49 protein-coding genes (2 of these 49 running past the window's edge) are annotated in these 57,671 nt (G+C 48.5%); 14 read left to right on the plus strand and 35 right to left on the minus strand.

Features of this window, described 5'->3' with window-relative positions:
• The 9 genes from FHW36_RS24460 to FHW36_RS24500 all read right to left on the minus strand — a co-directional run.
• On the minus strand, positions 1–226 hold the 5' portion of the coding sequence (locus FHW36_RS24460; RefSeq protein ID WP_145673054.1) for a DsrE family protein. 182 nt of this gene lie to the left of the window's left edge; only the first 226 of its 408 coding nucleotides appear in the window; its start codon is at positions 224–226; its stop codon lies off the left edge, out of view.
• Positions 227–261: 35 nt separating this feature from the next.
• A complete protein-coding gene (locus FHW36_RS24465; RefSeq protein ID WP_246121223.1) occupies positions 262–1,263 on the minus strand; it encodes a c-type cytochrome in 1,002 nt (333 codons plus the stop codon).
• Positions 1,260–1,961 carry a hypothetical protein gene (locus FHW36_RS24470; protein ID WP_145673056.1) on the minus strand — a complete coding sequence of 234 codons (702 nt, stop codon included), beginning with the start codon at positions 1,959–1,961 and terminating at the stop codon, positions 1,260–1,262. The genes FHW36_RS24465 and FHW36_RS24470 overlap by 4 nt, the downstream gene beginning before the upstream one ends.
• A gap of 266 nt (positions 1,962–2,227) precedes the next feature.
• Positions 2,228–3,040 (minus strand): helix-turn-helix domain-containing protein, encoded by an 813-nt coding sequence (locus FHW36_RS24475; RefSeq protein WP_145673057.1) that lies wholly within the window; start codon positions 3,038–3,040, stop codon positions 2,228–2,230.
• A 94-nt stretch (positions 3,041–3,134) separates the two neighbouring features.
• Positions 3,135–4,118, minus strand: coding sequence for a hypothetical protein (locus tag FHW36_RS24480; RefSeq protein WP_145673058.1), 984 nt, complete (start codon positions 4,116–4,118; stop codon positions 3,135–3,137).
• 66 nt (positions 4,119–4,184) lie between these two features.
• The gene (locus tag FHW36_RS24485) at positions 4,185–5,720 is read right to left on the minus strand and encodes a hypothetical protein (protein WP_145673059.1); all 1,536 of its coding nucleotides are present in this window, start codon (positions 5,718–5,720) and stop codon (positions 4,185–4,187) included.
• Between the two features lie 40 nt (positions 5,721–5,760).
• The gene (locus tag FHW36_RS24490; RefSeq protein ID WP_145673060.1) at positions 5,761–8,529 is read right to left on the minus strand and encodes a TonB-dependent receptor; all 2,769 of its coding nucleotides are present in this window, start codon (positions 8,527–8,529) and stop codon (positions 5,761–5,763) included.
• Between the two features lie 435 nt (positions 8,530–8,964).
• Complete coding sequence (locus FHW36_RS24495; protein WP_145673061.1) at positions 8,965–9,192, minus strand: DUF6922 domain-containing protein; 228 nt, start codon at positions 9,190–9,192, stop codon at positions 8,965–8,967.
• Positions 9,193–9,563: 371 nt separating this feature from the next.
• Entirely contained in the window at positions 9,564–10,145 is a 582-nt protein-coding gene (locus tag FHW36_RS24500) for an RNA polymerase sigma factor (RefSeq protein ID WP_186452583.1), read from the minus strand.
• Between the two features lie 268 nt (positions 10,146–10,413).
• Between FHW36_RS24500 and FHW36_RS24505 the strand changes: the two genes are divergently transcribed.
• On the plus strand, positions 10,414–13,029 hold the full coding sequence (locus tag FHW36_RS24505) for a putative LPS assembly protein LptD (protein ID WP_145673064.1): 2,616 nt from the start codon (positions 10,414–10,416) through the stop codon (positions 13,027–13,029).
• 6 nt (positions 13,030–13,035) lie between these two features.
• Here the strand turns inward: FHW36_RS24505 and pdxR are convergent, their stop codons facing one another.
• The gene (gene pdxR / locus FHW36_RS24510; RefSeq protein WP_145673065.1) at positions 13,036–14,511 is read right to left on the minus strand and encodes a MocR-like pyridoxine biosynthesis transcription factor PdxR; all 1,476 of its coding nucleotides are present in this window, start codon (positions 14,509–14,511) and stop codon (positions 13,036–13,038) included.
• A 79-nt stretch (positions 14,512–14,590) separates the two neighbouring features.
• Between pdxR and FHW36_RS24515 the strand changes: the two genes are divergently transcribed.
• Together FHW36_RS24515 and FHW36_RS24520 are read left to right on the plus strand one after the other, a co-directional pair.
• A complete protein-coding gene (locus tag FHW36_RS24515) occupies positions 14,591–15,031 on the plus strand; it encodes a carboxymuconolactone decarboxylase family protein (RefSeq protein WP_145673066.1) in 441 nt (146 codons plus the stop codon).
• 12 nt (positions 15,032–15,043) lie between these two features.
• The gene (locus FHW36_RS24520) at positions 15,044–15,478 is read left to right on the plus strand and encodes a GNAT family N-acetyltransferase (RefSeq protein WP_145673067.1); all 435 of its coding nucleotides are present in this window, start codon (positions 15,044–15,046) and stop codon (positions 15,476–15,478) included.
• A 49-nt stretch (positions 15,479–15,527) separates the two neighbouring features.
• Here the strand turns inward: FHW36_RS24520 and FHW36_RS24525 are convergent, their stop codons facing one another.
• The 3 genes from FHW36_RS24525 to FHW36_RS24535 all read right to left on the minus strand — a co-directional run bounded on the left by FHW36_RS24525 (position 15,528) and on the right by FHW36_RS24535 (position 17,592).
• Positions 15,528–16,094, minus strand: coding sequence for a YceI family protein (locus FHW36_RS24525; protein ID WP_145673069.1), 567 nt, complete (start codon positions 16,092–16,094; stop codon positions 15,528–15,530).
• Positions 16,095–16,194: 100 nt separating this feature from the next.
• Positions 16,195–16,623: an SRPBCC domain-containing protein gene (locus FHW36_RS24530; protein WP_145673071.1), complete on the minus strand. Its 429-nt coding sequence runs from the start codon at positions 16,621–16,623 to the stop codon at positions 16,195–16,197.
• Positions 16,624–16,680: 57 nt separating this feature from the next.
• Entirely contained in the window at positions 16,681–17,592 is a 912-nt protein-coding gene (locus tag FHW36_RS24535) for a helix-turn-helix domain-containing protein (protein WP_145673073.1), read from the minus strand.
• 161 nt (positions 17,593–17,753) lie between these two features.
• Between FHW36_RS24535 and FHW36_RS24540 the strand changes: the two genes are divergently transcribed.
• Positions 17,754–18,740, plus strand: coding sequence for an aldo/keto reductase (locus FHW36_RS24540; RefSeq protein WP_145673075.1), 987 nt, complete (start codon positions 17,754–17,756; stop codon positions 18,738–18,740).
• Here FHW36_RS24540 and FHW36_RS24545 read toward each other — a convergent pair.
• The 4 genes from FHW36_RS24545 to FHW36_RS24555 form a co-directional block, all read right to left on the minus strand.
• Positions 18,737–20,179 (minus strand): arylsulfatase, encoded by a 1,443-nt coding sequence (locus FHW36_RS24545; protein ID WP_222429166.1) that lies wholly within the window; start codon positions 20,177–20,179, stop codon positions 18,737–18,739. The genes FHW36_RS24540 and FHW36_RS24545 overlap by 4 nt on opposite strands.
• Before the next feature lie 65 nt (positions 20,180–20,244).
• Positions 20,245–20,376, minus strand: coding sequence for a hypothetical protein (locus tag FHW36_RS30980; RefSeq protein WP_262713402.1), 132 nt, complete (start codon positions 20,374–20,376; stop codon positions 20,245–20,247).
• Between the two features lie 33 nt (positions 20,377–20,409).
• Positions 20,410–21,774 carry a Gfo/Idh/MocA family protein gene (locus tag FHW36_RS24550; RefSeq protein ID WP_145673076.1) on the minus strand — a complete coding sequence of 455 codons (1,365 nt, stop codon included), beginning with the start codon at positions 21,772–21,774 and terminating at the stop codon, positions 20,410–20,412.
• 19 nt (positions 21,775–21,793) lie between these two features.
• Positions 21,794–22,654, minus strand: a complete 861-nt coding sequence (locus tag FHW36_RS24555; RefSeq protein WP_145673078.1) for a sugar phosphate isomerase/epimerase family protein — start codon at positions 22,652–22,654, stop codon at positions 21,794–21,796.
• Between the two features lie 280 nt (positions 22,655–22,934).
• Between FHW36_RS24555 and FHW36_RS24560 the strand changes: the two genes are divergently transcribed.
• Complete coding sequence (locus tag FHW36_RS24560) at positions 22,935–23,264, plus strand: hypothetical protein (protein WP_186452584.1); 330 nt, start codon at positions 22,935–22,937, stop codon at positions 23,262–23,264.
• Entirely contained in the window at positions 23,261–25,756 is a 2,496-nt protein-coding gene (locus FHW36_RS24565) for an Hsp70 family protein (protein ID WP_145673080.1), read from the plus strand. Before FHW36_RS24560 ends, FHW36_RS24565 begins: the two co-directional genes overlap by 4 nt.
• A gap of 1 nt (position 25,757) precedes the next feature.
• Here FHW36_RS24565 and FHW36_RS30605 read toward each other — a convergent pair whose 3' ends face one another.
• The 4 genes from FHW36_RS30605 to FHW36_RS24585 all read right to left on the minus strand — a co-directional run bounded on the left by FHW36_RS30605 (position 25,758) and on the right by FHW36_RS24585 (position 32,918).
• Positions 25,758–27,377, minus strand: a complete 1,620-nt coding sequence (locus FHW36_RS30605; RefSeq protein WP_186452585.1) for a hypothetical protein — start codon at positions 27,375–27,377, stop codon at positions 25,758–25,760.
• 29 nt (positions 27,378–27,406) lie between these two features.
• Positions 27,407–29,065, minus strand: a complete 1,659-nt coding sequence (locus FHW36_RS24575) for a hypothetical protein (RefSeq protein WP_145673081.1) — start codon at positions 29,063–29,065, stop codon at positions 27,407–27,409.
• An 83-nt stretch (positions 29,066–29,148) separates the two neighbouring features.
• A complete protein-coding gene (locus tag FHW36_RS24580) occupies positions 29,149–30,567 on the minus strand; it encodes a phytoene desaturase family protein (protein WP_145673082.1) in 1,419 nt (472 codons plus the stop codon).
• A gap of 5 nt (positions 30,568–30,572) precedes the next feature.
• Positions 30,573–32,918 carry a GAF domain-containing protein gene (locus FHW36_RS24585; RefSeq protein WP_145673083.1) on the minus strand — a complete coding sequence of 782 codons (2,346 nt, stop codon included), beginning with the start codon at positions 32,916–32,918 and terminating at the stop codon, positions 30,573–30,575.
• A 151-nt stretch (positions 32,919–33,069) separates the two neighbouring features.
• Between FHW36_RS24585 and FHW36_RS24590 the strand changes: the two genes are divergently transcribed.
• Positions 33,070–33,639 carry a DUF1579 domain-containing protein gene (locus FHW36_RS24590; protein WP_145673084.1) on the plus strand — a complete coding sequence of 190 codons (570 nt, stop codon included), beginning with the start codon at positions 33,070–33,072 and terminating at the stop codon, positions 33,637–33,639.
• Positions 33,640–33,684: 45 nt separating this feature from the next.
• Here FHW36_RS24590 and FHW36_RS24595 read toward each other — a convergent pair whose 3' ends face one another.
• Positions 33,685–34,560, minus strand: coding sequence for a carbohydrate kinase family protein (locus FHW36_RS24595; protein ID WP_145673086.1), 876 nt, complete (start codon positions 34,558–34,560; stop codon positions 33,685–33,687).
• 94 nt (positions 34,561–34,654) lie between these two features.
• On the opposite strand from FHW36_RS24595, the gene FHW36_RS24600 reads away from it, so the two are divergent.
• Together FHW36_RS24600 and FHW36_RS24605 are read left to right on the plus strand one after the other, a co-directional pair.
• A complete protein-coding gene (locus tag FHW36_RS24600; protein WP_145673087.1) occupies positions 34,655–35,338 on the plus strand; it encodes a VIT1/CCC1 transporter family protein in 684 nt (227 codons plus the stop codon).
• 58 nt (positions 35,339–35,396) lie between these two features.
• The gene (locus tag FHW36_RS24605; RefSeq protein WP_145673088.1) at positions 35,397–39,188 is read left to right on the plus strand and encodes a hypothetical protein; all 3,792 of its coding nucleotides are present in this window, start codon (positions 35,397–35,399) and stop codon (positions 39,186–39,188) included.
• Here FHW36_RS24605 and FHW36_RS24610 read toward each other — a convergent pair.
• Positions 39,165–39,470, minus strand: a complete 306-nt coding sequence (locus FHW36_RS24610) for a S41 family peptidase (protein ID WP_145673089.1) — start codon at positions 39,468–39,470, stop codon at positions 39,165–39,167. The two genes, FHW36_RS24605 and FHW36_RS24610, sit on opposite strands and share 24 nt — an antisense overlap.
• A gap of 207 nt (positions 39,471–39,677) precedes the next feature.
• Here FHW36_RS24610 and FHW36_RS24615 point away from each other — a divergent pair, with 207 nt between their 5' ends.
• Entirely contained in the window at positions 39,678–41,750 is a 2,073-nt protein-coding gene (locus tag FHW36_RS24615) for a DNA topoisomerase 3 (protein WP_145673090.1), read from the plus strand.
• Positions 41,751–41,857: 107 nt separating this feature from the next.
• Here FHW36_RS24615 and FHW36_RS24620 read toward each other — a convergent pair whose 3' ends face one another.
• From FHW36_RS24620 to FHW36_RS24630, 3 genes are all read right to left on the minus strand, one after another.
• Entirely contained in the window at positions 41,858–42,697 is an 840-nt protein-coding gene (locus FHW36_RS24620; protein WP_145673093.1) for an oxidoreductase, read from the minus strand.
• An 84-nt stretch (positions 42,698–42,781) separates the two neighbouring features.
• Complete coding sequence (locus FHW36_RS24625; RefSeq protein WP_145673095.1) at positions 42,782–43,684, minus strand: helix-turn-helix domain-containing protein; 903 nt, start codon at positions 43,682–43,684, stop codon at positions 42,782–42,784.
• Between the two features lie 43 nt (positions 43,685–43,727).
• Positions 43,728–43,895 (minus strand): DUF1348 family protein, encoded by a 168-nt coding sequence (locus FHW36_RS24630; protein ID WP_222429167.1) that lies wholly within the window; start codon positions 43,893–43,895, stop codon positions 43,728–43,730.
• A 115-nt stretch (positions 43,896–44,010) separates the two neighbouring features.
• Between FHW36_RS24630 and FHW36_RS24635 the strand changes: the two genes are divergently transcribed.
• Positions 44,011–46,701, plus strand: coding sequence for an alpha-L-rhamnosidase (locus FHW36_RS24635; protein WP_145673096.1), 2,691 nt, complete (start codon positions 44,011–44,013; stop codon positions 46,699–46,701).
• On the opposite strand, the gene rpiA is transcribed toward FHW36_RS24635, so the two are convergent.
• The 3 genes from rpiA to FHW36_RS24650 form a co-directional block, all read right to left on the minus strand.
• On the minus strand, positions 46,689–47,390 hold the full coding sequence (gene rpiA, locus FHW36_RS24640) for a ribose 5-phosphate isomerase A (RefSeq protein ID WP_145673098.1): 702 nt from the start codon (positions 47,388–47,390) through the stop codon (positions 46,689–46,691). The genes FHW36_RS24635 and rpiA overlap by 13 nt on opposite strands.
• 103 nt (positions 47,391–47,493) lie before the next feature.
• Entirely contained in the window at positions 47,494–49,956 is a 2,463-nt protein-coding gene (locus FHW36_RS24645; RefSeq protein ID WP_145673099.1) for a glycosyl hydrolase family 95 catalytic domain-containing protein, read from the minus strand.
• Between the two features lie 99 nt (positions 49,957–50,055).
• Positions 50,056–50,982: a YihY/virulence factor BrkB family protein gene (locus FHW36_RS24650; protein WP_145673101.1), complete on the minus strand. Its 927-nt coding sequence runs from the start codon at positions 50,980–50,982 to the stop codon at positions 50,056–50,058.
• A 47-nt stretch (positions 50,983–51,029) separates the two neighbouring features.
• On the opposite strand from FHW36_RS24650, the gene FHW36_RS24655 reads away from it, so the two are divergent.
• On the plus strand, positions 51,030–51,875 hold the full coding sequence (locus FHW36_RS24655; protein ID WP_145673103.1) for a helix-turn-helix domain-containing protein: 846 nt from the start codon (positions 51,030–51,032) through the stop codon (positions 51,873–51,875).
• 63 nt (positions 51,876–51,938) lie between these two features.
• On the opposite strand, the gene FHW36_RS24660 is transcribed toward FHW36_RS24655, so the two are convergent.
• Complete coding sequence (locus FHW36_RS24660; RefSeq protein WP_145673105.1) at positions 51,939–52,367, minus strand: hypothetical protein; 429 nt, start codon at positions 52,365–52,367, stop codon at positions 51,939–51,941.
• Positions 52,368–52,554: 187 nt separating this feature from the next.
• Between FHW36_RS24660 and FHW36_RS24665 the strand changes: the two genes are divergently transcribed.
• Positions 52,555–53,079: a dihydrofolate reductase family protein gene (locus FHW36_RS24665; protein WP_145673107.1), complete on the plus strand. Its 525-nt coding sequence runs from the start codon at positions 52,555–52,557 to the stop codon at positions 53,077–53,079.
• A 44-nt stretch (positions 53,080–53,123) separates the two neighbouring features.
• Here the strand turns inward: FHW36_RS24665 and FHW36_RS24670 are convergent, their stop codons facing one another.
• Complete coding sequence (locus FHW36_RS24670) at positions 53,124–53,510, minus strand: tautomerase family protein (protein ID WP_145673108.1); 387 nt, start codon at positions 53,508–53,510, stop codon at positions 53,124–53,126.
• 3 nt (positions 53,511–53,513) lie between these two features.
• Positions 53,514–53,900 (minus strand): cupin domain-containing protein, encoded by a 387-nt coding sequence (locus tag FHW36_RS24675; RefSeq protein ID WP_186452587.1) that lies wholly within the window; start codon positions 53,898–53,900, stop codon positions 53,514–53,516.
• Between the two features lie 87 nt (positions 53,901–53,987).
• Here FHW36_RS24675 and FHW36_RS24680 point away from each other — a divergent pair, with 87 nt between their 5' ends.
• Complete coding sequence (locus FHW36_RS24680; RefSeq protein ID WP_145673112.1) at positions 53,988–54,866, plus strand: LysR substrate-binding domain-containing protein; 879 nt, start codon at positions 53,988–53,990, stop codon at positions 54,864–54,866.
• Positions 54,867–54,964: 98 nt separating this feature from the next.
• On the opposite strand, the gene FHW36_RS24685 is transcribed toward FHW36_RS24680, so the two are convergent.
• The 3 genes in view from FHW36_RS24685 to FHW36_RS24695 are tightly spaced (at most 19 nt apart) and all read right to left on the minus strand, a layout consistent with a single transcriptional unit that may run on beyond the window.
• Positions 54,965–55,666, minus strand: coding sequence for a DUF3823 domain-containing protein (locus FHW36_RS24685; RefSeq protein ID WP_145673113.1), 702 nt, complete (start codon positions 55,664–55,666; stop codon positions 54,965–54,967).
• A gap of 11 nt (positions 55,667–55,677) precedes the next feature.
• Positions 55,678–57,630 carry a RagB/SusD family nutrient uptake outer membrane protein gene (locus tag FHW36_RS24690; protein ID WP_145673115.1) on the minus strand — a complete coding sequence of 651 codons (1,953 nt, stop codon included), beginning with the start codon at positions 57,628–57,630 and terminating at the stop codon, positions 55,678–55,680.
• A 19-nt stretch (positions 57,631–57,649) separates the two neighbouring features.
• A protein-coding gene (locus FHW36_RS24695; protein WP_145673117.1) for a SusC/RagA family TonB-linked outer membrane protein crosses the window boundary here: on the minus strand, positions 57,650–57,671 show its 3' portion. It continues 3,137 nt past the right edge of the window; only the last 22 of its 3,159 coding nucleotides appear in the window; the start codon falls outside the window, past its right edge — the gene reads right to left on this strand; the stop codon is at positions 57,650–57,652.

Raw genomic sequence — 57,671 nt, forward strand, 5'->3', positions numbered from 1 at the left:
CTATTTTAGATTTATCTTTCAGCACCATATCCAATGCTTCACCATATACTGCCACTTCCAGTTGTGCATCTGGATTGGCTTTCAGGATACTGCTCGCCTGGCGCACTACGGCATTTTGATCGTCCATATTCTTACTGGTAATATCAAATACTATTTTGTAGTCGCTTTGTGCATATAACAACCTGCCTCCCAACGAAAGTGCCAATATTAACAACAGTTTTTTCATGATCATATTTTTTCGGTGAAAAATAAACCAGGATATTACTTAAAGCGTGATCGGCCCTGGTGCGCCAATACAATAGGATTAAAGGGACCATATTTATGTTGTGATACCGGGAAAGTATCTGTGAAGGGGCCAAAGGGATGATCGGGCGGCTTGGAGCCTATATCCGGCCAGTCCGCGGGAAATGCTTTCACGGGGCGTGGCTGCGAATTCACAAATGCCGCTACATCCCAGGCCTCTTCATCGCTGAGCTGTATGTTGCTATAATTTGTCCCGAAAGGCATATTATATTTTACATACCCGGCAAACCTCGACAGGCGGTAAATTCCTGCTCCGGTATTATAGCTCTTTGCTCCCCACAACGGGGGATACAGGAATTCAGCGTCGTCGGGCCTCATCATGCCACCGCCATTAGTACCATGACAACGCTGGCATTTCTGTTGAAACACCTTTCGGCCGGCGGCGGTGTCAGCACCTCTTGCCAGGTACGGCAAGTCTCTTATACCACTTCCCGGCGGCCGGTGTCCTTTAGGGATATCCTTTCCCAGCCAGTGTATATAAGCAACAATTGCTTTTAACTCCCGGCTGTCGGGATCCAGGGCCTGGCCATTCAGGCTCCGGATAAAGCAGTCGTTCACTCTTTTTTCAACAGATTCCATGCCGCCACTCCTGGCTCTGTATTTAGGGTAGGTGCTGGCAGTGCTGCCGTAGTTATTTCCAAAGGGCTGGGTACCCGCGCGCAGGTGGCAGTTCTGGCAATTCATGCCATTGCTGATACTGGCCACGGAACCATGAGGCCCCAGGTAAACAGCCGTATGTACAATAAGTTCCCGCCCATACCGGATCAGATCACCGTCTGCTGTAGGAGGAATGGTAGCAGTATCCGGGGCTATCCACACTAATGTGGCCGCCCGTTGTTTTTCGCGTGGCCCGTTGCTTCCGTAAAAAAAGTGGTAGATCACCATAAACAGCAGTCCGGCAAACAACACTATTTCCAGGACATGAAGCATCGGCCTGGTTTGCAATGGTATACGTTTCATCCTGCATAGCAATAAGCACATTTCTTTTCCTGGGCCCGGCCTACCGCCCAAACGCCGGAAGGCACTACCTGGATACCTGGCAAAATACCATCCATCCATTCTTTTTTCACTACGGCAGGATCGAGGGACATTTGTTGCGCAGCTACTGCACTATATACCGTTATGGCCATATTGCATACGCAGAACATCACCCCACTGGCCTGTAATTCATTAATGCCAATGGCTACGTTGCCTATACCCGGTACGCTAAAGTCGCCCGCCTTAGGTTCCCAAAACGGGTTCCTGGTGGAAGCTGCCTTAGTAAGCGGGTCATCCGCTTTGAACATCTCACCAAAATGGTATTTTTCCCATAGCTCACTTTTCATGGCATAAGGAATACCGGCGTGCCGCAATACCACCACTACCCCACAGTCTTTTTCCGGCGTACCGGTGGCGCTATTGGTTAATAAAAATACCCGGGACCAGGCAAAAGGAAATATTTCGTTGGGGCGTACTACATCCAGCACCATCCGGTGTTTGCCCGTGATTTTATTCATCCAGGCATCGGCAGTGTTAGTAGTCATCTTCATATGCTCCTGGGGCATGGCCGCGTGCAGGTCAAAAGGAACCATAGCTGGCATACCCAGGATAGTGGCGCCCGCAATGATTTTGCCGAGAAAATCCCGACGGTTGGTGGCTCCATTTTCATTGTCGTTCATACGATGGAAGTTTAGATGAACAGAATAGAACAGATTTGCTCATGGCACAAGCAGCTACCGCTGTGCCCAGTGTGATCAGGCCAGTACATTTAATTAGAAACCGGTAGCTTTCCAGGGATTGGTCAAAAATATCAGCGATGTGTTTTCGACCTCGTTAATGTGGAAACAGGTTGATATACATCGATTCACCACGTTAACATGTGAAGTATAAGTGGCATAAAAGTACCAAAATTAGCAAGGGGGTAATCGGAAAAAAGTGACAATTTTTATAACCCCATTGCCTGCTCCAGGTCACTACGGAAACCGGGGTATTCGTGAGGTAAACAATGAGTAAAGTACCTGAACTCGTTGATGAAATGTGTTTGATCGCTGTAGCCAAATTTCTGCGCCAGCAGGCTCCACTGGGGAAACCGCTCCCGCTCAATGTACTCAATGGTTTTACGGAAACGCACCACCCGGCAAAACATTTTAAGATGAAGCCCGGTTTGTTCCAGGAAATTTCTTTCCAATGTGCGCTTCGTCATAAACACGCCGGCCTCCAACTGCCGGATGGAAATATTGCCATCTGCCGCAAAGATCAGCCGGATGGCCTCATCTATATTCCTGGCATACTTTTTCTCCCGCCACAGCTGTTGGAGTAAAAAAGCTTCCAGTATATGCACCTGCTGTTCTTCATTTGCACCTGCTTTAAGCCGGGTGCTCATCTCTGCTACCTGTGGCCCGAGTATTACCGATAAATCGCCGCTTTTATTACAGAATGGCAGGGAAGATATCCTGAACAGTTTATACCAGGCGCCGGGCTTCAGGTTGGTCACCAACTGCTTAAAACCAGACATAATGCGTAGTTCACACACATCATAGTTAGGGCCTGTAATACTGCAGGCAGCAGGATATTCCTGGTGAGTGATGTCATACACCGCCTGGGCCGTGCCGATGTTGAATGTGAGACTTTGCATCACATGGGGCAGCACGATCATTTCCCGAAAACCTGTTTCCTGGAAATCGCTCTCCAGAACCAGGTAAGAAACGATGTAGTCCTGTAGCAACCTATGGGGTTGAAAAGATTGCACCTTGAACATACACTGGCTTTTTGAAGTACGCCCCAAAGGTCCTGAAATTTCTCCAGCTTTACTCGTTTTTCAGGCAAATAAGCTACCCGGCGCTTCCGTACATTTATTTTCTTTTATAAAACGACAAGGCCACCTTTTCGCCCGGGTACTTCTTAATTTCTGAATCGGTGATATAACCGCTGCCATCAGCGGCAAAGCCAATACCTTCTCCCTGTCTTTCGTTGCGGGCGTAGGGCGCATCCTGGGGTTTGCGCAACAACGCCGCCCAGATAGTTTCACCAGGTTGCCGCTTCCAATACCAGATCTGCCCGGTATTGCGCAGGAGGATTTCTGTACCATCTGCAGAGATATCACCGGCCGTAAGATGATCAAAAGGTAGCTTATCCAGCGCCACCAGCGTGGTTTTGGCAGTGGTAGATTGTGGATAACGGGCCACATACAACATACTGGTACCCACTTCTTTGGTAGCAATATATAAGTCGTTGTTCAGCGGGTCCAGTAACAAGGTTTCAGCATTCACGGCGCCTTGTGGGTATACCAGCTCTATTTTATCCATGGCGGTAATGTGGATAACGGTATTGGCATTGGCGGTTGCTAAATCCGGCTCGGGGAAACGGTATACATACACGCTGCGGTAAGCAGCATCATTATCGCCGATTTCTGCCACATAGATATACTGCTTCCCTTTTTCCGGCCCCGGTCCGGCTGCAATATCTTCCCAGTCGCGGTTAACGATGCCATCCAGTACCAGCGTGCCCTTATTAGCGCCTTTGCTGTCGGTTACATATACTTCATTGGAATTACCACTGTCTTCATGTACATACAACAATCCCGGGTACACATGACTGGCTGCTACGCCTGACAATTCCTCGTAGTCCTGGCGCTCCGTTGCCACCACTTGCGGCGTGGCAATAAACAGGGTGCAGGGACTGAGGAATGCCAAATCATAATTGGCGGTTTTCACAGTATCCACAACTACCGCAGTGGTATCTTTGGGTGGGTTGGTTACCTTGTTGCTATCCTTACCACAGGCGGCCGTTAAGGCTGCCATTCCGGATAGTAACAGGCAGGAATAAACGCAATTCATTTTTTAAGAAATTAAAATGAAAAAGGACGTGCAAAGACGTCCTTTTTCTTGTGTCAGGTATAGAAATTAATAGGTATGTTGATTACCGGTGTTATCTGTCGGAAATGCGCCCAGGTCTTTATTGGGACCAGTAGTGTTAGCACCGAAAGTGCTGCCGGCTTTTACTACTTTCATCGGAATACCGTATTGGGTCAGCAACGGAGCGCCTGGCTTCACCGGGATAGCATTCTTACCGGTACCACCAGCGTATACGCCGGCGCCAATGGCAGGAGAGCCGGATTTCAGGTGAAAGTCGGCGCCTGCAGGGATCTGGTAGATACGGTAATTGGTACCTAAGCTCATAGCCGCCATATCATAGTTAATAAACTGGGGATCGTACTTCAACGAATCGTTAGGGTTGTTGGTACCTGCGTTAGTTCCGTCGGCAGCGATAGGGCCGTTGGTGTAACCATTCAGGTCGTTGCTCTGCTTCAGGGTAAACTGGTTAGCTTCGATAAACACCATGTATTGTTCTGCACCACCCATGGGATAACCTCTGCCAATGGCGGTCAGGTTATTGTTGTACAGGGTATTCAGCGTATCGCTGGGCTTACCTTTCTCAGAGTGGAAAGAAATCCTTAAACCGGCTTTACAGTTAACGATAATGTTGTTGAAGATGTAACCACCTGCGTTGGTTTCGGTATTGATAGAACCATTGCGGGTAGCTTTGGTTTGTCTGAAACCGCAGTTTACTACGGTATTGTTGTAGATGTTTACCATACAGCTTTTACCGGTAGATCCTGAAGTTTTCAGACCGTTGGTAGCAATACCATAAGTGAAGTTATATGCCATATCGCCGATTACACCATCTTTGATGTTAACAGCTTCACCACCGGTGGCACCTATTTTGGTGAAGGTGTTACGCATCAGGCTCATGTATACGTTATTCGGACGGATACCATCATCTTTAGCGCCATAGAACCAGGAATCTTCTACGATCAGGCTGCCGAGGGTACCGCCTTTGCTGTTCATGAAAATAGTGTAGCGTGCATCGCCGGGAGTAGCGCCATAATCTGCTGCGTTAGCGCCCCAGGCGCCGCCAGTGTATTCCACATGTGTCCAGCGGAGCAGCAACAATTTAGCATTGGCGCCACACTGGAAACCACCCCAATAGCCTTTGAAAGCAGGGTCGTTGCCAGCATCATCTTTATAGGTAGCATCTGATTTTTTCACAGTGCTGGTTTCATATACGGTAAACCAGTTTTGCGCATCCTTGGTACCATCGCTCACCAGTGTTCCATTTACCAAAAACGCGGGACTGGTTTGCGGGCTTTTACCATCACCATGAACCAATACCTTTACACCTGGCTGCAGGTAAAGGGTATCACCTTCATTAATGGTTACATCAGACATGATATGATAGGTTTTACCAGCCAGCATAGTACCTTTCAGGGGAATAGCATTACCGTTGGCATCCAGCTTTGGCAAGGTGGTATCACTGATGGTTTGTCCAACGATCACCAGTGGTTTGGAAATTTCCACATGCTCGCTACTCTTTTTACAAGAGATGACGGAGAGCGCTGTCAGGGCAATCAGACCACTTTTAAAGAAGATCTTTTTCATAGTTTTCGCTTGAAAATTTAAAAGATGTTATTGAATTATATTAAAGGACAAATCGTACTCCGAGTTGATAGTTCTGGCCATATACGTCCTTCTGGGAGAGGGTTTCATTGCCTTTTTGCGCAGAGGGGATCAATGCCTGGTTATCCGCCACAGCCTTGATATACACCTGGTAAGGTGTATTCAACAGGTTCTGTATTTTGGCAAATACGACAAAGTGCTTATTCAGTTTCTTCTCTGCAGAGATATCAAACAGGTTCATATCTTTCTGCCAGTAATCCATACCATAATAAGGCGATACCAATACAATACGTTTACCCGTGAACTGCCAGGCCAGCTGCATATCGAGTCCCAGCACAGGATTCTTGTACAGCAGGGATACGTTGGCAATATGTGCAGACTGCCCCTGTAATGGACGTTTTTCCAGTGGCGCCGGATCAATGTAAGTACGGTTAAACGTTTTCAGCTTAGATGTTTCGATAGACGAGTTGGTATATGTATAATTCCCCCGGATACCGAAGTTGCGGATATATTTTTCGTACACCAGCTCAAAACCAAAATTGGTGGCATCGCCGAAGTTACCAGGCTGATATACCAATTGACTTTGTACACCGGTTTGTGAAAACCCATATTCAATCGGGTTTTGAATATTCTTGTAAAAGGCACCTATCAACAGCTGCTCATCTGGCTTAGGGAAGAATTCGTAACGAAAATCGAAGTTATTGGCGGTAGTATGTTTCAACATGGGATTACCTCTTTCATCCCATTCGTCGCCGGTAAAGTTGTAAGGCACAATCTCAAAATAGCCCGGGCGGCTAATGGAACTGAAATAAGACAAACGCAGGTTGGTACGGCTGTTGAGCAGGTATTTCAAATGCACGCTGGGCAGCACATCAGTATAATTAATAGATCCTGTTTTCCCGGCCTGGGTGGGAGGCACATCGGTATCAAACTGCTGGTCCGTATTCTCTACGCGCACCCCTACAATCGCTTCCAGTTTCCGGATGGTAAATTTAACCATGCCATACCCGGCCGCTACATTTTCATCAGCGCGATAGTTATTCGCCTCTGCCGGGGAACCGGCAGGATTAATCACACCCCACTTGAAATGATAAATATCCACCCATTGCTGTAACCCGGAACCATCGGCCACATTGTCCATGTTATAGTTCTGGTAGAAGTTATCCCGGTGCTTGGCCCGGTACATGCCGCCCAATGAAAATTTGAATGGCAGCTCAGCAATAGTAGCATAGTAAGCAGCATTAGCATAACCGGCATAATCACGGTCGTTATTTTTCCACCAGGTACGGTTATAGCGCTGTACAATATTGGGATGCAGGTAGGGATCTTTTTGGGTACCATCAGCGTAAAATCCGCCATCATAGCCATATTCAGTCAGGTCAGGTATGCGATTGGTTGCCTTGGCATATACACCGGACCAGTTTAACTGCAAATGCTGTGATAATAACCAATGCTCCCCTTGCAGGGTAGTGCTGTTGATTGATTGACGCTGGTATTTGGAACGGAACTTATACCACACCTGCCCGGTGCCAGCGCCGGTACGAGGGGTGTATGGTAAGGTATCCCGGCCAATTCGTGCCTGTGCTTCTTCGAGTATGGCCGTGAAAGAATATAAGCTGATTTTATTGTTTTCATTAAAGCGGTAATCCACTTTAGCGTTCAATCCTGTTCGTGTAATAGCCGTAGAGTAATCACGCTGGTAAGCATGCTTGATAAACAGGTAGCCATCAGCATTATCCTTGTCGGTATACTCACCCGGGTTAAAAATGCTGTGATAACCTTTATACGTATGCTGATAAGACGCGCCCAGCATAATACCCAGCTTATTGTTAAAAAACCGGTTACCCACCGACAAGCTACCAATGGCGTTGGGAGTGAAATATTTCTTCGTATAATTCAGGTTATCGCGTGTAAAATCATCTGGCTGCGCCTGGTAATTGGGGCCATGTATTTCATAGGGCGACTGCTTATTGATAGCGCCGGTAGGAAAATAATCGAAAGGGCGTTCCAGCAGTGTTTGGCTGTAGCCAGTAGACAGGCTACCATTCAGGTACAGGTGATCAGGCGCATTCTTCATCACCATATTCACAGTTCCACCAATGGCGTCGCCTTCCATGTCGGGCGTGAGTGTTTTATTTACTTCTACCCTTTCCACCAGATCGGCCGGGAAAATATCCAGCGGCACATACCTGTTCTTGTTATCAGGGCTGGGTATCTTTACGCCATTGATCAAGGTGTAGTTATAGCGCTGGTCCATCCCGCGGATAATGGCGTAGCGGCCATCTCCACTGCTGCTTCTCTCTAATGACACACCAGATACACGCTGCAATACGTTGGCAATAGTAATATCAGGCGATAGTTGTATAGCCTTGGCAGAAACAATGTTCATCACATTACCCGCCAGCATTTCTGCTTTCTTCGCCGCCTGCGATGATTCTGCATTACGTTTGGTATTGATATTGACCGTTTTCAGATCTCTTGCATTGCTGTTTAATACCAGTCCGATAAAGCTATTAGCAATAAGATGTATGGTCGTATCCAGCGTCTGGTATCCCACGTAAGACACCTGCAAATGATAAGTACCCGCAGGTAGTTTATCTATGCTGAATGTACCATCCAGCCTGGCGCCACCGGCACGTTTCAACTCCGCAATACGAATAGTGGCCCCGGGTAATTGTTCTTTGGTTTGTGCATCCAGGATGCTTCCCTTCAGGGTAATGTCAGCCTGTTGGCTGAAGACGGTTGATATACTACAAAAAAGTAAAATGGAGATGAGTATCGTTCTTATCATCCGGTAGAATTTCTGCAAAGGAAATTTGATTTCTTTTCAGATGACAGGGGCTATAATGATATTAATGGAATGGTAATTATAAGGTAATAATTAGTTAATAACCGGCACTCTGAAACCTCATGTAAAACAGGATGGTAAAAGGGCAAGATAACCGTATTAGCAGATAATCTGTAATCATTCTGGAGAGATTCTGTACTGGAAATTCATCAAGTGTTGGGAATATTTTGTTGTAGGCGGTATTTATCAGTAACTATTGATAGGGCGCAACCATTTCCGCAATCTCATACCTGATAAACTCCCAATGCTTTCCTTGTAAACATATTGGGTCAGGCTCATCGTCTGCAAAAGAAAAATCTGTAAAGTTCCGCAGTATAAGAGCAGAGTCATGAGTATGGGGATAACGTTGACGATGAAGATCGAGCATTTACATAGATATCATTTACGATAATGTTCTACTTCTTCCTTTCCATAAAAGCGAGTCAATTCTTTTATTTCTTCCACTGTGCCCCGTTCCAGTACTCGTTGAATGACCCAACGCTTCATTTGAACCCAATCAATTCTATCTACTGTTGTGTCCCAAAATAATACCGGACGGAATTTCGCAAGATCGGGTTTCATCGCTGCATGTTGCCTCGCTTTTTCCTCTTTAATATCATAGTACACTTGTAGGAGGTATTCATTCTCCTTTTTCCCTTTGTGATGGCCCCTAATATTTGCGGATATTCCTGTATAGAAAGCGCAAGGTGAATATGATATCTCTTACAGCACAGGTATTTCAATAACCGTATACTCGTTGTTGCTAAAATGTATGAACAATGGGCTAAGTAGCCGACATAAAAAAAAGTATAAATACGTATTTAAAAACTCACGCACTTATCCCCTTGATAACGAATAATATTAGATAGACATTTGTACCCGGAAGCAAGCGCCGTTATATTCCGGTACGTTCCCCAAAAGAAGACCACCAATACACTCCCCATTGCCCGTTCCCCAAAAGCGCTTGCTTCCTTTTACGGCTCAACAGGCCACACCGTTCAGACTTTTCTCTTCAGGATATATAGTAACACCAACAGGGTAAAATCGCCTACTTTTTCCCTTAAACGCTCCAGGGCGTGATAAATCAGCTTACAGGTACCGGTGATGTTCATGTGCATGATCTCCGCAATCTGCTCGTACGACAGGCCCTCATAGTATTTCAGGAAGGCCGCTTCCCGCTGCCGGTTACTCAGGATACCCATTAAAGTACTGATCTTACTCCGTAAGACGGCCATGCGCTCCTGCCCTACCATAGGGTGTTCCCCGGCTACTTCTACATTAAAGGGAATATGCTCTCCGGCAAACTCTTCTTCATGCCGGCAAGGCACTTCCAGGCGGCGCAACAGGATACGGCGGTAGGAACGGTACAGGTACTGCTTTACCACCAGGGGACTGGTAATTCCTTCCCGGTTCTGCCAAAGCTTGCGGAAAAGGTCTTGCAGGCTCTCTTCTACACAAACATTGTCGGGAGTAAATCTGAATCCATAATTGGAGAGCGGGGTATAATATTGTTCATATAATCCTTCTAATGCTTTTACATCCCCTTCTTTATAAGAGTACCATAGTTCGTTATCATGCATAACGTTGGAGTTAATTGAGGACAACCAAGATACGCCAAAAATCATTGCCGGCAAAATGAAGTATACGGCCGGCTCCCGCTTACGCTTAACGATTCCCCGAAAAAGTTAACTTTTCTTTACCAACTGCAACAACCTCGCTACCATCGCAGCTTTCACCCCTTGCCTGCCCCGAAATCCCCTATTACTATCCTTTTGGTAAGTGGGGACCAAGACAAACTCAGCTATTCCGGTACTATTTTCGCGCCACGGATGCCATCCAATAACATACATGAGATTTATTTGCCAGCTTCTTTCAGGGTTCCTGATTGTCCTCCTGCTTATTGCCGCAGGCAGGCCCAACACCATTATGGCACGTTTGCCAATGACTACCGCAGATACCCTGCCACCCGATACCCTGCCCCGGGCATCGAAAGATAGCATAGATGCACCCATACATTATAAGGCAAAAGACTCTATCGTGATGCTGGTACCCGAGAAACGCATGCTCCTGTATGGTAACACCGACACGAAATACAAAAATACCAGCATCACCGCCGAACGCATGCTGGTAGACCAGCAAACCGGTATGGTAGAAGCCACCAAATGGAAAGATACCACTGGTAAACCCATAGGTCTTCCCGTTATGACCGACAACGGACAGAGCTTCGAATCCGATACCATCCAGTTTAACATCGGTACCCGCAAAGCCAAGATTTACCACACCCGCTCTAAATATGGAGAAGCTTACGTAGGTAGCCAGCAGGCCAAGCACATGGCGGATAATACCATCTTCGGCTTTAAAAATACTTTTACCACCTGCGACCTCGACACACCTCACTTTCAATTCCGCGCCCGGAAAATAAAAATCATCCCCGATAAACTGGTGGTGTCCGGCCCAGCCAACCTGGAAATTGAAGGGATTCCCACTCCCCTCTTTATCCCCTTTGCCATTTTCCCCATTACACAGGGGCAGCGCTCCGGCATCCTGCCTCCACAGTATGTGGTGAACCAACAAAAAGGAATCGGACTGGAAAATGGCGGTTACTACCTCGGCCTGGGCGAGCATTTCGATCTTACGATGCGGGGAGACGTATACTCGTACGGCAGCTGGAGCCTGACGGCCAGTCCCACGTACCGGAAAAGGTACAAGTACAACGGTGGGTTGAACCTCAGCTTTGCCAATACCCGCTTTGGCGATCCGGCGGTAAAGTCGGAGTTCAGCACCTCCAAAGATTTCCGGGTTACCTGGAATCATAGCATGGACAGCAAAGCCCGCCCTGGTGTTAACTTTGGCGCCGCCGTTAACTTTGGTACTTCATCTTATAACCGCTATAACGTATACGACTATAACACACGTGTAAATAACAATATCGGATCTTCCATCACCTTCTCCAAAAGCTGGATAGGCAAGCCTTATAACCTGACGATGGGGTTGAACCATTCGCAGAACCTGAGCACCCGCGATGTGTCGATTTCCTTCCCGGACGCGACCTTCACGGTAAATACCATCTATCCTTTTCAGCCGAAGGAAATGGCAGGCAAGCCTAAGTGGTATGAGAAAATAGGGATTTCCTACAATGGTGTACTGCGCAACCAGGCCAACTTCAAGGATTCGCTGTTTGGTAAACAGGCCATGCTGGATGCCATGCAAACGGGAATGCAGCATAGTGTGCCTATCTCTTTTTCTATCCCGGTGTTTAAAACATTTACTTTATCGCCGGGGATTAACTATTCAGAATACTGGTACACCAAGAAATTTATCCGTAACTGGAATCCCAACAAACCTAACCTGGGCACGGGCGACAAGGGCGCCCTGGATACTACTTACCAGGCCGGCTTCTTCACCGCACGCGACGTAAGCACCAGCATGTCGTTGTCGACCGCCCTGTATGGCATGTACACGTTTAACAAACATTCCAAAATAAAGGCCATCCGCCATGTAATGCGTCCTACGTTGGGCATGAGCTACCGCCCGGATTTGTCCGGTAGTTATTACCGCCTGGTACAGTATAATAAGGCGGGAGATAAAACCTTAATGTCTGACTTCGATGGAGCGATTATAGGCGGACCATCTGCCGGTACCTTTGGCGGTATCAACTTCGGGTTGGACAATAACCTGGAGATGAAGGTATTTTCCCGGAAAGACACCACCGGCAACCACGAGAAGAAAGTCAAATTGTTGGATGGTTTCGGTATCAATGGTAACTACAACCTGGTAGCCGACTCCTTTAAACTATCGACTTTCGCCATTTACGCCCGTACCAACCTGTTTGATAAACTGAACATCTCCGCGAGCGGTAACCTGGATCCTTATCAAACCGATGCCCGCGGCCGCCGGATCGATAAGCTCATCTGGCAGCAGGGCAAGATCAGCCTGGGGCGTTTAACCAACGCCAGCATCTCCCTGAGTACCTCCTTTCAATCGAAGGACAAAAAAGGCAATGCCAAAACGCAAACGATGGACTCTATCCAAAATGCGCAAAGCAAGGATGCTGCGTTTGCCGCACAACAGCGGCAGCTGGCTATGGTGCGTGCTAATCCCGGTGAGTACGTGGACTTTGATATTCCGTGGCGTATAGATCTCTCCTATAGCCTCGCCTATACCAACACCATTATTCCCGATTCCGGTGGCGTGGTAAAAAGAGTGACCCAGTATATCAGTTTCAACGGCGATTTTAGTCTCACGCCCAAATGGAAGATAGGTTTGAACAGTGGTTTTGACTTCACCAATATGCAGATCGCTTATACGAACATGTATATCTCGCGGGACCTGCACGACTTTAATTTATCCATCAACCTTATTCCATTTGGCACCTTCCGCCAGTTCAGCTTCACCATTGCCGCCAAGGCCAGTATCCTGAAAGACCTGCGGCTCAATCGGAGCCGGCAATTTTATGACCAGTAGCCGGGCTTAGAACGCAGTATCCAAAATACTTTCCAGGATGGCTACCGCTGCCCGCAGCTCCCTGTTATTAAGGGAGGCAAAGCCAAAGCGCAGCCCGTTCACGGATTTGCCGCCATAGTGATACTGCTCTCCCGACGACATACGTAGTCCTTTGCCCCGGGCTTTTTCCGCCAGTTTAATTAAGGATATTTTGGGAGAGAAGCGCAACCAGATGGCCATTCCGCCGGCAGGCGGCGTAAAAGTGACGGCCTTCCCTAATCGTTGCTGTAGTAATTCGCAGAGCAGATCGCGCCGCTCCCGGTATATTTTATTGGATTTTTTCAGATGCCTGGCTATGGTGCCATCGGCCAGCAGGTTGGCCAGTGCCTGCTCTGCCAGGTTATCGCCCCGCAGGTCCATGAGCCGGCGTAACTCTGCCGAAGCGGCGACAAAACTGGCCGGGGCTATCATAAAACCAATACGGATGGATAAGCCCAGCGACTTGGTAAAAGAACCGATGTAAATGACATTGCCGCCATGATCGGCGCTGGCCAGCGGTAATATGGGCGCAGAGCTGTAATGGAAGTCATAATCATAATCGTCTTCGATCACCGGCAGTTTATATTTACGGATAATCTCCAGCAGCTTCATCCTCCGTGCGGCACTCAGCGTTACTGTGGTGGGATGATGGTGATGTGTGATCAGGTACAACATCCGGATCTTCTTCTGACTGCACAGCGTTTCAATGACATCTACATCAATTCCTTCCCCATCTACCGGCACTCGCAGCAAACGTGCACCCAGCTGCTCAAAGCACAGGTCAGCGAAAAAATAATTCGGGCTACCTACAATCACATAGTCGCCGGGCTTAATGATCATGGCGGCCGCCAGGTATATGGCCATCTGCGCGCCACGGGTAATCATCACATGATCGGCGGTGATATTAAGGCCGCGGGTATTGCTGAGATACTTCACCATTTCCTTCCGTAAGGCCGTAGTACCCGCCGCCTCGCCATACATCAACAGTTTGTGATAACGGGCGCTTTCTATTACCGAGCGGCATTCCCGTACCCAGTCCGTCAGAGGGGCCAGGCGTACATCAGGGAAACCATCGTTGATAACCAGCGGCATGCTGGCATCGGGGTAAGGCGCCATCACCGGCGCTGCCGGCGGCGTATGAAAGGAGAAAGCGGTGGCTTCGCCATAGGGTTGCAATACCTTCCGGAAGCTGCGGGGCCGGATCACCGGCAGGTTGGTAGCCACCATCATGCCTTTGCGGGGCACCGCCTCCAGCCAGTCCTGGCTGATCAGTTCCTCATATGCCGCAATCACCGTTTTGCGGTGCAGGTCCAGCTGCAACGCCAGCACCCTGCTGCCGGGCAGAAAAGATCCCGGCTTCAGGATACCTTCCTGTATCAGGCCTATCAACCTGTTGGCAATTTGCTGGTACACCGGCAATTTCAGCGATTTATCTGTTCGAATGAGCGTTTTAAATGGAAGCATCTGGACTACCTATCAATTGTTATGTGGACTACTAAGATACTCCAGCCATCGCTAATTTTACACTATAATTTTAACGACGATGAAAGAACGTTTTTTAATGAAAGAGATAGATCCCGCGGCGTATACCGCTATGCTGGGATTGGAAAAATACCTGACAGGTACCGGCATATCCCCGCTTCACCAGGAAATGATCCGCGTAAGAGCTTCCCAGTTGAATGGCTGCGCCTTTTGCATTAACCAACATACACAGGATGCCCGTAAAGCCGGTGAAACCGAACAGCGTTTATACCTGCTCAGCGCCTGGAAGGAATCGCCGCAGTTCACCCCGGCGGAAAGAATTATCCTGGCTATGACGGAGGAAATCACGTTTATCAGCCGCGAAGGACTTACGGAAACCACCTACCAGCAAGCGTTAAAGGAATTTGGTTTAAAAGGTTCTTCTGAGCTGATCATGGCTATCAATATCATCAACGCCTGGAACCGCATTGGTATTTCCACCCACCGGGTACCGGGTCAATAAAATAAAAACACGATGACGCCGATTATCAAAACTGCCCAAACAGATGCCGAGCTACTGGCCTGTAGTGACGTAATGTTGTTCCTGCGTCCACACCTGCAGAAAGAAAATCTGCTGGCGCAGCTGCGGGATATGCAACAGGAAGACTACCGCATTGTTTATATCGCCGACCCGGAAGATGCTTCCAGAGTAGTGGCCTTTGCGGGTTTCCGTCACATGCATAAATTATTTAGTGGTAAAACAATTTATATAGATGATCTGGCCTGTTTGCCTGCTTACCAGGGACGGGGCTATGCAGCGAAGCTGCTGGATCATGTAAAGGAGCTGGCTAAAAAGGAAGGGTTACAGGCTGTACAACTCGATTCCGGTCACGGGCTGTTTCCGGCGCATCGCTTGTACCATCGCCAGGGATTTTGTATCTCTGCCCATCACTTTACACAGAAATTGTAAGGCTTAGCGTATAACCGTTACCGGTATCTGCGGGCAGGTACCGGAACGGTTATTGTTTCTTTGCCTGTACGTTCAATATAACCGTCAGCTTATCATCAATGGCATTATCCGGGCCTACCTGAAAATCTTTGCGGTTAATCACAAACTGCCCATTGAACTGGCAGCCGCCTGCCGTCATATTGGTGGTAAACGGGAAGCTGATGGTTTTGGTAATTCCTTTAATGGTTAAGGCGCCGGTAAACTGGTAAGTGTTAGGTTTCCCTGTTGCGGTAACGGAAGTCGATACCAGCTTCATTACCGGGAATTTAACGGTATTAAAATATTTTTCCGCCATCAGGTCCCGGTCGCGTTTTCCGATGCCTGTATTAATCGTATTCACCGCTACCGTTGCTTCTATGGCCGTTTCTTTCAGCTTTTCCGGATCAAAATGTATGTTACCCTTTAAGCCGGTAAAATAACCCGTTACCGTACTACTGAAAATAAGGTGATTCACAATGGTAAACTTCACCTTAGATCCTTCATCTACCGGCACATAATGCTGCGCCAAAAGGTGCATACTGCCTAGTAGTAACAGGCCAGACAACAGGAGGCGGGAAATAAATGCGGGCGTTTTCATACTACAAAGTTGACCAATTACCCTGGTATTGCCAAATCACAAAACCAGCAGATTTCCTTTACAATAGTTAACGAAATCGCCCGGCAAAACAGGCGGCGCCTTATTTCCTTTCCGCCACAGACTTCAACCCTGCCAGGATATTTTTCCAGTTTTCTTTCGAATGATCACAGGCTTCCTGGTTTTCGAAGTTTGCCTGGGAAACGGTGAACCGGGTATCATTATGGCCATTGGCGGCAAGCTCGTACACAATAACGGCATAATTATCCGGTATATCTTCTTTCCCGGTGCTCAGGTAACTGTATGACAGTTTTTTTTCTTTCTCCACCTCCAGCACCAGGCCTTTTTCTTCATAGCGTTTCCCATCCCATTCGCCCGACCAGGTAACGCGGCTACCGGTTTGCCAGTTGCTGTCCACATCTGTTCCGAAAAAATATTCTTTGATCAACGTCTTATTGGTGATGGCTTCCCATACACGGGAGGCAGGGGCGTTAATGTGGATGGATTCCGATAATTGCAATTGCTTATCCATAATAATGTGTTTTTGTTATTACAATATTAGGAGGTCCTGAGTTTGAAGGATTGCATTTTACGGATTAATTCTAATCGAATTGGGAGTAACGCCAAATCTTTTCTTAAATGCATTATTGAAATGCTGCGGACTGGCATATCCCAGCTCATAAGCTATTTCAGCGGATGTTTTTTGGGTATCAAGGAGATATTGATTGGCGAGCTGCAAGCGTTGCCCCGTAAGGTATTCAAATACCGTGGTGTTGAATGTTTCTTTGAAGCCCCGTTTTAGTTTGTATTCATTCAGCCCTACCAGCTGTGCTATTTCACTCAATCCCGGGGGATTGCTCAGGCGTTCGTTGATCAGGTCGCGCACCGCGATAATCTTCTCTTTATCTGTTTTATTTTTAATGATGCCATTCTTTTTATCTACCCCGTAATTATAGGCTTCCGCAGACAGCACCAGCAATTCAATACTTTTCGATAACAGGAATAATTTCTTTAACTGATCTGCATAACGGCAGTTCAGTATTTGTCCGATTACCTGCTGGATACCGGCGTCAATGCCGCCCCAGCTCTCCGACAGCAGCACGCTGTTGCCGGCCAATACCTGTTCACAAAACCGTTGCAGGTGGTCATTACCATGTTGGGTAAAAGAGATAAACAGCTCCCGGGGAAAATCAATGCCAAACGTTTCTATGGTAGAAGCTTTCGGCATCACGGTCATATCCAGCCCATTGGAATACATGATATTATGATGGCCGCCCACCAGGTCGAAAGAACGATTGAGCTGCCGGTAGGCAAATGCGTAATCGCCTTTCAGCCCGAAGTGAAGCCGTACCACATCCCGGTCGTTACTGGCATCAAACCCGCCGGGTTTATCGAAATGGCTGATGGTATGGGTCAGCCTGATTTCATCACAAAGCCAGTCTGTAATGGTAGTGATACCATTGGGTGTGGTTAGCTGTCGTTGATTTTGCGGTGCCGTCATAAGTGAGATAAAATTACGAATAATACCTACCTTTAAAAAAGGCCCGGGAGAGATATCTTCTTTGAAAACTACAAGTATTACTGTTGATTTTACAATTTCATCCTTCCATACTTGCCTATTTTTGCTATATCAGATCATTATTCATAAAGGAAAAATATCTTATGAAGTACAGAACACTAGGAACTACAGATGTACAGTTGTCTGCCATTGGACTGGGCTGTATGGGTATGAGCCACGCCTACGGTGTACCCGATGATACAGAGTCGATTGCCACCCTGGAAAAAGCCATTGAAATTGGCATCAATTTCTGGGATACCGCCGATGTATATGGCGCAGGAAAAAATGAAGAGCTGATTGCAAAGGTCCTAAAACCCAACCGGGATAAAGTTTTCATTGCTACCAAGTTTGGATTTGGATACGATGCCAACACAGGTGTGAGTGGATTTAACGGTTCGCCCGCCTATATGAGAAAAGCCGTGGAAGCCAGTTTAAAGCGCCTGCAAACGGATGTTATCGATTTATACTATGCCCATCGTATTGATCCGAATGTGCCCGTGGAAGAGATGGTAGGTGCTATGGCCGAGCTGGTAAAAGAAGGGAAGGTGCGTTACCTGGGACTATCGGAGGCCTCTGCCAATACCCTGCGCAAAGCTTATGCGGTACATCCTATCAGCGCCTTACAAAGTGAATACTCCCTTCTCACCAGGGACGTGGAAAAAGATATACTCCCTACTTGTAAAGAGCTGGGAATAACCTTCGTTCCCTTCAGTCCTCTGGCCCGTGGCCTCGTAAGCGCCGACCTGGATGTGAGCAAACTGGCAGATGATGATTTCAGGAAACTGCTACCCCGCTACCAGGAAGAATATGCAGAAAACAACCGTAAACTGGTAGCCGGATTTGCGGAGCTGGCCGCCGGTAAAAACTGTACAGCAGCACAATTAGCCATTGCCTGGGTACTGGCACAGGGCGATAATATCATCCCTATTCCCGGCACCAAGCGAAGAAAATACCTGCTCGACAATGCAGGAGCGGTAGATGTACAGTTAACGGCCGCCGACCTGGAAAACCTGGAAGCACTGCTCCGGAAATATCCTCATACCGGCGACCGGTATACCGAACAAATGAATCGACTGGTCGATAAAAGTTAAGGACGCCAGAAAGGATATAAGGCCGTTTCTACATGCGCCTCTTTCATAATAGCCGCCATTTTCGCCGTAATATCGGGGTGATGGGCGGCTATATTATTTGTTTCCGCCGGGTCTTTAGATAAGTCGTATAGCTCCACCGGACCATCGGGATGCTGTTGTGCCTTTTGGCGTACCGCCTTCCAGTTACCCTGGCGAACGGCCTGCCGCCCACCGTCTTCATGAAACTCCCAATAGAGATAATTATGTTGTTGCTGTCCCTTACCTCCTGTCAATGCAGGCAATAACGATACGCCGTCCGTGCCTGGCACAACAGGCGCCTTAGCCACCTGGGCCAGTGTAGGCATAATATCCCAGAAGGCTCCCTGGAAATTATTGGTGCTACCGGCTTTTATTTTACCCGGCCAGCGCGCAATAAAAGGTTCCCGGATACCTCCTTCATACAAATCGCGTTTGACACCTCTCAAACCGCCGGCACTATTGAAGAAAGCAGGATCGGCGCCTCCTTCGGTATGTGGACCATTATCGCTGGTGAAAATAACGAGGGTGTTTCTATCCAGTCCCAATGCTTTTAATCGTTCCATTACCTGGCCTACGTAGTTATCCAGGCGGGTAACCATGGTAGCAAAGGTTGCATGCGGATATTGCTGGGAAGCATAGCCCGGTACGGTAGCTCCGGGGCCGTAATCGTTGCCTTTATAGGGCTTTTCAGCATATCTCCCCTTAAAATGCCGGAAAAGGCTGTCATCCGGCACTTGCAGTTCAGCGTGAGGTAATGTATAGGTGAGATACAGGAAAAACGGCTGATGCTGGTGGTCTTCCAGGAAGCGAAGTGCCTGCGCTTGTATCAGGTCGGGGGCATAGGTTTTCATTTGCGCCAGCTGCCCGTTTTTTTCCAGTACTACTTTCTGGTCATTATCCCAGAGGTGGGTAGGAAAATAGCGGTGAGATTCCCGCTGGCAGTTGTAACCATAAAACCGGTCTGTGCCATGTTTCAGCGGATCGCCGGAAGAACCCACCGGGCCTAGTCCCCATTTACCGAAAATACCGGTGGCATATCCTGCCTGCTTCAATACTTCCATTACCGTTACAACGGTATCGGCTATAGGCTGTTGCCCTTCGGGCTGTATTTCTTTATTTCCGCGGATGTAGGTGTGCCCGGTATGCAGGCCGGTAATCAGCGAGGCGCGGGAAGGCGCACATACCGACGTGCCGGCATAAAATTGGGTGAACCGCATGCCCTGCTTTGCCAGCTGATCAATGTGAGGCGTACTGAACTTTTGTTGTCCGTAGACACTCAAATCTCCATAGCCCATATCATCGGCCAGTATAAATACGATGTTAGGAGTAGCTGCCGGCTTTTGCTGCCCCAGCGCCGTAGAAGCGGTTAAAAGCGCCAGCCCTGCAGCCGGCGCCCATTTGCGGATAAATTTCATGTTCATAGTTCTCACTGCTTAGATGGCCATATTTACGCCACCCTGTCAAAATACAAAGTATTCTTGTTCTTTCACAACAAGGACGCAGCGCAGGAACTGGCAGTGAGCTGTATAAATAATTCTTCCAGGCTTTGTTGGCCGGTATGCGGAACTCCTTCGTACAACAACCGGCCTTTCTGGATAATGGCCACCTGGGAAGCCATTTTCTCTACTTCTCCCTGGAGGGGCCGTAAAGTTTAGAGCGTAAATACTTTACCGCCTACCATTACTTCCTGGGTGGCTTCATCGAAAGTAGCTTTCATGCCGGTGCGATAGGCGGCATTGCCCATGATGAGGGCAATAGAGTGCGAGTATGCTGCTTCAATGGGTGCATTGGGTTGCTTACGTTCACGTACACACGACATCCAGTTGCGTACATGTGCATTGGTGAGCGAATCGCCGCCGGTGTTGGCGCTGGTAGTGGCAGCATCTTCGTTGCTCAGCGTAACGTTGGGCAGCAGGTTGGCATGCAGGCCCATTTCCTGGGCTTCTTTTTCCGTGAGTCCGCCGGTTGGGCTGATCTTATTGGTAGACATATCAATAGTGCCACCGTTGGAATAATAAATCTCCTTCGTACCACCGGCAGAGTTGTGGAAACGGCTGCTGTACATTACCTGGAATCCGTTGTTGGGATCATTTTCCGGGCCATAGTCAAAAACCGCGGTGAGGGTGTCGGCATTCTTGCGTCCGTCTTTCCACATGTAGATGCCACCGTTGGCGACTGCACTGCGGGGGTGTTTCAGGCCGCTGAACCAGTGAACGGTGTCGATCTGATGTGTCATCCACTGGCCGAAGATACCGGAAGAATAGGGCCAGAAGAGGCGGAATTCCAGGTATTTCCGGGGATCCCAGGTATCATGCGGGCGTCCTGCCAGGAAGCGTTTCCAGTCGGTATCCGATTCGCGGATCGACTTCACCAGTTCCGGGCGGCGCCAGCGGCCGGGCTGATTTACGTTCCAGGTCATTTCCACCATGGTGATGGGCCCGAACTTGCCTTGCTGGATAAAGTCGGCAGCGGCATGATAGCTGGGACCACTGCGACGCTGGGTGCCCACCTGCATAATGCGACCGGATGCTTTCACCGCTTTCAGCGCGTTACGTGCTTCTTCCATGGTTTCAGCAAATGGCTTCTCGCTATATACATCACATTTATTCTTTACTGCTTCAATGGTATGGTAGGCATGCTGAAAATCGGCCGAGGCAATGAATACGGCATCGAGATCTTTGACATTGTATAATTCATCGTTATTCACACAGGCTTGTACACTATGCCCTGTTTTATGCTCCAGGAAAGCTTTTCCTTCTTCCCGGCGGCGGTTCCAGATATCAGATACCGCCATGAGGTCGAAGTTGAGTTCTTTGTTGTTATTAAAAAAAGAGGGCAGCAGCGCCTGCCGGGCCCTGTCAGAAAATCCGACCAGGCCTACATTAACACGATCGTTGGCGCCCATAATGCGGGCGTAGCTGCTGGCAGGCATGCCCATAGCGCTGAGGGTAATACCGGCGCCGGCCAGTAAGGATTGTTGCAGGAATTCCCGTCTTGTTTTTTTTGATGCAGACATATGAGATAGATTTCAGTTTTTATTGAGTGGTCCAGGCTTCGGTGAGTTGCTGATGTAAATATTCGTAGGCAGGCTTGTACTGCCTGGCGGGGTCCTCCCAGCGGCATTCCATCATGATATGCCCGTTGAAACCAATCTTATGCAGGGCGGCCAGGTAAGGACGGAAATCGTCGCCTGCCAGTCCCGGCGGGGTTCTCTTTTCCCGCTCTGCAATATGGCAATGCACCAGTATCCCCTTTGCTTTTTCGATGCTCTCCGGCGATTCATGCTCCCGCAGCATATGATAAATGTCTGCCGTGAGCCGGAAGTTAGGGTGAGCGATGGCGCGTACAATATCGTTGCCCTCTGCCAGGGTGTTGACAAAATTAGTTTCGGAAGTATTCAGGTTTTCCATGGCAATTACCACGTCATATTTTGCGGCTATGATGGCCATTTTTCGACCCAGTACTACAAACTGTTGCACTACCTTTTTGCGGTCGGCGCCATCGGGTATTTTGCGGGCTTCGCCACTTCCCAATACGATAAGTTTTATCCCTGCTATTTTTGCGCGGCGCATAACGGCGTCTACATATCCCAATACCCTGCGCTCATCTACTGAGTCGCCGGTAAGCCGGATATTCCCCGGGATGAATACATTGCAGCTTTCAATCTTACAGCGGCTACGGCGGATAGCTTGCAGTTGTTCGTTGAACTGGCCCTCGCTCAGGGCGGGAGCAAGTATCTTGCGGACGGCTTCTTCCAGGAAGGTAAAACCGTTGGCAGATGCCAGGCTGTCGTTGGTATAAGACGAGCAGATGCCGATGGCCGGAAGCGTTTGTGCATTCGATTGCAAAAGCGGGCTTAAAAACAGGGAAAAAAGCAGTAGCAGCCTTATTTTCATAACGATGGATGGATTTAATGTGGAAATCGGAATGCTTTAAGATAATATCTAATTCCGGAAAAACAAAATAAAAGGGGGGAGTGGATTAAACTCAAATATTTTAGAAATTCTTCCGAAGGAAATAATTTCCATAATCATCCGGCATGGAGGCAATGGTGGAGTATCATAATACCGCCGATACTGTTTAACCGAAGCCTCATCAGAAGCTCTAACCTCTTCCGACCGCCCTCAAAACAAATTAAATTATCAACTATATTTGCCTGCACTATCAACCCTGCGTATGGACCCACTATTCACCTTTCACATCAGGATCATTAACCAGGTATTTGAGCTGGATAAAAAAACAGCTGCCAAACCAGAGCTGGCATCCCTGCAACGTAATATCGACCGCATTAAGCAGCACTTTGAAGAAGCAGGCTACACTATCCTGAACCCACTGGGTGAGCCCTATCGCGAAACCAGGGTAGATTATGAAGCCAGTATTACGGGCGACCTGTCGGACAACATGGAAATCGTTAACGTCATTAAACCGGTGGTTTACTATACCGCCGATGGTCATAAATCCATTTTACAAAAAGGGGTGGTAATGCCGCAGCAAAATAAACGATGAACAATCAAATTAATTTCGGCATAGACCTGGGAACCACCAACTCGCTGATCGGAAAATTTCAGCAGGGAGCGGTAGAGATCTTCAAAAATCCCTTCGGACAAAAGGAAACATTACCCAGCGTGGTAGCCTTCCGGAAAGATCGCATCATTGTAGGTGATAAGGCCCGGGAACTCATTGAAAAAGATCCTGAAAATGTATTCTCTTCCTTCAAACGGAAAATGGGTACTTCTGAATCTTTCTTTGTACCCAATACAGGCGATTTTAAAACACCGGTGGAACTATCCGCCATTGTACTGCGCGAACTCAAGAACTTTATTTATACCGGCGAAAAACCGGAAGCGGTAGTCATCACCATCCCCGCTTCCTTCGATACTATCCAGTCCAACGCTACCAAGAAAGCCGGCAACGACGCCGGTTTTAGTGAGGTACTGTTGCTACAGGAACCTATTGCCGCCAGCCTGGCATTTGCCAATAAGCAAGCCAACGCCAGCAGCCTGCAGGGACAATGGCTGGTATACGACCTCGGTGGTGGTACCTTTGATGTAGCCCTCGTAAAAATTGTAGATGGAGAAATGAGGGTCATAGACCATGAGGGAGATAACTACCTGGGCGGCGTGGATTTCGACATCGCAGTGATCGAACAACTGGTAGTACCACAACTCCAGCAACAATACGCTTTACCCGACCTGCTCACCGCGCTGCGCAGCGCCCGCGGAAAATATAACACCCTGTATCACATTCTCCTGAAAAAGGCAGAAGAAGTAAAAATACAATTGACCAACAGCCCCTCGGCAGAAATGGAATTCTCCTTCGACACCGGCAACGGCGAGGAAGAAGTCTATCTTACCGTTACCCGCGAACAGTTTGAACGGGTCATCTACAACCAGGTACAGTACTCTATCGACCTGGTTCGCAAAATACTGGAACGCAACCAGCTCAGCGCTGCCAACCTGGAAGAAGTAGTGATGATCGGAGGCAGTACCTATATTCCACTGGTAAAGCAACAGGTAGCTGCCCAACTGGGCATACCTGTTAATTGCAGTGTGGACCCTACTACGGCCGTTGCAACAGGTGCGGCATGGTATGCAGGCACCCGTACTATATCGGCCTCAAAATCGCCTGAAAAGAAGCCTGTTGCGGAAGGTACACCCGACATACATTTCCGCACTGCCTACCAAAAAAATACCGCCGACCAGGAAGAATACTTTACAGCAGTAGTAACCGGCCCGGTGGGCGGGCTGAGCTACCGCATTGTGCGCACCGATGGTGGCTACGACAGCGGCATCAAAGCACTACAGGAACGTATTTCCGAAATGCTGCTCCTGGCGCCTAACAGCAACAACATTTTCAACATCCTGGTATTTGATGCCCAACACAACGAAATATCACTCTCTACTCCCATTATTGAAATCACACAGGGGAAGTTCAATATACACGGACAACCACTGCCCAACGATATCTGTATAGAAATAGATGACCCGGAAAACAATACCACTAAACTGGAACTCATCTTCGAAAAAAATGCGATCCTCCCCCTGCGGAAAACCATTGTAAAAGAAATAACGAAAACCATTCTCCGCACCGGCGAAGACAGCCTGTTGATCAATGTGCTGGAAGGCAGTCGCTATGCCATCCCAGGCAGCTGCGTACCACTGGGCATGATTGAAATAAAAAACACGGATCTCATCACCGACCTCGTAAAGGGCTCCGATGTAGAGATCACCCTGCAAATCAGCGAAAGCAGGGACCTGTCTGTGAAGGCGGTACTGCTCATGAATGAGCAGGAGTTTTCAGAAGTCTTTAATCCGCTGGTAAGGAAAATCAATACGGGCAAGCTACTCAACGATATCCGCCAACTGAGGCAGCAAGCCGCCGTCAAACTAAAATCATTCAACGCCAGCGAACAATATGAGCTGGCAGCCACCATCCAGAACATTCAACAGGAACTGGATTATATCAGTCACCGCCTGGAAATACTCAGCGCGGATGATATCACCGACGAAAAATATCAGCTGGAAGAAAAGAAACGTAAGCTGTCGCAACAGCTGGATAGCACCGGGAAAGAGCAACAGATACTGGACATTACTTCCCGTTATTTCCAGCAAAAAGAAAACTGCCAGCACTACATCCAGGAAGAAAATGACAGCAACCGCCAGCAACGCTTTGAAAAAATAATCGCCGATGAAAGCAGTTTCCTGTCCTCCCGCAGCTACTATACCATCAAAGCTAAAATAGATGAACTGAATGAACTCAGCTGGGAAATCAGGCGGCATAAGCCCGAAACCTGGATCAGCGCCTATTACTATTACGCCAATATAGACACCAACTCCTTTACAGACCCGCAAACAGCGGCCCGTTTTAAAGAGATCGGTGAAAAAGCGCTGGAAAGGAAAAATTATGATGAACTGAAAGTAGCCGTCAATCAACTGTACAACCTGATGCCCGACACCCGCAAAGCCGATGATCAGCTGAAAGGCACCGGCATCAGTTAACTTAATCGCCCAGGTACAGGGTGATTCCCGGAGCGGTGGGTCCCGGCAGATTCAGAACCAACCGGTTGCTTTCATCCAGGATTTCTACCGCCAGGTTGTCCCGGCTGGTACTACGCCATTCCTGTGGATCCAATACAATGGTTAGATTGGCCTGCAAAAGCAACTCATTAGCCTGATGATAGTCTTTCGTAAAAAAGCCTTTCGTACGGTAGGCGGTACTGTCGCCCAAGGGCTTGTCGGCCTGCATCGCACTACTCCACTGTGTACCGGCATAAAAAAACACCCTTGATACCGCAGGCAGTGTCAGCACAACACTATCACCCGGCGATATAAAACAGGAATAAAACGAATCCCGTGCCTGCACCAATGCAATCACTGCTGCCGGTGTTTTATTGGAAAGACGTAAATGCTGTGCAAACTCCCAGTCCGCCGCCCGGGCATTAGCATCCAAAGTATCCTGCAATTCAAAACTATCTTCCGTGCCAACAATCCCCAGGGCATGTGGTATCTGGCGTATACCTGCCATAAAATCGGCGCCGTATACGTCATCTCCTGTTTTAGGCACTACCTGTTTACCAGTTGCCACCCCTCCTACCAGCTTTCCTGTGATGGCATTCGATAACTGCGATAATAGATAATTCATATGCACCGCCGTACGGCTATTTGCCAGGTAACTTTTTTCATCAGTACCCTTGCCGTTACGGCTTCTGTCGGAAAGAACCGCATTAAAAATCAGGATGATAGCCAGAGGTACCACCAGCATGATAAATACACCTCCTGTCTTCCCATGTAGCCGGGAATATAAAGACATGATTCCTTTTCCATTCCCGACGGCCGGATGTTGCTTTTTCCATACCAGTAACTCCTTTTTACGTATCCCACCCCGCTCCTGCACATAGTCGCTGGTTTGCAGCTGCGCTAGCGAGTCCAATACAGCAATGCCCCGCTTAAAATAAGTATCATAAATCGATAAGGCGAGGTTGATCAAACCGATACCATAGTCACTTCTGAATACCTGGAATTCCGCCGGCAGGCTGTTCAGCTGTTGTATCCATCCGGGGTCGAAAAACTGTTCAAACTGCCTGTGGGGAAGCGTTTGCTTTGCCCGTAATTTTTCAATCACAATGCCCAGTTTCTCCTCTTCTACTTTCAGGCAACGATGTATTTGCCGGTAGCAGGTAGTTTGAGCCGGCCCGTCCAACAATAGTGGATTCGCAAATAGTTGCTGCGTAATCATCCCCTTCCGCCGTTGCAGGCTATCGATCACCGCCGTGGTAAACAATGGTTCGTAATAAGGTACTATAAAAGCCAGGAAGTTGGGATCACTATACGTTTTAAATGCCCCGGTCAGCACACCTGTTTCCAGGAAATGCAATAAATGCTGGTCGGCCGCTATCTGTTGATGCCAACTTAATTCCCGGGAATCCTGCAGTCTATCAAAAAATACCAGCAGGTCATTTTTAGTAAATAGTTGTCCATGGATATTAAGCACCCTGCTGTCTGACAGCTCAATTTCTGCCAGCATTTTTTTCCGGAGAAGGGATAACGCAGCGGTATCCGTGATCGCTACAGGCGCCCCATTCATTTTCTCCAGGAAGACAATCGGGTTAAGGTATTTCATCAGGAAGCAAAATAGTAAAAAAACAGCTCTCATTCGCCTTCATACATCTCCATACCATTGGAATTATCCGACAATTGCTTTAGCTGCAAACGCTGTCCCTGGAATAGCCGTACTTCTATGGGGATATAACGGTTGGAAGTTTTCCAATACGTGGTATCCAGGTTAAATTGTAAGCAGGAGCGGCGCAAAAATGTGGAAGAGTTATACAGCGATAAAACAAAGCTGCCTCTCAGGTGGTAAGCCGGCACTTTCTCCATTCCTTTCCTGACCGTCCGCTGCGGGTCCCAGCCGGTGCCTACGTAAAAATAAATCCTGCTGAGCGATAAAGGCAGGGGCAGGAACACACTATCGCCTTCTGCAACGTATCGCGAATAAAATGAATCGGGTGTTTGTACCAGGGCCACTATACCTGACAAGCTAACCCGGTTGAACACGCATACACTTTGCCGGTGTTGCGGATCCTGGTAAGCCATGTCACTGTCTTCCGGCAGCTGGGTAAGATTATGGTCAAACGCCGGCAATACAAAGGTAGCTCCCTCATTTCCCTGCCTCCTCACCGCGTCCATAAATGCAGGGCCATAAGGATCGTCGCCTGTTTGAATACTGTCTGCCATGCGTTCTTCGAGGGGCAGTTTGGCTTTCCGGGCTTCCTTTTCCAATGCAGCCACTACATATTTCATGGTATGATACGTGCGACTGCCATCAAAATCGCTGCTTTGCTCAAAAGTGGCAATATCGGGCGGTAATTTACGTGGCTTTTCAAATAGGGCGCCCAGCACAAAAATCAATACGATCAATACCAGGACGCCAATCTTAATGCCCCATTCCGTCGGTTTACCCATCTGCCCTAATTTGCGACCCAGCCAGGAATCCAGTATAAATCCCCAGGTAACGCTCTTGCCTGCCTTTTCCTCCACCTGCGGCAGGTACATGGCCAGCTGTTCCTGTACATAAGTAATGGTTTTCAACGAACTCACTTCATGCAGGATCTCCGCTGCCGCCGTGCTCCTGTTTAGACGATTAAGCAATAGCGCGAAATTGATCATCAGGATACCATAATCGCTCCTGAACTCCTGGAAGTTGCCAGGCAAGGCATTTAGCAGCTGTACCTGGATATGGTCGAGATAAGGTAATACTGTCTTCCAGTTATACCGGTTGTTTTTTTCGAGGATTGCCTTGGCCTGTTCTACTTGTTGATACTGTTCCCGTAGCAGATGGAAAATGCTATCGAAGCTGGTTTTCATATACTCCGCATCAAGGAGCAGGGGATTGGCAAACAGATATTGCAGGGTAACTACCTCCCGCTGTTTGATGCTGTCCAACACGGCAGTGGTGAACAAAGGTCCATAAAAGGGGGCTATAAATGCCAGGAATGCCTCGTCTTTATAGAGTGGGGTATCGATGAATAGTGCTGTGATTCTGCCCGTTTCCAGGAAGTTAGTTAACACCGGGTCTGCTTTAATCTGTTGGTAATAACTAAATTGGGCAGGAGATTGTACACAGTCGAATAGCTGCAATAAGTCGTTCTTATTCAACCACTCACCTGCTACCTGTAATACCTGTCCTTCTGACAACGCCAGTTCTGCCAGCATTTTTTTCCGGAGAAGGGTCACCGCTGCATTATCTGACATATCGAGGGCCGCCCCATTCATTTTCTCCAGCCAGGTAATGGGATTCAGGTATTTCATACCTTTCTAAGTTACGAAAAATAACGCGGCTCAGGAAGAAAAAAAAGGACTTATTACTATCTCAAACGGCTATACGTAGTGGGTTAAAAGAGGTCTTTTAATACGGTATTGGCGGCATGATATCCACACATGCCATGCACGCCGCCGCCGGGAGGCGTAGCAGAAGAACAGATATAGATTCCTTTGGCAGCCGTACGATAGGGCGACCATCGCAGGGCTGGCCGGGTATATAGTTGCCGGATATCCAGGATACCTCCATTGATATCGCCGCCTACATAATTGGGATTGTAGCTTTCCAGCTGTTGCGCCGTAAAAGTATGCCGCGCCAGGATCAAATCACGGAAGCCCGGGGCAAACCGTTCCACCTGTTTTTCTATGGCGGCTGTCATATCGGTGGTAGATCCGTTGGGTACATGACAATACCCCCAGGCGGTATGCTGGCCGGCAGGAGCCCGTTGATCAAACAAACTTTGTTGTGCCAGCAATACAAAAGGCGCTTCATTGTACTCGCCCTGGTAGGCCCGCTGCTCCGACAAGGCAATTTCAGCATAGGTGCCGCCCAGGTGTACGGTCACGGCTTTCCGGCAGGCTTCCGCCGTAAACGGGATAGGCCCGCTCAGAGCCCAGTCCACTTTAAATGCACCGGGGCCGTAACGATAACGTTGCAGCTGCTGCCGGTAATGCGGTGTAAACTGGTTGCCCGCAATCTGCAATAATTGTTTAGGTGTGAGGTCAAACAGCACCGCATGATGCGAGGGCAGCTGCGCCAGCGAACTAACATGTACGCCTGTTTGAATTTCGCCGCCCAGCGATTCGAAATGATGCAGGAGCGCATTGCCGATCGCCCGCGAACCGCCTTTGGGAATGGGCCATCCATGACGATGCCCCGCTGCTGCGAGTACCATACCTACCGCTGCTGTAGTGAGATTAGTAAGCGGTTGAATGCTATGGCCGGCGATACCGGCCCATAAACCTTTGGCCGCCGGCGTAACAAATCGCCTGGCAATGGCATCCGCAGAGCGCAAGGCATGTACGCCAAACCGGGCCATGATCAGGGGATGATTGGGAAAGGAAAATGGACCCAGGCTGTCTCCTGCTATCTCTTCCCAATGTGCCGCCACCGGCGCTATCAGGCTACGATAAGCGGGGCCGTCGCCCCTCAGTGCGTCGGCTGTTTCATCAATGGAACGCGACAAAAAAGCCGCCGTGCCATCATCAAATGGATGCGCCATCGCCAGCGGCGAATGAATAAATTCCAGTCCGTATTTTGCCAGCGGCAACTGCGACAGGTAGGGAGAGCCCAACGCCATGGGATGTACCGCCGCACATACATCATGTAAAAAGCCCGGTAAGGTAAGCTCCTGTGTACGCATACCACCGCCAATAGTATCCCGCGATTCCAGCAGCAATACCGACAGCCCCTGCTGTTGCAGCCTGATGGCGGCACACAGACCATTAGGCCCTGAACCTACTACAATGGCATCGTAATCTTTCTTCTCCATACATACTACGCTTGATTGATGGCCTCCGGAAATACGACCTCCACCCGGATAGCTTTTAACCCTTTCAATCCCTGTAATTCTTCCAGTTCCAGCTCTTCCAGCTCCTTCTTCAACTCTCCCGATTCCTGGAGGTAACGGATAAACGGAAGATAATCTTCCAGGTCTTTGGGATCAGAATAAATCAACGCAATCTTTCCCGGTTGGGTTAACCGCTCTTCTGTATCCCGGATATGCACTTTATCGATCCGCTTCTTGATCATCTGGTAACGGATGTTGTACGCGCCTTCTACATCAAATTTCCGCTCATCTACCCGGAAGCCAATATCGATGGGATGCGCATGTACAAAGATCAGTTGGGTGGTATACAAAGATTTGGGCATTTGCGTGAGCAGCTCTTGCGTAAGCCGGGCCACCGCCACCATCGACGAAAGCTGCCATAGGCGGATATGTTTGAGGTGCAGGTGATTGAATGGACGGTTCGGCGCAATCGCCTGGCCGATATAAATATCATACTCCACCCCATCCGTTCTGAATTTTTCAAAATAACAGGGATAAGATTCCTGGAGCCTGGATTTCTCTGACTCAAAATATCCATTCACCGTCTGATTGATCATGCGCATGGATTTTTCCAGCGCGTCTTTGTTACTATCGCTACTAAGGTTGTGTATACACACATCAATGTTTTCCCGCTGCTGCGGGTATTGTCCCGCCACATGCTGCAGGTACTCCACCGCGGTAACTTCCAGGAAGCGGTTCAGCTCATTTTCATCTGAGGGACTCAGCTGCTGCTGTAACAACGCCTGCTGCCATTGCAGGCAGTGAAAAATCATTTCCTTGAGGAGATCATCTTCATGTTGGCTGCGTAAAGTATCGAGGGTGGATGCCAGCAGGCTCAAATGCCCATCCAGGTCGGCAATAATAGCCTTATTTCTTTCCACCGTAGAGTTACGTATATCAATAGCGCCATACAACGGGTATACCTCTTTAAACAGGATGGGCAGCATCACCGCCGGCTGGTTTCTTTTTACCTGGTAGAGGTATTGCCAGGCGGCTTCATTAAACTTCCATTGCACAGCAGGCTGTATAGAGGTAAATTTTTCCTTGATCACCTTTTCTATCTCCAGGTTAAACTCATCTATATAAATCTGCAATAGCTGCGCTAAAGCCGCTATAGCGGGTTCCAGCAACGCGAGAGTCCTGTCTCCAAAAGTTTCCTCTCCCCAGGTATGCACTGCCAGTACGCCTACCAGTTCATGCACATGATACAGGGGCATCAGTGCGAGCGACTTTACGCCCAGCTTACGGAAATGTTCCAGGAAGGCATATTCTTTTCGGGTTTCCAGGAAAATATCGGAAGAGAAATAGAAAACGGGTTTCGCTGAAAATCCTTTTACCTGGCGACGGAACTCTTCCGCAGGCAGCCGGTCTTCACCCCATACCTGGAACAAAATACCGGTGCCTCCTTTTTCAAAACCAAATACCGGCTCATCATTTACCCGCAGGAAGGGAAACAGGTCAAATTCAATTTTGCTGTTGCGCAACAATGACTTCAACGATTGTATCACCTGCTGGTAGCTTTTCTCTCCAGTGAGGGCTGTCCGGGAAAGTCTCACCTGGCGGATATTTTCTACGGCTTTTTGTGCGGTAATATCGGTAACGGTAACGACGCAGAAACCTCGAAAACGGAACATGTCCAGGGGTAGCAGCTGTTGCAGTACTTCAAACCCGCCTCCTTCACTCATGCTGGTATATAACTGTACAAAATCGATTTCCGGCAATGGTTCTTTGGCCGTTACTGTCATGAAATCGGTGTTGATATGTACAGCATAGTATTGCAACAAACCCGTTGCCTTGTTAATGCCCGCATGGTATAAATCCGTTCTTACGGGCGCCTGGAAATTGTAGAGTCGCTGTAAGATGAAAACGTATACCTGCCGTAGCCTTTCCATATGGTACTCGGCCGGCGAACGCGCTACTTCATAGGTATGATCATGGCCTTTGTTGTCCATCAATTCATACATCTGGTCGGTGCCATAAAACGTAATGGGCTGAAAGGGAAAGCTAAGCCCCCATACCAGGTCCTGCTCCCCTCTCATGGCGGGTGACAGGCAAGCGTAGATATATTCCAGCAAAGGGCCATACCGGATAATTTCTGCCAGGGGAATGTCCCGTTGACTGACATCTGAAGATAGCAACTGTTGCAGGGTTTCCTGGTATACCATCGCCTTTACAGTATGTTCTTCTGCTACCCTCTTTCTAAGATAGGCAACAAACGGTTCAAAGGAGATGGCAGCATCGATCGTCAACGGTTGCGCCTTATTTGCGGACACATCCAGTATGATGGTTTGCATAATAGGATCATTCTTTCGTTTCCAAAGGTAGGGAATCCCTGATAATTGTAAGGTACAACACGCATACCATGGCTATGAACCACAAATAACTTATCTTGTTTTCCTGTAATTCCATACCCCGATTTCAACAACCTCTAAACCATCGTACATCATGAAAACAATCTACTTTTTAGCAGCTTTATGCCTGTTGATGATTTCCAATGCCTTTGCGCAGCAGGACTCTGCCGCCATGATGAAAGCATGGATGACCTATATGACACCCGGCCCCCAGCACCAGCACATGGCCCTGGCAGATGGTGAATGGACCACCGAAGCCAGCTTCTGGGAAAAACCCGGCGACCCTCCCCAAAAATCATCCGGCAGTTGTGTCAACAAAATGATCATGGGTGGCAGGTATTGCCAAAGCAAATACACCGGCAATATGATGGGCATGCCCTTCGAAGGCCTTGGCATAATGGCTTACGACAATGCGCGAAAAATGTATGTCAGTACCTGGATCGATAATATGGGCACCGGCATCATGAACATGGAAGGTAAATGGAACGACGACCTTAAAGCCCTTGAATTAACCGGGGAAATGGACGACCCTATCACCGGCAAACATGTGAAGCTCCGCCAGGTGGAAAAGTGGCAGGACAATGACCATCATACCATGGAAATGTACCGCATGAGTGATGGCCAGGAAGTAAAAGAAATGGAAATTGTCTTTACCCGGAAATAATGATCCTATTATCATCAACGGCCTCACTCGCGGGGCCGTTGGTATTTATCGCAATATCGTATCAGGATCATAATCAGGGCACCCTCCTGCAAAAGAGGCGACCAGCGCACCCAGCGCATTGGCAAACACCAGGCACTCCCGGGCTGGCCGTTTGCGGATCACACTGTGCAGAAACCCTGCCAGGAAAGCATCGCCACTACCAATTGTATCTACCACCTTTACCGGTATCCCCGGTTCTACATAAGCAGTATTATCCATCCATAACAACGCACCATCTGCCCCCATCGTTACCACAATGGTATGGATGTTAAACCGCGCCGACAAAAGCCGCACTGCCTGTTCCTTATCTTCATAAGGATGATACCAGCTGCTGATCAGCTCCAGCTCCGTAATATTCAACTTCAATATGTGGCACTGCGCTAATAGCCATTCTACATGCGCCCGGGTATAATGCGGCTCCCGCAGGTTAATATCCAGCACCTTAACCACCGCTTCCTTCAACGCCTGCTCCAGCGTATGGCGCGATACCACGTCACGGGAACAAAGGCTCCCGAATACCAGGTACCGGGTATCCGGCCGGTGCAATAATGCCGCCAACGACGGCTCCCATTGAATAAAATCCCACGCCGCCGGATATACGATATCGTAATGTACCTCATGGGGATTGCTCATATCGGCATATACCTTACCCGTTTCCTGCTTTTCATCCTGTTGTATATAGCGGGTATCGAGTCCATACCCCTGAAGCATGTTGAGCAATCCCTGTCCCCTGGCATCTTTACCTACCCGCGATACCAGGGAAACGGTTTCGCCTAAACGTTGCAGGTGATAGGCCACATTCATCACCGCCCCACCCGGTAATTCCTTCGCCGGAAGAATATCCCATAACATTTCTCCAAAACATACAATCGCGTTTGACATACCTTTTCGTTTTAAGTAGCACTTACATAAGGTAAACAAAATACAATAAAGCCCTTATATTTATATCCGCAATCCCACCTTAAACCATTAGCATATGCACCAGGAACAACATTTAAAAAGCTCGGATTTCATCACAGACATGGTAATCGGCATGAGTGATGGCCTGACAGTACCTTTTGCCCTGGCTGCCGGCCTTAGCGGCGCCGTGAGCAGCAACAGCATCATCCTCACTGCCGGCATCGCCGAAATAGTGGCCGGCTGTATTGCCATGGGACTGGGTGGATACCTGGCCGGAAAAACAGAACTGGAACACTACGACAGCGAATTAAAACGGGAATATAACGAAGTGGAAACAGTACCGGCAAAAGAAATGGATGAAGTAAAGGAAATATTTGCCGAATACGGGCTAAGTCCCGAAGCCCAACACCTGGTGGCAACTGAACTGGCGAAAGACAAAACAAAATGGGTGAATTTTATGATGAAGTTCGAATTGGGACTGGAGGCGCCGGATCCCAACAGGGCCCGTAAGAGCGCCCTCACCATCGGCGTATCTTATTTCGTGGGCGGTCTGCTTCCCTTGTCGGCCTACCTGCTTACGGATACGCCCCAACGCGGACTGCTAGGATCTACCATCCTCACCGTTATCTGCCTGTTTGTATTTGGCTACTTCAAAAGTAAGGTAACCGGGCAACCACCCATTGCCGGCGCGCTGAAAGTAACCATGATCGGCATACTGGCCGCCGCTGCCGCTTTTGGCATTGCCAGGCTTGTAGCCTGATCATTAAGCATTCGGATATACTTCCCTGTTAGCAATGGGTAACCGGTGATATCAATTCATGAAACTGTCTCCCAAACTATATAAATGGCTTAAAATACTGCTGGTGCTATTCCTCCTCCGGATAGTCATTGGCGGTATCCTGTATTACCTGGTGACCCATAAATTTGTAAAAGTTATACAGTACATCGTTAACAAAGAATCTGGCAACACCTACAAATTTGATGCAGCAGACATCGACTTTTCCCTGTTGAAGAGAAATATTGTGGTACACAATGCAAAGCTCATCTGCAAAGACACCCTTCATGTAAATGCCCATTACGATGCCAGCATTCCCCGGCTGTATCTCTCCATACAATCCTGGAGGGCGCTGATCTTCCATAAAAAGCTGCTGGTCGATAGCCTCTCCGTCATCAGTCCGCACCTGACAATGCATGAACATATGCCGAGAGGGCCCAGGCAGGATACTTTTCAGTTGTCGTCTATTGTGCAACACCTGGAACAAACGCTGGAATATGTAAATGCGCGAATCGTACATGTGCAGGAAGGATCGTTGGTATATAGTCGGGTGAATGGCCCGGCGCCATTACATATTAACCATTTTAATTTTTCTATTGTCAACTTTACCAAGGTCACCAACTCCGATAATCATATACTGGGTTCAGATGATGTAGAGTTTTCATTCGATAACCAATACTGGATTTTGCCAGATGGCAGGAATACCGTCAGTTTCAAGCGGCTGCATTTTTCGGGGAAGAAACAGGTGTTTGAGCTGGATTCCTGTACCATTGTCAGTAATCCTACCGCCACCAGCGGGGGCATGTCGCTGCAGGCCGATAAATTTTATTTCAATGCCCGCCACCTGCCTGCTATTTATATGCGCCAGGAACTGCTGATCGACACCCTCGTATGTATACGGCCGGTATTAAAGCTCCCCGGCCGGAAAACCAGCAACCACGATAAAAAGCGGGCATTAGACAGTCTCCCTAATACGCTGTTCAAAAAAATAAACTTCCGGTATGTCGCCGTAAAAGACGGTGCGCTGCTACTGACGGGTCACATATCTACCGGCACCACCCGCAGCACCAACCTGAACATTTACAACCTCACCATTGCTCATGATACAGTGCCCGGCATTACCACCGACAGCATCGCCCTCAGTCTGAATAAGATTAAATTTTATTCGCTCGACAGCCTGTTTCAGCTGAGTGTAGATGAATTTACATTGCAGCATAACGATGTCATTTTTAACAATGTGGAATATGGGCCTACGCCGCAAAACCATTCTGGCAAGGGCCTTACTTTTACGGCGCCATCCCTGCGACTGAACGATGTAAGCCTGGAAGACCTGTTAAAAAAACATTTGAAAGCAGATAATGCCTTATTGTTTCAGCCCCGCATCAGCTTCCTCACCAAAGAAAAACGGGGCAGCAAGCGGGTAGCTGTAGTCGACCGCGGCAGCATTAAAATGCCCGCCTTCTATCAAACCCTGCACAACCTGAGTGAGGTAATTATGGTGGACACCTTCCATATACAGGATGGCAATGCCAGCTTCACCGCTACCGGCCAACTACCGGTGAAATTACAGCTGAAAAATATTACCACCGACGTATTGCTGCATAACTTTTTCCTCAGCGACTCCCTGGTAGATATTAAACACGCGATGCCCAACCTGCATATACGGGAAATAAACGCCACTGCCGGGAAAACAAACATCACGGTAAACAACTACACTTTCGACGGCACTCACCGCCACAACAAAGCCAGCCAGCTGGCAGCCAGGCTGGAAAATGGCGCCCGCCTTACAGCCAGGGAGCTGTATTGGGAGGTATTTGACTGGGACGTCTTCCAACAGTCAAAAGATATACAGGTAGACCTGATACGCCTGGGCACCCTGCAAATACAACTACCGCCCAAAACCGGCCATACTGCGGTATCCCATAAAAACCTGCCGGTGATACGCATCGGCCAGCTCGATATCCGTCAGCTGCAATTCAATAACCCTCACAGCAGCTTCGACGCCAGTAATATTGCCTTCCGGAACGTCCGCACCTTGCTACGTTTCATTACCTGGGGCTCCGCAGCGGGGCAATTCCATCATATCAGCCACCACAATGGAGGTACCGGCCTGGATATCGCCCAGGTATCGCTAAACCATAACCAGGCCACTGTTACCGATGCCAGTGTTACCTTATATAACGACAACGGATATACTAAAATAAAAATTCCTTCCCTGGATATTGCCGCAGATATACACAGCACGGAGTTGAAAGAGCTATCTATCGACTCACTCAGCGCTCACCAGCCTGAGGTAAGCATCTATCACCAGGGAAAAGCTATCGAAAAAAGTAATGGATCTATTCCTTTAATGACGGAGATCAAACAGCTGAATATACAGGATGCCCGCATTGAGTATACTACCGTGAAAGACAAAGACAGCAGCCAGCTGCAAACCCATGTAAACCTCCGGGGTAGCAGAGTACAACTGCACATTGGTAACCGCAACCGGTGGCACTACGATCATATGAACATGGATTTTTCCCGGTTGCAGTTTCACAACAAAACCATAGAGACCCTTATCCCTCATTTGTCGGTGCAGCTCCACCAGGGCAGCATACTCGAAAATGCGGCGCATCAGCTATCTGTCACGTCCGGCGTAGATATGCGCTGGCAAAATGCTTCCCTGGCACTGCACCATGCCGATTCGCTACAATTACAGCTCCATCATTTATCGGGAATATTTAACGAGCCTGCCTTTGTTTTCCGGCAGCCTGACAAAATGCCCTGGGCATCGCTGCTCCATAATACCCGTATCGACCAGGGCGCCCTGTACTACAAAAACAAACAGCTACATGCCACGGTGGATAGTTTCGCCATGGATCCTGATCATCACGGCCTCGCACTTTATCGTTTCCAGGTAATGCCTAACCTAAGCGCAGAAGAAACGTTCCGCACCGCCAAATGGCAGCGCGACTATATCACCGTAACCGGGGAAGCGCTACATATCGGTGGATTACTGCTCCGGGAACAAGCCGGAGATACCACCCTGGCGATACGGCATATCCTGGCCGATCATACACAGTTGACTACGCAAAGGGATAAACGGATACCATTCGAACATGGCATTGAAAAATATATGCCCACACAGTTAATCAACACCATTCCGTTTCGCTTGCAGGTAGATTCTATTGAATTGCGGGAATCCGCGGTGACGGTGAAAGAATCTTCCAAAGCCACTCAACAATGGTCAGCCATACCTATTACGGGGATCAATGCCCTGATCACTCATTTTGGCAATATACATACCGGCGGCGACAGCCTGCATATCGTGGCCCGGGGCCAGCTGCTGGGCAGCCCCATTCATCATTTTTCTTACCGGGAATCTTACAGCGACTCACTTTCTGGATTTGTAGCACAAAGTTACCTGGCGCCTATGGACCTGGAAAGATTCAACACAGTTGCTATTCCCATGGCCGCGGTGAAAGTAAAGCGGGGATATGCTGACAGCATTTACTCCCGCTGGACTGGGAATAAATATGCCACCCTGGGTGATATGCATTTTTTCTATCATGGTCTGCGCATACAGGTGCTGGATAAGAAAGATACGACCCGCACCGGTTTTATGGCCAACCTGAAAACCACGCTCGCTAACCTGTTGCTGAGAAATGTCAATCACCGGCCTACCCAGATGTTTTTTATACGCGACCGGGAGAAGTTTGTATTCAACTATTGGGTAAAAGCTGAAACTTCCGGTATCGTTACCGCCGTAGGCATAAAGAAAGACCGGAAATACCTGAAACGATACAATAAAGTAGCTAAGAAATTTTCTTTACCGAAAACACTGACCCGTTAACTTATTCCCGGATAAGGGACAATGCCTTTTCCAATACCTCATCCCGGCTTCCCGTATACCCTTCACCGTTGGCGTAACAATGATATCTGGCTGGATCCCCACCCGCTGGGTTTCTTCCCCATTGGGATAATAAACACCGATACCGGTAAACAGGGAATTGAGTCCCCCGGGAATCGTGAGGTAGGATACATTGCCATCGGCGCCGGCAGTGGTACTGCCGGTGGTAAACTTGACAAAGGTTTGCCCTTCCGGTAATACATATATGGCCAATGATCCCAGCATATCAGCTTTGCGCGACGCCCAACAGGGGTAACATGGCAAACAATAACAGAAAGCCGGTCTTCATATAAAAAGGGTATATGCAAATGTGAATATTAACCTTAAATTAGTTGGTATTATTGTATGTGTATAGCTGAAATTATAACATGATGAATTTAGCTGCACGAACGAGTATTTTATCCGACATTTGTTACCCAATTTTAATCGACTATGAAAGTTTGTATTGCTGAAAAACCAAGTGTGGCAAGGGATATTGCAGAAGTGATCGGGGCAAAACAACGCAAAGATGGCTACTATGAAGGTAATGGCTACCAGGTAACCTGGACGTTCGGCCATTTCTGTACCCTCAAGGAGCCACATGATTACTATGAACAGTGGAAGTTCTGGCGACTGGAAGACCTTCCGATGATACCTCCCAGCTTCGGTATTAAGCTGATTGAAAACACCGGGGTACAGAAGCAGTTTAAGGTGATAGAAACCCTGGTACAGCAATGCGAAGAAGTGATTAACTGCGGGGATGCCGGCCAGGAAGGCGAACTGATACAGCGTTGGGTATTATTGAAAGCAAAATGTACGGCTCCTATCAAGCGGCTGTGGATTTCTTCGTTGACGGTAGAAGCGATCCGCGATGGATTCCTGCACCTGAAAATGGCCGATCAATATGATAACCTGTATGCAGCCGGCAGTGCCAGGGCCATAGGCGACTGGCTACTGGGCATGAACGCTACCCGGCTGTTTACCAAAAAATTTGCCCAGGGCAAGGTGGTGCTGTCAATAGGTCGCGTACAAACTCCTACCCTGGCCATGATTGTACAACGGCAGAAAGAAATCAATGCCTTCGTATCGGAAGACTACTGGGAACTGAAAACCATCTACCGGGAAACAGAATTTACCGCCGCCATCGATCGTCTCAAAACGCTGGATAAAGCCGCCAAAGGGCTGGCCTACCTGAAAGAACACCCGTTTGAAGTCACCTCCTTCGAAAAGAAAGATGGCAAGGAAGGCAATCCACGCCTGTTCGACCTCACAGCCCTGCAGGTAGAAGCCAACAAAAAACTGGGATATACCGCAGATGATACGCTTAAATATATCCAGAATCTTTACGAGAAAAAGCTGACCACCTACCCCAGGGTAGATACTACTTACCTCTCGGAAGACCTGCATCCAAAAATAGCGGGGATACTGGCAGACATGACACCTTATGCCGCGCTCACAGCGCCGCTGCTGGCCAATCCCATTCCCAAGCTGAAAACAGTATTCGATGATAAAAAAGTAACCGACCACCATGCCATTATTCCTACCGGCATGCATCCCGGCGGACTTCCCATCGAAGAAAAAAGGATTTACGACCTCGTAGCCCGCCGCTTCATTGCAGCCTTTTACCCAGAATGTAAAATATCCAATACCACCGTACTCGGTAAAGTAGGCCAGGTACCATTTAAAGTAACCGGTAAGCAAATCCTGGAACCCGGCTGGAAAGAGGTATATGCCAATGATGTGAAAGAGAAAAAAGAGGGAGAAGAAGAAGAAAAAATACTGCCCCACTTCGAAGTAGGCGAAAGCGGACCTCATACGCCCAGGATACACCAGGGAAAAACAACACCGCCTAAAGCCTTTACAGAAGCTACTTTGCTCCGGGCCATGGAAACAGCCGGCAAACAGGTAGATGACGAGGAAATGCGCGAACTGCTGAAAGACAACGGCATTGGACGCCCCTCCACCCGCGCCAACATTATCGAAACCCTGTTCCGCAGGAAATACATAGAAAAGAAGAAGAAAAACATTTATGCCACCCAAACCGGCATAGACCTTATCGATACCATCCAAACAGAGCTGCTGAAAAGCGCAGAACTCACAGGACAATGGGAACGCAAGCTCCGCCTGATCGAAAAAGGCGAATACGCTATGGATACCTTCAAAGATGAATTAATACAGATGGTGGTAGACCTTACCAAAGAAGTAAAAACTGCCAGCTACAAATTCATTACCGTGGCGCCAGATCCGCCTCCCGTGCCAGAAGAAAAAGAGAAACCCAAAAAAGAACCGAAACCAAAGAAGGTGGTTGTAGTTGAAGAACTAACCTGCCCAAAATGTAAAACGCATTTGCTGAAAAAAGGGAATACCGCCTACGGCTGTACGAATTTCAAGGAATGTGGTTTCAAAATTCCTTTTGCGCCTATCGATAAAAAACTCAGCGATAAACAAATTGCCGACCTGGTAACCAAAGGGAAAAGTGGGAAACTGGTGTTGGGAGAAGATTTTACGGTGAAGCAGAAAGCGTAAGGCAGAAAGCTTAAAGCAAAAAGCTATTGCAGCGAATGATCTTTGCGGATATTTCAAAATCGCATTGGTCATTCGCTGCAATAGCTTTTTGCTTTCTGCCTTAAACGCTAAGCTTCAATCGCGGTAGCGATCGTCACTTCTTTCCACTGTTCCAGGTCGGCGGTAATTACCTCCATTTTCTGGAAAGCCATATTGTAGGCATCTTCACCAAGGAACAGGTGCAGGGGGGCCTGGGCATCGCCGGCTATCTTAATAACTGCAGCTACAGCTTTTTCAGGGTCTCCGGCCTGGTTGCCATTAATCTGATGCTGGTGTGCATCCTGGACAGCGCGCACATTTTCATAAACAGCCAGTGGTTGAGCAGGTGTGCCCAGTGAGCTGGAAGCAAGGAAGTCAGTTCTGAAATATCCTGGTGATACGATCGTTACCTGGATACCGAAAGGTTTTACCTCTGTGGACAGTGATTCAGACAATCCATCTACGGCAAATTTGGTAGCACAGTAGATGCCGAAACCAGGGAAGGCGCCTGTAAATCCGGCGATAGAAGAAATGTTGAAGATATGACCGGATTGCTGCGCTCTCATATGTGGCAGTACTGCTCGGGTAACGTTGAGCAGCCCAAATACATTGACGTCGAAGCTGGCACGAACCTCTGCATCAGACAATTCTTCCACGCTGCCCACTTGTCCGTAACCGGCATTATTCACCAGTACATCTATACGTCCAAATTGTTGGATAGTGGCATCTACTGCCTGTTGGATGCTGCTTTCGCTTTTCAGGTCGACTGACAGCGGGAGGAAATTAGGATCAGCAGATATGACGCGAAGATCACCGATGCTGCGGGAAGTTGCCGCTACTTTATATCCCTGACTAAGTAATTGTTGTACGAATGAGCGACCTAATCCTTTAGAGGCGCCGGTTACAAACCAAACAGAAGTATTGTTCATGATCTTGTGTGTTTTTTGATGACACAAAGCTAGAACAGGAACGACTATCCGTTGTTACGCGGTTCAAACCAATCATTGCAAAATTCAAACATCCCTGAAAGCACCCGGGGTGAGCTGGGTATGTTTCTTAAAGAAGTTATTGAAATGCGCGGGTTCCTCAAATCCCAGGGCGTAGCTGATTTCCGATATGTTCCAGTCGGTATGCTTCAGCAGGGCCTTAGCTTCGGTGGTGAGCCGCTCCGCAATGTGTGCGGTGGTGGTTTTACCGGTGGTATCACGTATTGCCCGGTTCAGGTGGTTAACGTGAACCGACAGCTGTTTTGCGAAGTCGTTGGCCGACCTCATCAAAAAACGTTGCCCCGGCGATTCGATCGGGAACTGTCGTTCCAGCAGCTCATTAAATACCGATGTGATACGGGTTTTGGCATCGGTATGCTGATGCACGAATTCTGAAGGCTGCATTTTCAAGGCATAGTGCATGATCTCTGTGAGGTAATTTCGCAGCAGGTCGTATTTTAATACATAGTCGCTGTTAATTTCTCCCAACATCTTTTTAAACAACTGCGAGACTTCTTTATCCTGTTCTTTGTTTAAAAGATAGGAAGGAATACCCCCGGGCGCCATCATCGGTAATTCATGAATATTGCCTCTCATAACGCCGGTAAAAAAAGACTCCTTAAATATGCAGAAATAGCCATTGTTATCGCCCGACAACGACTCCCAGGCATAAGGTACCTGCGGGTTGCAAAAGATCAGGGCACTGCCGTTCATTTCTATGGTTTTGTCGGCGTAATGATACAGGTTATGTCCACGTACCAGGCTCACTTTATAAAAATCACGGCGACTGTATTTAACGGTGACGGCTCCGTTTACGATACAGTCTTCCAGCCGGAATACGTTGAAGTGACCCAGGTCCTGTTGCAGGCGGTCGGGCACCGCATTGAATTTATGCTGGTAAAATTCCTGTAAGGTTTCTGTTTTATTCATATCACGAAGTTACAAAATTCAAACACCCTGGAGCATAGGGAGGTTAGCTTTCTTTTTCAGCCAGTCTGCGTTCATTGCTGTTAATCGCCACATCGTTAATAGAAGCCAGTCTACGCAGCATCAGCCCGTTTTCGTCAAATTCCCATAATTCGTTACCGTACTGACGGACAGTTTCCTCTGTGAACGGAGGCAAAGGAAATCTCTTTTCCATGATGTATATTTTTTAGTGATTAAATACAGATCGATCTGTCTTTCATAAAATTCACAAAAAAAGAGCGTCATATATTATCTTGCCTCGCATCAGATGTATCAAATTATCACAAAACATGCATTCCACATTCAGGCACTCCTTACAAATACTTATTGCTGTACTATCATTTTTGACGGCGGCTGCCAATCCACAGCCACCCTGCGCCGCTACCCGGTTACAATGCGAACACCTGTTTACGCCACTCGGTATAGATGCCGCACATCCCCGCCTGTCGTGGCAACTGGCCGATAATCGCGCAGCAGCGCGGCAAACCGCCTACCTGGTAAAAGTAAGCACTGACTCCATCGCCCTGGATGCACATCCCATCTGGACGTCCGGCAAAATGAATAAGGCCGATATACTAACAGCTTACACCGGACCGGCCCTGCAACCATTTACCCGGTACTACTGGAGCGTGGAAGTGTGGGACAAAGACGGAAAGCAATCGCCCGCCACCCGCTCCTGGTTTGAAACCGGCATGCTCAGCAGCAGCAACTGGAAAGGCGCCTGGATCAGCGATGGCGTTAACATACATACCAAGCCGGCACCCAACTTCCGGAAAGTTTTTACAGCTGGCAAACCGATTCAATCGGCCCGTGCCTACATCGCTGTAGCAGGACTGTACGAACTGTATATCAACGGACAAAAGGCAGGTAACCATCGCCTCGATCCTATGTACACCCGCTTCGACCGTCGTACCCTCTACGTTACCTACGATGTTACTTCCCTCCTGCAACCCGGACAAAACGCCATCGGTGTAACCCTCGGCAACGGATGGTATAACCACCAGTCAACCGCTGTATGGAACTTCCATGAAGCCCCCTGGCGCGGCAGGCCCGCTTTCTGCATGGACCTGCGCATTACCTATACCGATGGCAGCACCGCCACCATCTCCACCGGGAAGGACTGGAAAACAGCCACCGGCCCCATCGTATTCAACAGCATTTACACCGCCGAACATTACGACGCCCGCCTGGAACAGCCAGGATGGACCACACCGTCGTTCAACGACCAGCAATGGCACAACGTAATCTTCCGGGCAGCGCCTTCCAAAAACATTGTGTCGCAGCAACTTTATCCCATTACCAATGTGGAAGAAATCCCGGCTGTCAGTGTGAACCAAATGAACGATAGCACCTGGGTATTTGACCTGGGCAGGAACATTGCCGGCGTAAGTAAGATACGCGTAAGCGGCGCACCCGGCACGGTACTCCGGCTGAAACACGGCGAACAACTGGATAAAAATGGATTCGTTGATCTCTCCAATATCGTTGTACATTACCGCCCTACCGATAACACGGATCCTTTTCAAACAGATATCTATACACTGAATGGCAAAGGCGAAGAAACCTTTATGCCGCATTTCAACTATAAAGGATTTCAGTATGTGGAAGTGACCAGCAGCCAGCCGGTAAAACTGACCAGAGAAAGCCTTACCGGCTACTTTATGCACAGCGATGTGCCCCCGGCAGGCCAGGTAAACGGCAGCGATACCATGATCAATAAATTGTGGTGGGCCACCAATAACGCCTATCTCTCCAACTTATTTGGCTATCCGACTGACTGCCCGCAACGGGAAAAAAATGGGTGGACCGGCGATGCACAAATTGCCATAGAAACCGGTCTCTATAACTTCGACGGCATTACCATCTACGAAAAATGGCTGGCCGACCACCGGGATGAACAACAACCCAACGGCGTACTGCCTTCTATCATTCCCACCGGCGGCTGGGGGTACGAATGGGGCAACGGCCCGGACTGGACGAGCACCATCGCCATTATTCCCTGGAATATTTACCTTTTTTACGGCGATACTACGCTGCTGTCGGCTTCCTATGAATCGATGCGCCGTTATGTGGACCATATCACCGATATCAGTCCCTCCGGCCTCACCACCTGGGGATTGGGCGACTGGGTGCCTGTAAAGTCAAAAACACCCGTGGAATTCACTTCTACGGCCTACTATTATGCCGACGCGCTGATACTCGCCAAGGCGGCGAAACTCTTTGGTAAAACAGCCGACTACACCCGCTACCAGGCATTGGCCGATAAAATAAAAGCAGCTTTTAATGCCAAATACCTGCATACGGATACGGGCATTTACGGCGAGGGTGTACAAACGGAGCAAAGCGCAGCACTTTATTGGGGACTGGTGCCTGATGCCATGAAAAGCAAGGTGGCCGCGCAATTGGCACAACGCGTAGCCGACGATCACTTTCACCTCGATGTAGGCCTGCTGGGCACCAAAAGCATCCTGAATGCACTCAGCGAAAACGGCTATGCCGATGTGGCCTACAAGCTGGCCGCACAACGCACCTTTCCTTCCTGGGGCTGGTGGATCATGAACGGCGCTACCACCCTGTACGAAAACTGGGATATACACGCGGCCTCCGACCTGTCGCGCAACCATATTATGTTTGGGGAAATTGGCGCCTGGTTGTATAAAGGCATTGCCGGCATTAAACCAGACGAAACAGCACCCGGATTCAGGAACATCCTGCTATCGCCGCAGTTTGTAGATGGACTGGACCATTTTGAAGCCACCCATGAAAGTCCCTATGGTCGCATTGTTTCCGCCTGGAAAAGGAACGGCAGCATAATTAGCTATACCGTTACCATACCTGCCAACAGCCATGGAGACTTATTCTTTCATCTCTCTCCTCAACAAAAAATATATCAGCAAAACAAGGTGGTAAGTACCGTAGCTACCCCTAAAGGAGCGCGCTACCAGGTGAGTGCAGGCACCTGGGAGTTTCAGATTAAGTAGGCGGGATCCCTGCGGATAATTTCCACCCCATTCTTTCCCGCAATGATGGCCACCTGGGCCATCTGGTAAAAAAGAGACGTTTCGAGTATACCCGGAATGTCTTTTAACCGCTGGTTTAGGCTGTCTAATGGCGGGAAAGAACGGAACCAGATATCGATGAGCAAATTGCCATTTTCAGAAATCACAGCCCCATCTTTTTTATTGCTGAGGCGGAGTACCGGGTTGGCCAGTGAAAACAAATCACGGATCCGCCGCATCACAAAAGGCAGCGATTCCGGTATCAGTTCTATCACTACCGGGAACGTCGTATATAGCTGGGCTACATATTTGCTGCCATCTCCCACCAAAACAAACTTATCCGCCATCGCTGCCAGCAGCTTTTCATGGGTATGTATACCACCGCCACTTTTCAATGCGTTGAGATGCTGGTCAAATTGATCGCAGCCATCAAAATAAATATCCAGTTGGGATACCTCACTGATCGGCTTTACCGTAAAGCCATTTTCCAGCAGGAGCTGCCGGGTATTAAAGGAAGAAGTAACCGTAGTAATATGCTTCCACCGGGTAGCGTCTTCTTTCAGGTAATTTACCAGGTGTGCCATGGTACTCCCCGCACCCACGCCTATTACCTGTCCGGGTTTTATAAAATCTAATGCTGCCCTGGCAGCCACTTGTTTCAGGTCTTCCATATTTTTAAAGCTGAAGGCTTAAAGCGAAAAGTAAAAAGCTATTTTAGCGAATGCTTAAATATACGCTTTAATCATTCGCTAAAATAGCTTTTTACTTTTCGCTTTATGCTTGCTGCCTTATGCTAATCTCGTAGCTCATTCCTTTTGTTGTATTAAAATGCAGCACGCCGTTTTTGTACTGGTGGGGTACTACAGCCCCGCTACGATCCTTTACCACGGCTGATGCTGGCAGTAATAACCGACAGGTGGCACCTGTACCGGAAAGCACATTAACCGTTTGCACCTGTTGGTGTTGCCAGGTGAAATCTACCACAAAACCGTTCACGGCTTTCAGGCCTTTCACTTTCCCGGTGGCAAACTGTTCATCTGATGGCAATGCCGGAAGGAAGCGGATAATGTTATCCACGCCATGGCTTTGCAGCAGCATTTCTGCGATACCTGCTGTGGCGCCAAAGTTGCCATCGATCTGGAAAGGCGGGTGTGCGCAAAACAGGTTGTCATAAGTACCGGCACCGGAATTCATTTTGATTTCGCTCCCGGCAGCGGCAGGCGCCCATAGCTCTTTCAGCATTTTATAGGCATGGTTACCATCGCCCAGGCGGGCCCAGAAAGCCACTTTCCAGGCGCGGGACCAACCGGTACCGGCATCACCTCTCGTCTGCAATGTTCGCTTCGCTGCTGCCGCCATTTCCGGCGTATCCCAGGGCGTAATTTCATCGTAAGGATACAGGCCATATAACGGTGATACGTGGCGGTGGTGCGGGTCGGCCTCCTTATAGTCCTGCAGCCATTCCTGTACACCTCCCGTAGTGGGGCTGACCTGGTTCGGCGCCAGGCGCGACACGATATGTTGCAGGCTGTCGGCCCAGGCCTTATCTGTTTGCAGGATGCGGGCCGCTGCTACTGCGGCGCCCAATACATCACGGCAAATCTGCATGTCCATAGTAGGGCCCATACAGGTTTCGCCGGTGCGGCCGTCCGGAAGTACGTAGGTATTCTCGGGAGAATTGGAAGGCGCTGTTACCAACCATTGATGGGAAGGCTCTGTAATGAGCACATCTTTATAAAACTCCCCTACGCCTTTCAGTATTGGGTATACTTCTTTCAGGAATTGTTTATCGTTCGTGTACTGGTAATGTTTCCAGAGATGAGTAGCCACCCAGGCGCCTCCGTTGGCCGTAGATCCCCAGCCAGCCCCCTCACCCGGCGACGTATAGCCCCAGGGGTTAGCAATCACGTGTGCTACCCAGCCTTTGGCATTGTAGTAACGGCGTGCGGTACGGCGGCCATAGTCGGCCATCTGCTTCGTTAACGTAAACAGCGGCTGATGGCAATCCGACAGGTTCGTTACCTCTGCCGGCCAGTAGTTCATTTCCACGTTGATATCGAGGTGGTAGTCGCCATTCCAGGGGGTCTGGTATTCTTCCGCCCACAGGCCTTGTAAATTGGCAGGCATCCCACCTTTGCGGGAAGAGCTGATCAACAGGTAGCGGCCAAAATTGAAATACAACGACATCAGGGAAGCGTCTTTTTGTCCCTGTTGCAAGCGTTGTAAACGGGCAACGGTCGACAGGTCTTTTACCTCATTGTTACTATTATCGGTAAAGGCAACCTGGCAGCGGTTAAACAACGCAGTATAGTCTTTTACATGCGATTGCAGCAACGCAGGCCAGGCCACCGTAGCGGCTTTGGCGATATCCTTCACGGTAGCCGCAAGCGGCGCTGGTCCGGGTTTCTCTACGTTGGGCCAGTTCATATTGGTATGTGCGGCCACCAGCAGGATACATTCATTGGCGCCGTTGATCGTTACCTGGTCTTTAATTTGCGTGCGGGTACCGCCGCTCGAAATTACTTTCAATACAGCCGCATATTGTACGCCAGCATCATCATGGCCGCCATTCAGGGTACCTGTCATTTCCAGTGCACCATTTACCAGGCGTATGCTGGCACGTTCCCGGCGATATAAGCCCGTGCTGAAAGACAGGCTGCCGGGTTTATCGGCTACCAGCCGGATAGCGATCACCCGCTGGGGGGCAGATACCAGCACTTCTTCTTTATAAGTGACCCCGGCCTTTTTCCAGGTAAGGATATTGATAGCACTATCCAGTTTCAGTGTACGTTGATAACCAGTTACTGCTGATACCGTGTCTTTCCACTGGATAAATAAATCGCCCAGGGTTTGATAGCAACCGAACTTCACATTGGCGCCATTGCCGCTACCAGAGCCGGGACCGGCACAGATAAAATATTGCTGCAGCATTTTCTGCGCTTCAATATTTTTCCCTTCCAACAGCAACTGCTGGATCTGGTGCAGGTACTGGCCCGCTTCTTTACTGTCGGCGTCCTGTATGCCACCGGACCACATGGATATTTCATTGAGTACAATTCTCTCCCTATTGGTATTACCAAATACCATGGCTCCCATACGCCCATTCCCTAAAGGAGCAGCCGCCGTAAAATGGCTGGCGGGTTCATCGAAACGAACGGTAACATCGGATTGTGCGGATAAGGTGAGTGCGCCCAACAACAAGGCTGCCTGTAATGTGGAATATATCTTGCAGTTCATGTCTTACAAAATATATAAAAAAAACAGCCATCAAAAGGATTGCGAATTCCCGCTTAATAATTGCGAATTCTGTATAGCTTTTATACCGGTGGCCCGGGGCTAATCAGCAGTATCCGTCAGTGCATACCGGTTAGCGTAATGGAGGGGCACAACCGGACGTGCAGTACGGGAGCCCCAGGCATCCGTAAAACAAGCGCCGTAATAAAATATCAGGGAAGAATAAAACATAAACAGCAACAACAGCACCATCGATGCGGAAGCCCCGTAAATGCTATTGATACTGCTATACGTGAGCATCACTTTCAACACGGCTTTACCTATGTTGAATAAAATGCTCGTTACAAAAGCGCCGGTGAGGCCTACTCTCCATCGCGGACGGCCATCGGGCAGGAAATAAAACACCAGGAAAAACCAGATCATCACCACGAGCACCGATATCACATAGTTCAGGGCACTATTGTAGTAAACACCTAATGCCGGTATATATTCATCAATATATTTCCCCAGGAAGGCTCTGGCAGTTTCCGCTACCAGGTCAATGATAAACAGGATGCCTGCAAAAACGATCACCAGCGCCCCTTTCAGGCGGGATAACATCATGCGGCCAAAGCCTACTTTTTGCGAGGGGCGTACCCGCCACAGCTCATTGAGGGAGCTCTTTATTATTTTAAACAAAGTGGTGGCCACAAAAAGTAAGAAAAGAAATCCTGCAATAGCAATGATCCAGTTTTGCGCAATGCTCCTGAAGGCACGCAGCGTTTGCAAGATGGCTTCCGTTGTTTCCACGCCAAATATGCCTTCCAGCTGTGCCATTAACCGTTTCCCCGGGTGCTGGATCCGGAATATTACCCGCAGTAATTGTATAATGATAATAAGGATAGCAGGCAGGGCAAAAGTGGTAAAAAAGGCCGTTGCACCCGCCATTCTCAACGGATCATTTGCCTGGAGCGATTGATATGCATCCTTGAAAGACAGCAGCAACAGCTGCCAGCGAGGTAATATTCTTTCCTTTGTAACGGTTTCCATGCCAGGCAATTAAGGCTCAATTTACTGATTAATTTCCTACCCTCGCCATGCGATCGACAAATCGTATCTTTGCCCCGATGGATGCATACATACACATACCGCAAAATGAACTCATAGAAGCCATAGACTACCTCTGGTATCATGAGGCGCCGGCTATTAAACTACATTGCTATACCATCCCTTTTCTACACCAGGAACTGATCATCAATTTCGGTGACCATTTTGCCGTTACTGGTCCGCAGCAACAACTACATTACGACCAACAGGGAATGGCATCTGCTGTATTGCCAGGGCCCATCACCACTCATGCACAGGGAAAATATAAAGCCCTGGGCATCATGTTGAAACCTTTTGGGCTGTACCGTCTATGTGGCCTGTCGGCCGCCGCCCTACAGGAACGCCCGCTCTCCCTGCCTGATATCTGGGGCGCATCCGCGCTTACATTGTTACAGGAGCTGGACACCGTGCTAACACCGGCAGACAAGCTGCTGATTATGGAAAAATTCCTGCTCAAAAAGGCGCGGCCTCAATCAATTCCCGAAGAAGTGATGGCTCTGCAAACGCCATTCACATTGCAGAAAGGGCATATCAAATCCAACATTTCAGATAAACTGATTTCTTCCAAAAAATATATCCATACCTGTAATACCATATTGGGAATGGCGCCCAAAAAATATACGCACCTTGGGCTGGTCAATACCGCGGTAGCACAGATAGCTGCACACCCCAACAGGCCGCTGACAGATATTGCCTATGATAATGGATTTTATGACCAGGCACATTTTATCCGGGTGTTTAAAACATTTGCAGGCATTACGCCGTCAGCCTTCCGGAAGGCGGTAAAGCAGCAACAAATACACGATAAGATGCCCAATACCATTTTCCTCTCATAAAAAACCCCGCTGTAAGCAGCAGGGTTGTTTACCATTCGACCGGGTTCAGACAAACAATCACCATCAGCTTTTGCTGATAAAGTTTAACGGCAGTGTTCTGAACGGCACCCACTCCGCAATTTTTTTAATGTCGTACGCTATTGACTCCAGGCGGGCATCCACCTGGTCAAACCGGCGTTCAAACTTTTCTTCCATCGTATCCATCCGGATGTCCATAGCGTCGAAACGCTTATCCATGGTATCCAAACGGACATCCATGGCGTCGAGGCGAACATCAATGCCTTCCAGGCGAACGTCGATAGCATCGAGACGAACATCGACAGCATCCAGTCGTGCATCAATAACGTCCAGGCGCTTATCGATTACATCCAGGCGTACCTCAATAGTATCCAGCCGCTTGTTAACTCCCTCGAGAGAATTGCCTATAAATAGTAAACCTTCATTAACTATATCAAATTTTCCCAAAATCTCCAGTAAAGCTTGTGTTTCCATATATTTCAGAAAATTTAGTGCGCCGAAATTACCACCTAAACAAACGTCCCGCTTGAATCTTAACAGATATTTTTTATCGCACTATTATTTTATACGATAATTTATCAATGTGATTTTTCAGCATCGATAACGGGAAATTTTGTACAATTTTAAACCCTCACTTATCTCCACCTTTGTATAAAAAAAGATGAAGCAAGTAAAAGTTTACACGGCGATGAGCCTGGATGGATTTGTGGCCGACAAAGCAGGAAAAATTGACTGGCTGCTGGGGTTTCCTAATCCGGAAGGTACTGATTATGGTTACGCAGATTTCTTTGCAACGATCGATACCACGCTGATTGGTCATACTACCTATAAAGACATTCTGGCGATGGGCGATTTTCCTTACACAGAAAAAACCAATTATGTTTTTACAAGAGATCGGAGCCTGAGTACTGCACCTTATGTAACATTTGTCAGCGAAAATATCATCGACTTTGTACGGGAGCTAAAAGCCGGAACGGGTAAGGACATATGGCTGGCAGGCGGCGGGCAGTTGAATGGGGCATTGTTGGCAGAAAATCTTATTGATGAAATGATCCTGCATGTTATTCCTATTGTATTGGGCGATGGCATTCCTGCTTTCGGTGGTATTCCGATGGAAAAGGTTTTCCAGTTTACAGCAGCCAAACCATACAGCAGCGGCGTGCTGGAACTACACTACAAAAAATAACCGTATACGCTGTGAGGATACGGGCATCCTCACAGCGTATACCATTATCTTCCCACCATCTGTGCCACTCCTTGTCCAAATGACCAATCGGGCAATTCGTTCTCCACTAATATAATCACCACATCATTTTCGCTCACCGGCGTAGTAGCTGCAATGCGGCTGGCAATACTTTTATAAAGCGCCTGTTTCATTTCCACGGTTCTGCCTGAGCGGGCTGTAATCCGTATGTAAATGAGGTTGTTCGAATGGGGCACATCAAAATAGCTGTCGGGATACAACAAATCTTCCGGTTGCATCACATGAATCACCTGGAAATAATCTTTTTCCGGGATGAGGAAATGCGTCATGAGGCCCTGGTGTATGGCCATGGAAATATCTTTTTTATTGGCCGGAGAGAGATGGGCTCCCACATAGATCTGTACGAAAGGCATATTTTATTTTTTAATGATGATAGGAGGCTGACCTTTTTTCAACAGGTAAACAGCTACAAAAGAAGCCGGTTGATCGGCATATGCATTTTTAAATTGTGTAATCTCTTGTCCCGCTATTTCGCGGAAGGCATCGCCGGCATGTAACAGAACAGCCGCCGCTCCGGCAGGCTGGTAGATGATTCCGCCTGATACTATATAGCCGTATACTTCCCCTGGATGATGATGCACGGGAGCGCCCTGCCCAGGCGCCAGGGTGATCTGGTCCATTCTTACTTCTTCTACGGGGAAAGCGGGTAAGTCTTGCTGCAATAGCTGCTTACGCACAGGGGCAGTTTGTGCGGCAGCGGCTCCCGCTGATAATACGGCCATGGCTACTAATAATTTTTTCATGGGAAATGATTTCATCACAAACTTAAGCAGCTTTCATACATTTGCAATATTGAAACATTTAACCTGTTACTTTAATAAAATTAAACTATGACTACCGATCTGCTGGACCTGGATCTGTTGCGCACGTTTGTGCTGGCGGTTGACCTGAACAGCTTTGCCAGGGCGGCCGACCAGGTAGCCCGCTCCCAATCGGCCGTAAGTCTGCAAATGCAGCGGCTGGAAGAAATAACCGGGCATCAGCTGTTTATTAAACAGGGCCGGGGCTGGCAGTTAACAGCCAGCGGCGACCTGCTGCTCGGCTATGCCAGGCAGTTGCTCGATATCAACCAGCAGGCCGTGGCCGCCCTCAGTGCTACGCAGATTGCAGGCAAAGTGCGGCTGGGCATACCAGCCGACTTTGCAGAAACTGGGTTACCTACTGTACTGGCACGCTTTGCAGCCGTACACCCTCATATGGAAATTGAAGTAACCATCGACCGCCAGGCTCCCCTGGCCCAGCAACTGGAAAGTGGAAAGCTGGATGTGATTATTTCCTTCGGAAAAACAATACCCGAAAACGCTATCCCCATTGGTTCACTCCCTGTCCAATGGATTGGCAGCAGTCAGCATATCGCCATTACCCGGCAGGATCCCCTTCCCTTACTTTTATTTGAAGCACCCTGCCTCTTTCGCAAAATAGGACTCAATGCGCTCGAAAAAATAAACCGCTCCTGGCGACCTGCACTCACCAGCGGCAGCCTGGCTGGTATGTGGGCGGCTGCCCAGGCAGGACTGGGCATTACCATCCGCACGGCCATGGGCCTGCCAACGGGATGCACCGTACTCAACGGTACCTCCGGCCTGCCTTCCCTTCCGGATGTGGAAGTATTTATGCTTACCTACAAAAAATCGCCTTCAAAAGCGGTAAAGAGATTGATAGAGATCCTGCATGAAACAATAGCAATAAGCATAAAGCAGAAAGCGTAAAGCAAAAAGCTATTGTAGAGGATGATCAAAGCGATTTTCATACCCGCTAAGGTTATCCTCTACAATAGCTTTTTGCTTTACGCTTTCTGCTTTATGCTTTACAAAACTATCTCCTGCACGCCTGAAAAAATCATGTCTTCTACCCCCGCTACTTTTAACCCGATACGGGCAAACACTGATTTCTGCGCAGGCACCACATCTGGTATATCCAGCTGCAGGCTTACGTTAGCCGGGTCTGTGATAGCCGATCCTGATTTCTCCACGGTCTTGATACTGTTACGTCCATCTACAAACTGGTTCTTACAAACATAAAGCGCTACTTTTTCCACATTCCTGGCATTCGCATCGGTAATAATCTTATCAATGCGGAAGGTGGCGGTCAGCGAACGCCCGGTGTTGGTGAATTTGGGCGTACGGATCATATAGTAAGGCATTACTTCTATGTCCTGCTTTATATTGCCGGAAACATTCAGCAACATGGTATCTGTGCCTGTTCCTTTATCGGGTATGGAGCGGAATGGCCCCTGCGAAGCCGGAATAATCAGTTTGTAACCGGCATTAAACAGTAATGCTGAAAAACTACCATCCTGGCTTACATTCACATTTATCGCCGTACTTTTTCCCCAGCCGGGTTCCCACAGTTCAAAATACACATCATTGTAGCTTACATTCACAGGTTCCCCCTGGTATACCAATCTACCGCTGAAGGTGCTGGCCGGCGCCGGGTAATTATCTTTCTTACAGGAAGCAATACCTGCTACCAACGCAACAAACAGTATGCTTCTAACTATTATCTTCATCTTTATTTGTTTTATTGGTTAGGATTCTTTACTATTTTTGGGTTATTATTCCGGATATCATCCCCTATGGAGCTGTAGTAATTTCCCATCCGGAATTTATGAGCCGAAGTAACCGCGCCGGGTAATACTTGTTTAAAGATATATTTCCCATTATTCGGGCCTCCCGGATCATACACTTTATATGGCCATAACGCAAATACGCGGGTACTTATAGCTTCAGGATCACCGGGGTTGGCAGTAAGTGCTGCGCTTTCACCATTCCATACTTTATGGGCCAGGCGCCAGCGCTTCATATCCCAGAACTCATGCCCTTCGAAGGCCAGTTCTACTTTCCTTTCATGTACAATGCGGCCAAAGGTGATATCACCGGGTGTAAGCGGAATAGTAAATCCAGCTCTTCCCCTCACCTGGTTGATGTAACCGGCGGCAACGTCTGCCTGTCCCAGTTCAAATGCGGCTTCTGCGGCATTCAGCAATACTTCTGCGTACCGATAACGGATCCACCACACTTCGCTCTGGGTACCGATACGACCCGAACCTACAGTAGGATCCATGTACTTCCTGACAATAAAACCAGATTGGGCGCTGAACTCCAGGTTGTTTACCGGGCCATCATATCCTACTACCTGCACGTCTGGTCCATTAGGCTCCAGCTTACCTTTTGCGCCAAAGTTATCCCCGGTTACGATGCTGCCGTTATTACGGATGTATCCTGCCCAGATATCTACCGGCTTATCTTTAAAGGATGACCCGGGCAGTATAACTGTAGCGGCTAAACGCGGATCTCTATTGGCAAACAGGTCCTGCGGGTCGCTGTAGTACCTGTAGCCACCACCGGGAGCATTAATGGGTAACGGTGCAAAGGTATTATCCAGCAGCTCGAACGACTGCACCAGGTTCAGCGAAGGATTGAGGCGCCCACCTTGCTGCTCTTCTGCATTGGAGCGGGGCTGGCTCCACAGCGTCCATCCTTGTACCCTACCACTTTGCAGCTTGTAATCCTTTGCAAAAATTACTTCCGGATTAGCGCCTTTGTCTATAAAGAGACTGATAAAATTCTGTGTCAGGTTATCACTGTTTTTCTTATACAGTGAATAACTACCACTGTTGATCAGCTCCTGGGCCGTTTTCAGCGCAATCGTATAGTAGGAATTGGCTTTGGCAGCAGGAATACCTACCTCTCCGCCAGGCAGCGACACTTCCGGTGTGGTAGCGCCATACTTCGCAATGGAGGCGGCATAGAGGGCTGCCCTGACTTTGGTAGCCAGCGCCAGGCCTACTGTTACACGCGTTTTGCTGATCGGGCTGGACGGAACGTATTTCTTCACGGTATCCATCTCACTAAGCACAAAATCATAAATATCAGATTCCTTTGCCCTGGCATGCTGTAGATAGGCAGGATCTCCTTTATAATCATACTGCAAGGGCTCCAGGATCAATGGCACACCACCCAGTCTTTTCACTTCTTCGAAATACACCACCGCCCGCAGGTACCGCGCTTCTGCAATGAAGCGGTCTTTTACGTCCTGCTTCAGCTTTACGGAAGTAGCGCATTTGGCAATAAATGTATTCAGCTCGCGGATATAAGCATAGTCCCAGTAGGTAATCTCACCACGGTCCTTTACCATCATACCGGGAAACACATAGTCATACTCGCTGGCACCATGTCGCCAGTACTGGCCATTTTCAGAGGCGAAGGCTTCGTCAAAGCGGGCAAACTCCGCCCAATTATCAATGGTCTGTGTTACCATAGAAGGGATAGAAGAATTATTATAATCGGTCTGTCGATCGGGATAACGATCGTATAAATCGGCCAGTACTGACAATATCAACCCTTCATCGTTCCACAGCTGCTCGTCCTGCAATACATCTGTAGGTGGTACATCCAAGAACTCTTTATCCTTATTACACCCTACATTCAATGCGAGTACGACCAGTCCTATATATAGCAAACTCTTTTTCATAACTCATTATATTTATTACTTAAAAAGTAAGGTTCAGGCCC

This window comes from Chitinophaga polysaccharea, from assembly GCF_007829335.1.
GTDB lineage: Bacteria > Bacteroidota > Bacteroidia > Chitinophagales > Chitinophagaceae > Chitinophaga > Chitinophaga polysaccharea_B.

Bases quoted from the DNA above. Each gene is read 5' to 3' on its own strand.
- FHW36_RS24465 (WP_246121223.1), bottom strand. From the start codon at position 1,263: ATGAAACGTATACCATTGCAAACCAGGCCGATGCTTCATGTCCTGGAA.
- FHW36_RS24470 (WP_145673056.1), bottom strand. From the start codon at position 1,961: ATGAACGACAATGAAAATGGAGCCACCAACCGTCGGGATTTTCTCGGC.
- FHW36_RS24475 (WP_145673057.1), bottom strand. From the start codon at position 3,040: ATGTTCAAGGTGCAATCTTTTCAACCCCATAGGTTGCTACAGGACTAC.
- FHW36_RS24480 (WP_145673058.1), bottom strand. From the start codon at position 4,118: ATGAATTGCGTTTATTCCTGCCTGTTACTATCCGGAATGGCAGCCTTA.
- FHW36_RS24485 (WP_145673059.1), bottom strand. From the start codon at position 5,720: ATGAAAAAGATCTTCTTTAAAAGTGGTCTGATTGCCCTGACAGCGCTC.
- FHW36_RS24490 (WP_145673060.1), bottom strand. From the start codon at position 8,529: ATGATAAGAACGATACTCATCTCCATTTTACTTTTTTGTAGTATATCA.
- FHW36_RS24500 (WP_186452583.1), bottom strand. From the start codon at position 10,145: ATGCATGATAACGAACTATGGTACTCTTATAAAGAAGGGGATGTAAAA.
- FHW36_RS24505 (WP_145673064.1), top strand. From the start codon at position 10,414: ATGAGATTTATTTGCCAGCTTCTTTCAGGGTTCCTGATTGTCCTCCTG.
- pdxR (WP_145673065.1), bottom strand. From the start codon at position 14,511: ATGCTTCCATTTAAAACGCTCATTCGAACAGATAAATCGCTGAAATTG.
- FHW36_RS24515 (WP_145673066.1), top strand. From the start codon at position 14,591: ATGAAAGAACGTTTTTTAATGAAAGAGATAGATCCCGCGGCGTATACC.
- FHW36_RS24520 (WP_145673067.1), top strand. From the start codon at position 15,044: ATGACGCCGATTATCAAAACTGCCCAAACAGATGCCGAGCTACTGGCC.
- FHW36_RS24525 (WP_145673069.1), bottom strand. From the start codon at position 16,094: ATGAAAACGCCCGCATTTATTTCCCGCCTCCTGTTGTCTGGCCTGTTA.
- FHW36_RS24530 (WP_145673071.1), bottom strand. From the start codon at position 16,623: ATGGATAAGCAATTGCAATTATCGGAATCCATCCACATTAACGCCCCT.
- FHW36_RS24535 (WP_145673073.1), bottom strand. From the start codon at position 17,592: ATGACGGCACCGCAAAATCAACGACAGCTAACCACACCCAATGGTATC.
- FHW36_RS24540 (WP_145673075.1), top strand. From the start codon at position 17,754: ATGAAGTACAGAACACTAGGAACTACAGATGTACAGTTGTCTGCCATT.
- FHW36_RS24545 (WP_222429166.1), bottom strand. From the start codon at position 20,179: ATGAACATGAAATTTATCCGCAAATGGGCGCCGGCTGCAGGGCTGGCG.
- FHW36_RS30980 (WP_262713402.1), bottom strand. From the start codon at position 20,376: ATGGCTTCCCAGGTGGCCATTATCCAGAAAGGCCGGTTGTTGTACGAA.
- FHW36_RS24550 (WP_145673076.1), bottom strand. From the start codon at position 21,774: ATGTCTGCATCAAAAAAAACAAGACGGGAATTCCTGCAACAATCCTTA.
- FHW36_RS24555 (WP_145673078.1), bottom strand. From the start codon at position 22,654: ATGAAAATAAGGCTGCTACTGCTTTTTTCCCTGTTTTTAAGCCCGCTT.
- FHW36_RS24560 (WP_186452584.1), top strand. From the start codon at position 22,935: ATGGACCCACTATTCACCTTTCACATCAGGATCATTAACCAGGTATTT.
- FHW36_RS24565 (WP_145673080.1), top strand. From the start codon at position 23,261: ATGAACAATCAAATTAATTTCGGCATAGACCTGGGAACCACCAACTCG.
- FHW36_RS30605 (WP_186452585.1), bottom strand. From the start codon at position 27,377: ATGAAATACCTTAACCCGATTGTCTTCCTGGAGAAAATGAATGGGGCG.
- FHW36_RS24575 (WP_145673081.1), bottom strand. From the start codon at position 29,065: ATGAAATACCTGAATCCCATTACCTGGCTGGAGAAAATGAATGGGGCG.
- FHW36_RS24580 (WP_145673082.1), bottom strand. From the start codon at position 30,567: ATGGAGAAGAAAGATTACGATGCCATTGTAGTAGGTTCAGGGCCTAAT.
- FHW36_RS24585 (WP_145673083.1), bottom strand. From the start codon at position 32,918: ATGCAAACCATCATACTGGATGTGTCCGCAAATAAGGCGCAACCGTTG.
- FHW36_RS24590 (WP_145673084.1), top strand. From the start codon at position 33,070: ATGAAAACAATCTACTTTTTAGCAGCTTTATGCCTGTTGATGATTTCC.
- FHW36_RS24595 (WP_145673086.1), bottom strand. From the start codon at position 34,560: ATGTCAAACGCGATTGTATGTTTTGGAGAAATGTTATGGGATATTCTT.
- FHW36_RS24600 (WP_145673087.1), top strand. From the start codon at position 34,655: ATGCACCAGGAACAACATTTAAAAAGCTCGGATTTCATCACAGACATG.
- FHW36_RS24605 (WP_145673088.1), top strand. From the start codon at position 35,397: ATGAAACTGTCTCCCAAACTATATAAATGGCTTAAAATACTGCTGGTG.
- FHW36_RS24610 (WP_145673089.1), bottom strand. From the start codon at position 39,470: ATGCTGGGATCATTGGCCATATATGTATTACCGGAAGGGCAAACCTTT.
- FHW36_RS24615 (WP_145673090.1), top strand. From the start codon at position 39,678: ATGAAAGTTTGTATTGCTGAAAAACCAAGTGTGGCAAGGGATATTGCA.
- FHW36_RS24620 (WP_145673093.1), bottom strand. From the start codon at position 42,697: ATGAACAATACTTCTGTTTGGTTTGTAACCGGCGCCTCTAAAGGATTA.
- FHW36_RS24625 (WP_145673095.1), bottom strand. From the start codon at position 43,684: ATGAATAAAACAGAAACCTTACAGGAATTTTACCAGCATAAATTCAAT.
- FHW36_RS24630 (WP_222429167.1), bottom strand. From the start codon at position 43,895: ATGGAAAAGAGATTTCCTTTGCCTCCGTTCACAGAGGAAACTGTCCGT.
- FHW36_RS24635 (WP_145673096.1), top strand. From the start codon at position 44,011: ATGCATTCCACATTCAGGCACTCCTTACAAATACTTATTGCTGTACTA.
- rpiA (WP_145673098.1), bottom strand. From the start codon at position 47,390: ATGGAAGACCTGAAACAAGTGGCTGCCAGGGCAGCATTAGATTTTATA.
- FHW36_RS24645 (WP_145673099.1), bottom strand. From the start codon at position 49,956: ATGAACTGCAAGATATATTCCACATTACAGGCAGCCTTGTTGTTGGGC.
- FHW36_RS24650 (WP_145673101.1), bottom strand. From the start codon at position 50,982: ATGGAAACCGTTACAAAGGAAAGAATATTACCTCGCTGGCAGCTGTTG.
- FHW36_RS24655 (WP_145673103.1), top strand. From the start codon at position 51,030: ATGCGATCGACAAATCGTATCTTTGCCCCGATGGATGCATACATACAC.
- FHW36_RS24660 (WP_145673105.1), bottom strand. From the start codon at position 52,367: ATGGAAACACAAGCTTTACTGGAGATTTTGGGAAAATTTGATATAGTT.
- FHW36_RS24665 (WP_145673107.1), top strand. From the start codon at position 52,555: ATGAAGCAAGTAAAAGTTTACACGGCGATGAGCCTGGATGGATTTGTG.
- FHW36_RS24670 (WP_145673108.1), bottom strand. From the start codon at position 53,510: ATGCCTTTCGTACAGATCTATGTGGGAGCCCATCTCTCTCCGGCCAAT.
- FHW36_RS24675 (WP_186452587.1), bottom strand. From the start codon at position 53,900: ATGAAAAAATTATTAGTAGCCATGGCCGTATTATCAGCGGGAGCCGCT.
- FHW36_RS24680 (WP_145673112.1), top strand. From the start codon at position 53,988: ATGACTACCGATCTGCTGGACCTGGATCTGTTGCGCACGTTTGTGCTG.
- FHW36_RS24685 (WP_145673113.1), bottom strand. From the start codon at position 55,666: ATGAAGATAATAGTTAGAAGCATACTGTTTGTTGCGTTGGTAGCAGGT.
- FHW36_RS24690 (WP_145673115.1), bottom strand. From the start codon at position 57,630: ATGAAAAAGAGTTTGCTATATATAGGACTGGTCGTACTCGCATTGAAT.